Source organism: Rhodococcus sp. H-CA8f, from assembly GCF_002501585.1.
Taxonomy (GTDB): Bacteria; Actinomycetota; Actinomycetes; order Mycobacteriales; family Mycobacteriaceae; genus Rhodococcus_F; species Rhodococcus_F erythropolis.
Window position 1 is genome coordinate 1,082,289 of sequence record NZ_CP023720.1, and the last position, 57,671, is coordinate 1,139,959.

Consider the following 57,671-nt stretch of genomic DNA (forward strand, 5'->3'; position numbering starts at 1 on the left):
CTGAATCACTATCTGCTCGAGCAGGATATCGTGCGAGCGGTCGCGACCGCGACCGAACTTCAGCCGAGTGTGACCGGAAGCAGCCCTCGCGGGGTCTCCTGAGCGATCTGTTCCAGCGCAGACTCCAACGTCGGAAATTGATACTGGAAGCCGCTGTCCGCGAGCACCCCTGGTAAAACCCAGCGACTCTTCGTCACCAGTTCAGCCTCGGTGCGGATGATTCGTGCGCCGAACTCGAGCATCCAGCCCGGCGTCGGAAACCCGTATTGTCGGCCAAGTTTCGCTCGTACCATACGCATCATGTCGGTGTTGGTTACCGGATACGGGGATGCGATATTGACCGGGCCTGAGATCTCCGGATGCTCGTAGATGTGGATGACCGAGCGAACGACATCGGAAATGTGTATCCAGCTGAACATTTGTCGTCCGTCGCCCATTCTTCCGCCGAAACCCATTCGGGCCAGGTTCACGAAGGGGTTGATTGCTCCGCCGCCGGCTCCGAGAACGATCGACATTCGTAACGCCACTTTACGAACGGGGGTTGGGGCTGAGAACAATTCGTGTTCCCACGCCCGCGCGACCGCGACGGAGAATCCCTTACCCAGCTCTCCGTTCTTCTCATCCATCGGTCGATCCCGCGCGTTTCGGTAGATCGTGCCGGTACTGGCATTCGCCCAGAGCGAGGGTGGTTGCGGTGTACGGGCCAGTGCGCGACCCAACAGTGCGGTCGTTTCCACGCGGGAGGAGAAGATTTCGTCGGCATTGCGCTTGTTGTATCGGCAGCTCACAGAGCGTCCGGCGAGGTTGATCAGCAGATCCGCGCCGCTGAGTACGTCGGCGACACCTTGCTCGTCGGACCAGGTGGCATCGCTCGTTCCTCCGCGGCCGATCGTCCGAATCTCGACCCCGTTCGATTCGAGCGCTCGAAGGAGAGATTGCCCTATGTAACCCGACGCCCCACATACAACGACAGTCTTCATGATTTTTTGTTCCGCTCTGGAGAAACGACTTTGGTCATCAGGGCGGCGACGTCGCCGACCAGGCCGCGGGCCACTGGCAGCCGCGCGAGGGTGAGCGCTTTGGCGATGATCGGGACCAAGCCGTCGACCAGGGATCGGGTACGAGTTTGCCCCGGAGACGGGTCGGTGACCCAGTGCAGCGTCACGCCCAGATAGCTGAGCCACAAGAGTGTGGGGAGCTGGGTCTCCAAGGACGCCGGCGTCTTCTGCTTCGACGCCGCCAGTGCTTCGCGCATCAATTCGACGGCCATCGATCTCGCATCACTCGACTCGGCCGAGAACGGGCTGGACGGCGATTCGGTGGGCAGGGCGACGTGCAGAAATGCGCTACCGAACCCGTGATAGGGCCCCATGACATCGAGTCCGGTGTGCAGAACGATCGCGAGATTTTCCGCGAGTGAGCCACCTTTGCGTAGGAGTGGGAGCGCACGCTCTCGGTGATCACGTTGGATGACGAGATACAGCTCGTGAACCAGTTCGTCTTTGCTGGCGAAGTAGTAGTAGGCATTCCCGAGGGAGACACCTGCCTCAGTCGCGATCTTGCGCATGGTCGTCGCTGCGAAGCCTTCGTCGCGGAAGAGCCGCAAAGCTGTTGCCACCAGCTTTTCCCTGGTTTCGATCCCGCGACTGCTCATGGGCTCCCTTCCTTTGAACGTGTTCAAGTTCAGCGTACGCCTTGAAGTTGAACACGTTCAAGAGTCGATCTGTTGCGAGGAATATAATAAGCGCGCATACTAAAATCATGATTGAACTTGCGCTCGGTTCGCCAGGTGGTCGGCGATGAACGCCTGGTTAGGGGTTGTCTCGGCCGAACATGTGCGTCGCGCAGTGGATCTTGGGATCGCGCAGATCGGGCACGGGAAGAGGTCCGGATTGGCGCGGATGAAGGCGGGCGATGTGCTTGTCTACTATTCGCCGGTCGAGTCCATTGGTGATCGAGATCCGTTGCGCGAGTTCACAGCCCTCGGTGTGATCGAAGAGGGTGAGATCTGGCAGGCGGACGAGGGGTGCTTCAAGCCGTTTCGGCGTCGAGTGCGATACGAGCCGTTCACGCCCGTTCCTCTCGGCGACGTACGGAGTCGATTGGCATTGACCTCGACACCGAACTGGGGGTATCAGCTCCGCCGAGGCTTGATTCCGTTGGATGGCAACGACGTCGAGATTCTGCGCTCGACAACGAGCTGACACACTGACGCTGTGGTGAAGAAACTGGAAACCGACTTCGAGGATGCTGGCGACAGTCCGGGTCTGATGTTGTGGCGTGTCACCAACGCGTGGCAGGCCTCGATTCGCGCGGCGCTGCGGCCTTTCGACCTGACTCACGTGCAGTTCGTTCTGCTCGCCGCACTGACCTGGCTGGACGCGGAAACACCGATAACTCAACGCGATCTTGCCGAGTACGCGCGCACCGATCCGATGATGACGTCACAGGTGATACGGACCCTCGAATCCAAGAAATTGGTCGAACGACGTCCACACCCGACGGACGCTCGGGCACGCTCGGTGGTGGTGACCCAGGCGGGTGCGGCCCTGGCAGGCAAGGCAAATCGTGCGGTCGAAGCATCGGATCGGGAATTCTTTGCCGCTCTCGGGGATCGTCAGGCGGCCTTTGTTGCGATGCTCGGCGTGCTTGACCGAAAGTAGCAACCCTCAGTTTTCAAGGGATAACTCTGAAGTGATCTGCAGCAGTGCATATTTGGCTTCCAGCCCGTCCAGCAGGGATTCCAGCGCGAGTTCGAAACTGGCACCGTCGATTTCCGTAGCACGCTCGCGCAACAGATGTGCTCGCGTGAGGTGCGGGTAACGCTCGGCGTAGATCGCCGGATCGTCCACGAATCCGCCGGAGAACGTCGCTGTCGCAGCGCCCATGACCACGTACTTGACGGAAGCGCCGATCAGTGTTGCCGTGCGCTGCGGCCATCCGGCCCGCACCAGGCCGCCGTGGATGGCGTTGGCGCGGTCAAGGGCGATGGGCCTGACGCTCGGACCGTAGGCCAAGTAGGGAACGATATTGGGATGCTTGCCCAGGGCGGCGTGGTAGGACCGCGCCCACGTGCACAGCGCACCGCGCCAATCGTCAGAGTCGAAGCCGCTCACGTCGACGGACTCCATGATGACGTTCGCGACGTCGTCGAGTAGCTCGTCCTTGTTGGCGTAATGGCTGTACAGCGATGGTGCTTGCACGCCGAGAACGGTGGCGAGTTTGCGCATCGAGAAGTCGGTCAAACCGTGCTCGTCGACCAATTTCAGGGCGGTGTCCCTGATGATCGGCTTGCTCAGTAGTGGAATCCGCGGTCGCGCCATCGCACACCCTTTCGTGTGAAAGTACTGGACAACCTTACACCGTGAGTTTATTATCCAATTAACCTAACAGTGTTCGGGAACGTGGAGGATCAGATGACGCGGGTGTTCGAGAACAAGGCCGATCTCCTGGGGGCGGTCGGTGAAACGCTGGGCTCGAGCGAGTGGGTCGAGGTCACCCGCGAGATGGTCCATCAATTTGCCGACGCGACCGGTGACCATCAGTGGATTCACGTCGACGACGAAAGGGCAAAGCGTGAATCACCTTTCGGCGGTCCGATTGCCCACGGGTATCTGACTCTCTCGCTCCTGCCGCTTCTGTCGAAGTCCGTGTACCGCATCGACGGGGCGAAGATGGTCATCAACTACGGGTCCGACAAGGTTCGATTCCCGAGTCCGGTGCCGGTCGGAGCCAAGGTTCGAAACACTGCAGTGCTCTCCGCGATTGAAGAGTTGCCGAACGGTTCGCTGCAGAGTCAGATCACCAACACCGTCGAGATCGAAGGCGTGGACAAGCCAGCCGTTGTTGCGCAGACCGTCGCACGAATCTTGTTCTGAAATCCTGCCAGAAGAAAGCAGACTCCATATGAATCTCGAATTGACCGGTGAGGAAGTTGCGTTCCGCGAGGAGATGCGAAAGTTCTTCACCACCGAATTCTCGCCCGAACTTCGTGCACGTGTAGCGGGATTCGGAAAGCTGACGCGTGAAGACATCGTTGCGGGCCAACAGATTCTGAACGCACACGGACTGGCGGTTCCGCACTGGCCGGTCGAATGGGGTGGCAAGGACTGGACTCCGGTACAGCGCCACATCTATTCCGAGGAAATGCAGTTGGCGTCGGTACCCAACCCGTTGCCGTTCAACGTGAGCATGGTTGGGCCCGTTATCGCAGCCTTCGGCTCGCAGGAGCAGAAGGAGAAGTTTCTCCCGGCGACGGCTAACGCCGATATCTGGTGGTGCCAAGGTTTTTCGGAACCAGAAGCCGGTTCGGATCTCGCTTCACTCAAGACGGCTGCTGTCCGTGACGGCGCGGATTACATCGTCAACGGTCAGAAGACGTGGACTACTCTCGCGCAGCACGCCGAGTGGATCTTCTGTCTGGTTCGGACAGATGCCAGTGCCCAGAAGCGTCAGGCAGGAATTTCGTTCCTGCTCATCGATTTGGCGACTCCCGGCATCACGATTCGTCCCATCAAACTGATCGACGGCAGCGTCGAGGTCAACGAGGTGTTCTTCGACAACGTCCGTGTTCCTGCGGAAAATCTTGTCGGCGAGGAGAACAAGGGCTGGGACTACGCCAAGTTCCTGCTCGGCAACGAACGCACGGGGGTCACACGGGTCGGGTTCTCCAAAACCCTTGTCGCCACGGCAAAAGAGAAGGCGCGGGAGGTTCGCGTCGGAACCGGCACCCTCCTCGAGGATCCGTTGTTCGCGGCTCGGTTGGCCGAGTTGGAAAACGAATTGCTTGCACTGGATCTGACTCAACTGCGAGTTGTGGCGAGTTCGGCAGACGGAAAGCCGAATCCGGCATCCTCGCTGCTCAAGCTCCGTGGCTCCGAATTGCAGCAGGCAGCAACGGAATTGCTGATGGATGTCGCCGGACCGGACTCTCTGCCGGTAGACATCGCCGACATCGACTCGCCGGAGTGGGCGCAGCAGGCGGCGCCGCGCTACTTGAACTACCGGAAGGTTTCCATCTACAGCGGATCAAGTGAGGTGCAGCGCTCCATCATTGCCTCCTCGATCCTCGGATTGTGAGCATCTGACATGAATTTCGAACTCGACGACGAACAGACGATGCTTCGCGACACAACGCGCGAATTACTCAGCCGCAGCTACGACGCGGAGAAGCGCAACGCCACCTCGGCCACTGACGAGGGATGGAATGCCTCGGTGTGGAAGCAGTTCGCCGAGCTCGGGCTGCTCGGCCTGCCATTCGCGGAGGCCGATGGCGGGATGGGCGCTGGGCCGGTCGAGACCATGGTGGTGATGACCGAACTGGGCCGCGCGCTTGCACCCGAGCCGTATTTGGGTGGTGTTCTGATCCCCGGTGGATTGATTGCTGCGATCGGTTCGGCAGATCAGCGGGCGCGACTCCTGCCGGCGCTCAGCGACGGGACCACGTTGTCGGCCTTTGCCCATACGGAACCTGGCACGCGCTGGCCGGTCGCCACTGTCACGACCGCGGCATCGAAGGCGGGATCGGGGTGGACGATCACCGGCGTCAAGAACCCGGTTCTGCAGGGCGACAGCGCGCACGTCGTGATCGTCAGTGCCACACTTCCAGGCGGCGGCACCGGGCTCTTCCTGGTGGATGCAGAAGGCTCGGGTGTCACACGGAGCACGTACGCCACCCACGACGGCCGTCGCGGCGCGCAGTTCACGTTCACCGATGCCGCGGCCGAACAACTTGGTGAGGGCGGCGATGTCACGGTGGCGATCGTTGACGCAGAGGTCCGGGCGCAGGCAGCTCTGTGCGCCGAGGCGATCGGAATCATGACCGAGGCGCTGCGACTGACGACGGATTACCTGAAGCAGCGCAAGCAGTTCGGTGTTCCGCTCGCGAAGTTCCAGACGCTGACTCATCGTGCGGCTGACATGTACGTGGCGCTCGAACTGGCGAGCAGTATGAGTCTGTACGCGACCATGGCCATCGCCGACGGAGTGATCGATCCGACCATCGCGTCGCGAGCGAAGCTGGCTGTCGGTCGTGCCGCGCATCAGATCGGTCAGGAAGCAATTCAAATGCACGGTGGTATCGGTATGACAGCCGAGTATCCGGTCGGGCACTACGTCTCGCGGCTGGTGGCCATCGAACACACTTTGGGCGCATCGGACGATCACCTCAGGGTGCTGGCCGGCGGCGTCTCGAACTATTCGATGGTTGACGTCACCGAGTAGATCGGTGGGTGAAGATAACGGGAGGTCATGCGCAGGTCGCGTGGCCTCCCTTGTCTGTGCGGGGGCCGGCCCGCGGTATTCGAGGTCGAGTAAAATCCCTGTGATCAGTCCGAGAAGAGAAAGGGATCGAAGTGACCGCGCATACCGAGCAGCTCGAGTTCCAAGCAGAAACACGTCAGCTGCTGGATCTGATGGTTCATTCAATCTATACGAACAAGGACAGCTTCCTTCGTGAGTTGATCTCCAACGCTTCGGACGCGCTGGACAAACTCCGCCTCGAGTCGTACCAGGACAAAGACCTCGACGTCGACGTCTCCGATCTGCATATCGAGATCGACATCGACAAGGCGGCACGCACCCTGACCATCCGCGACAACGGCATCGGAATGTCGCGTGACGAGGTCGTCGACCTGATCGGCACGCTCGCCAAGTCCGGCACCGCCGAGGTGCGTCGTAAGCTCAAGGAAGCCAAGGATGCAGCGGCATCGGAAGAACTGATCGGTCAGTTCGGCATCGGCTTCTACTCCACGTTCATGGTGGCGGACAAGGTCACGCTGCTGACCCGCCGCGCCGGTGAAGATCACGCGACGCGCTGGGAGTCGACCGGCGAAGGCACGTACACGCTCGAGCATGTGAATGAGGCGCCGCAGGGCAGCTCCGTGACCCTGCACCTGATGCCCGAGGATTCCGAGAACGGCCTGCACGACTACACGTCGGAATGGAAGATCAAGGAACTGGTCAAGAAGTACTCCGACTTCATCGCGTGGCCCATCCGCATGGATGTCGCTCGTACGTCGACGCCGGCGGAGGGCGAAGAGCCCGAGGTCACCATCGAGACCGAGACGATCAACTCGATGAAGGCTCTCTGGACTCGCTCCAAGGACGAGGTGTCCGAGGACGAGTACAAGGAGTTCTACAAGCACGTCAGCCACGCCTGGGACGAGCCTCTCGAGGTCATCCCGATGAAGGCCGAAGGTACTTTCGAATACCAAGCGCTGCTGTTCATTCCGTCGACGGCGCCGTTCGATCTGTTCATGCGTGAGCGCAAGGCCGGCATCCACCTCTACGTCAAGCGCGTCTTCATCATGGACGACTGCGAAGAGTTGGTGCCCGATTACCTGCGCTTCGTCAAGGGCGTGGTCGACGCACAAGACCTCTCGCTCAACGTCTCTCGTGAAATTCTGCAGCAGGACCGGCAGATCGCTGCCATCCGTCGTCGTCTGACCAAGAAGGTCCTCTCGACCATCAAGGACATGAAGGCGAACGAGCCCGAGAAGTACTCGACCTTCTGGACCGAGTTCGGACGCGCGCTCAAGGAAGGCCTGATGGCCGATGCCGACAACCGCAAGACGCTGCTCGACATCTCTTCGTTTGCCTCGACCAACAGCGAAGAGGGCGTGACCACTCTCGCCGAGTACGTGGAGCGCATGAAGGACGGCCAGGAACAGATCTACTTCATGACGGGCGAATCCCGTCACCTCATCGAAAGCTCTCCGCATATGGAGGCTTTCAAGGCCAAGGGCCTCGAGGTTCTGGTTCTCACCGACCCGGTGGACGAGATGTGGGTCGACGCTGTCTCGGACTTCGACGGCAAGACCTTCCAGTCGATCGCCAAGGGCGAGGTCGACCTCGACACCGAGGACGAGAAGAAGGCGGCCGAGGCCGAGCGCGAAGAGAAGGAGAAGGAATTCGGCGAGCTGCTGACGTGGCTGACCGAAACCCTGTCCGACGACATCAAGGAAACGCGTCTCTCGACGCGACTGACCACCTCGGCTGCCTGCATCGTCGGCGACGCGTTCAGCATGTCTCCGACGCTCGAGAAGATGTACAAGGCTTCGGGTCAGCCTGTTCCGCACAGCAAGCGCATCCTCGAGCTCAACCCGGAGCACCCGCTTGTCTCGGGTCTTCGGGAGGCGCAGGCCGCCAACGACAATGCGGAGAACCTGACTGAGACGGCTCAGTTGCTCTACGGCATGGCGTTGCTTGCCGAGGGCGGCGAGCTGAGCGACCCGGCGCACTTCACGCGCCTGCTGGCCGATCGTTTGGCCCGCACAGTCTGATCTGGTCCTAGCTGGCTCGAACTCCCGGCACTCACCCTCATTGGTGAGTGCCGGGAGTTTTTTCTTTGATCGTTTTCTAATGAGGACCGTTTCTGTCCGCAATGACTTCTAACGTAGTTCTCACAGGGCAAAGAACCCACGAGCGAAGGAAAAACATCATGAACGCACCGACCACCACCGTCACCGGCGAGCGCGCGGATCTCCTCCAGAGCCTGCGTCAACATCGTGAATTCCTTCTCTTCACGGTCAAGGACCTCACCGACGAGCAGGCTGCTTCGAGGCCGACCGTGAGCGAACTGTGCCTAGGCGGATTGATCAAGCATGTGGGTCAGGCGGAGAAGGGTTGGGTCGACTTCATTCTGGAAGGCCCGGCCGGACTTGGCGGGGACTTCGACCCGACCCAGTGGTCGGAAGAGATGCAACAGGAACGGGCGAACGAATTTGCCATGGTCGAGGGTGAAACCTTGGCAAGCATCGTTTCCGAGTACGAAGGGATCGCGGCCAGGACCGACCAGTTGGTGGCCTCGCTGGACAGCCTCGACATCTCTCATCCACTTCCGAGCGCTCCGTGGTTCGAAGCCGGCGCTCGCTGGTCAGCGCGGCGCGCATTGCTGCACATCATCGCCGAGACGGCCCAGCATGCGGGCCACGCAGACATGCTTCGTGAAGCCATCGACGGCTCGAAGACGATGGGTTGATCGACAGCTCGATCAACCGGGATGTTTACACATCACACAAATATGTAACACTAGTGTCTATGAGCACCGAAAAGTCTGCCTTGCAACCGCCGATGCAGTGGGACGCCTGGGGCGATCCGGCCAAGAAGCGTGAACTGTCGGACGCAGTCACATCATTGTTGACCGGATTTCTCGGTGTGTCCGCACCGACTCGCTCGCGCCTCGCCATCGAAGACGTTCAGGTGACTCCGTCCGCCCTGGCTCAGTCGCACGTCGAGGCGCTGGCTGGGCTGGTCGGGGCCGAGTACGTCAGCACCGAGGATTCGGATCGAATCCTTCGGGCCGGTGGCAAGAGCACCCCGGATCTGCTTCGCCGTCGTAGCGCCGAGCCGCAGGACGCACCGGACGCAGTCGTCACTCCAGGGACAGACGCAGAGGTCGAGCAGGTTCTCCGATACTGCTCTGCCAACCGGATCGCAGTGGTCCCGTTCGGTGGTGGCACCAGCGTCGTCGGCGGGCTCGATCCCATTCGTGACGGGTTCGACGCAGTTCTATCTCTCGATCTGCGCAGGTTCGATCAGCTCGTCGGGTTGGACGAGGAATCGGGCATTGCGACGTTCGGCGGCGGAACCACCGGCCCACGGGCCGAGGAGCTTCTGCGTGAGCACGGTTTCTCGGTCGGGCACTTCCCGCAGAGCTTCCTGTTCGCCACTCTGGGCGGGTTTGCCGCCACCCGGTCTTCGGGGCAGGCGTCGGCTGGATACGGACGCTTCGAGGACATGGTCCAGGGCCTCACCGTTGTCACCCCGAGCGGTGTGGTCGAGACCGGGCGTGCGCCGGCCTCTGCCGCAGGCCCCGATCTGGGTGAGCTTTTTGTCGGCTCCGAGGGGACATTCGGCGTCATCACGCACGTGCGTGTCCGGGTTCACCGCCTGCCCGAGACCACCGTGCGCGAAGGGTGGAGTTTCCCCGACTTCGCCACCGGCGCAGCAGCATTGCGTGAGCTGGTCCAGGAAGGATCGGCTCCGACCGTACTGCGATTGTCCGACGAGGCCGAGAGCGGCGTGAATCTGGCGACCACCGACAAGATCGGCGAGAACGCCTTCACCGGTGGTTGCCTCGGCATCACCACCTACGAGGGCACCGCTTCGCACACCGCTGAACGGATGGCGGAGGCCCGAGCAATTCTCACCGCTCACGGTGGGACTTCGCTCGGTGAGGAGCCCGGAAACAGTTGGGAACACGGGCGATTCGATGCGCCGTATCTGCGTGACGCTCTTCTCGACGTCGGCGCACTGTGTGAAACCCTCGAGACAGCAACCACCTGGGGTAACCTCGCGAACCTGCGCTCCTCGGTCACCGAAGCGCTGACCAAGGCTCTCGTCGAGCAGGGGACTCAGCCGCTCGTCATGTGCCACATTTCTCACACGTACAAGACCGGTGCTTCGCTGTACTTCACAGTAGTCAGCGCGCAGACCGAGGATCCGATCGCTCAGTGGCACAAGGCGAAAACTGCCGCTGGCGATGCGATCATCGCCGCCGGTGGCACGATCACCCATCATCACGCAGTCGGAGCTGACCATCGCCCGTGGATGAAGGACGAGATCGGCGAATTGGGCGCGAATATCCTTCGCGCAGTGAAGAATGCAGTTGACCCTGCCGGCATCCTCAATCCTGGAAAGCTGATTCCGTGACCGAAACCCGCAGTCAGATCGAGAAGGTTACCGTCCTGATCAATCCGATGGCGGGACATGGTCACGCGCCTGCGGCCGGACGCAAAGGTGTTGCGCGACTGCGTGCTCGGGGAGTTGCCGTCACCGAGATCATCGGAACCGATGCCGACGACGCCAAGAAGTTGGCGCGTCGTGCGATCGAGGAGGGTACCGACGCGCTGGTGGTGGTCGGCGGTGACGGTGCCATCAGCATCGGATTGCAGGCTGCCGCGTTGACCGATACTCCTATCGGACTCATCCCGGCGGGCACCGGTAACGATCACGCCCGTGAGTTCGGCATTCCCACAGGCGATCCCGAGGCAGCCGCCGATGTGATCGCCGACGGCGTCGTGCAGCAGTCCGACCTGGCGAAGATCACGCTTGCCGACGGTTCCGTCGTCTGGTCGGGAACGATCATCGCGAGCGGATTCGATTCGCTGGTCAGTGAACGGGCCAATCGGATGTCGTGGCCCAAGGGACCGATGCGCTACAACTTGGCGATGCTCGCCGAGTTGGCGAAGATGAAGCCGCTGCCGTACCGGATCGAACTCGACGACGAGGTCATCACGGTGGACGCGACGCTCGTGGCTGTCGGCAACGGCCGCTCGTACGGTGGCGGCATGCTCATCACTCCGGGCGCGTCGAAGTCTGATGGGTTGCTGGATCTGACCGTCGTCGGGCACGGTTCGAGGTTGCGTCTGGTGCGCCTGTTTCCGCGGGTGTACAAGGGAACTCACGTCTCCTTGGATGCGGTACAGACGTATCGGTCGAAGAAGGTCCGGTTGGTCTCCGAGGGCATCATCGCCTACGCGGACGGCGATCGGGTGGGGCCGTTGCCCATCACGATCGAGGCAGTTCCCATGGCGCTCAACATCTTGACGCACACTCGGATCTGAGTTGGTTCTGCCGGTCACGCGGTAGCAGTGGTGTAAGACTTCTCGGATGAACGAATCGAGGAAGTCGGTGCACCGCCGCACTGCGTGGACGTCGGAGCGGTGGCAGCTCACCACCGACATCCCCTTGACCGCTGCGGCCTGCCTGTTCTTGGTGGCGTACGCGTACCAAGTCCTGGCGCAACCGACTGGCTTCCCGCATCGCCTGACCGAATGGATCATGTGGGCCGCGTGGTTCGTATTTGCCGTCGACTACGCAGTTCGCCTGTGGTTGGCTCCTGCACGCGGTCGCTGGTTCGTCAGGCATCTCTTGGATTTGGCGATGGTGGTGCTACCCATGCTGCGTCCCTTGCGCCTCCTTCGATTGGTCACCCTGCTTGCAATAGTCCACCGCTCGAGCGGGCAAAGCTTGCGTGGACGAGTGGTTGTTTACGCCACCGGGGCTACGGCCTTGCTGATCGGTGTCGCGGCACTGGCCATGCTCGACGCCGAGCGGCACGCTGAGGGCGCCGCCATCACGTCGTACGGGACGGCGTTGTGGTGGGCGATGGAGACGGTTACGACCGTCGGTTACGGAGACATGGCTCCTGTCACTACAACCGGGCGCCTGATCGCCGGAGCGTTGATGATCGGCGGAATTGCATTGCTGGGCATCGTGACTGCCACACTCGCTTCCTGGTTGGTCGAGCGAGTGGCGGAACAGGACGAGGCAGGGCAGGCCGCGACGCGTAAGCAGGTGGCAGATCTGTCCGTGGAGGTCCGAGCTTTGGCCACCCGCACGCACCGAGTCGATCTCGCGTCCGTCGATACCGATTCGCTGCGTCGCGAACTGGCGTCGAGGGGAGTCGTGGCGCAGCATGCACCTTCGGACAATTGACCCGCAGTACAGCAAACAATAGAACGATGGTCTGATAATCTTGCGTGATGGTGGCGACCCATGGATTCCAGCGCGCGCGCAGGCCCGAGCAGATCGAAGCACGTCGGTGCGCGATTCTCGACGCAGCTCGCGCGATGCTCGGGTCCAAGCCAGTCGCAGACATCAGTCTGCGTGAGCTCAGTGAGAGCGTCGGCCTCGCGAAGTCGAACGTGCTCCGGTACTTCGACAGTCGCGAGGCCATCTTTCTCGAAGTGCTCGACGAGAACTGGGTAGCGTGGCTGGACGGGTTGTCCGAGTCGTTGACTCCGACCAGTGACGACTCACCGTTTGCCGCTGAAATTCATGTGGCATCCGCGGTTGCGGAATCGCTTGTCTCACAGCGGTTGCTGTGCGAGTTGATGAGCGTCATGGCCGGTGTCCTCGAAAGAAACATCTCCGTCGACTTCGCCCGTGACTTCAAGAAGCGGGCGACGGTCAACTCGGGAAGGTTTGCGTCGCTGGTTCATTCGCAACTGCCCCATCTCTCGGAGGGCGACGCCGCTCAATTCGCCAAGGTAACCCTGGTGATCGTTGCCGGCTTGTGGCCGACTGCCGAGCCGACGGAATCCATGGTCGTCGTACTGAACGAGATGCAGGCGCCCCCAGCCTCCGACATGTTCGCAGTCGGCCTGCGTGAAGGTCTGATCAACCAGCTCGTCGGGTTGTCGGCGCGAGCGGCAACCCGAACGAGCTGAGAACGATCAGGCGCTGTGCAGCGTCAGAACGGTTATCTCGCTCGGTGCGAACACCCTGAAGGGCGGACCCCAGAATCCGGTTCCCCGGCTGGTGTACAGCTGCGTACGTTCTCCGTGCCTGGTAAGCCCGTGTACCGACGGTTGATCGAGTTTCACCAGAAAGTTGAAGGGCCAGATCTGTCCGCCGTGGGTATGACCGGCGAGCTGCAGATCCACTCCCGCGGAAGCGGACTGAGTAACCTGCTTCGGTTGGTGGGCGAGCATCAGGATCGGCAATTCGGGGTCGGAGCCGGCCAGGGCCATGTCGAAGTTCGCGCCGTGTCCGTCGAGTTTCGATCCCAACGCTGTCGCATCGTCGACTCCGGCGATGACCAGTCTGTCTCCGCCCTTGGTGACGACGAGGTGGCGGTTGTGCAGCGCGTCCCAGCCGATCGAGGTCATGTAGTCGAGCCACTCCTGAGCCTCGTGGAAGTACTCGTGATTGCCGGTCACGTAGACGCGAGCGAGCCCGGCTTCGACCGATGCGAGGGGGGTCGCTTGGCCGAGGCGCTGCTCTACCGTTCCGTCGGCGATGTCACCGACGTGGGCCACGATGTCGGCGTCGAGATCGTTGACTGCCGCGATCACGCGCTCGGACCACTTCTCGCGATTGATCGGCCCGAAGTGAGTGTCGGTGATCGCGACTACCCGAAGTTTGTCCATCCCCGCACCAAGGCGGGGGATGGTGACGTCGACCTGCTTGATCCGTGGCAGTCTCATGGCTTCCCGGTAGCCCCAGATCAGCAGAAGGGCCGAGATGATCAGTGCGGCAACGGCGACAATTCTCGATCGAAGCGGGTCATCCACGCCGCCGACGAGCAGTCCGAGCCTCAGAACTTCGCCGAGCAGGGTCCACACGAACACGACCCAGATGATTCCGAGGAGGGCGTCGCCGATCAGGCGAACTGGATCGCGGTCGGTGTGTCCGTGGCTGAGCACCATACTGGCAGGCAGGGCGATCAAGAGGGTGGCAAACAGAACGGTGCCGAAAACTGCCACCGCCGTCGGCCAGTCCGGCCGGATGAACAAGCTCCACCACGGGTACACGAACAACAGAGCCAAGATCGACGCGACAATCGCGGATATGGCAACGATCCGCAACGGTCTGCGGCGCGGAACTCGAGCGACGTCGGTCGCCTGGGGTGTAGTCACCCCGTCCAGAGTAAAGGTCCACTGGTCTATTAACAAGGGGACAGTGGTCCGCTATCGGGATGTCGGTGTTCTCGGATAGGTTTCCGAACGTTGAAACTCGGCCAGTGATCAGGTGGGTGGCGCATGGAGAAGTACGACGTCAAGAAGGCATACAAGGATCTCTACTCGCCTGGGCGCCGCGATTTTGCCCTCGTGACCGTTCCCCGCTTCGGCTACTTCGTCGTCGACGGTCACGGCGACCCCAACACTGCCACCGAGTACTCCGAGGCGCTCGAAGCGCTGTATTCGGTGTCCTACTCGGCAAAATTCGCGAGCAAGAAGGAATTGGATCGCGACTTCGTCGTTGGCCCGCTGGAAGGGTTGTGGCGGGCAGATGATCCCGAGGTGTTCGTGACACGGGACAAGGCGGCTTGGGATTGGACGATGATGATCTCGCAACCGGAATGGATCGCTCAGGCCGAACTGTCTGCGGCGATCGCCTCAGTTCGAGCCAAAGCGGTCCGCGCCAAGAAGAACGTGGCGGCTTTGGACAAGGTCAGGTTCCTCGAATTGGAGGAGGGCCTGTCCGTCCAGATTCTTCACGTAGGTTCCTACGACGACGAGGCCCCCACCTTGGACCGCTTGCACAACACGTTCATCCCGTCGAACGGCTTCAGTTTCAACGGCGATCATCACGAGATCTACCTCAGTGATGCGCGCCGGACGCCGCCCGAGAAACTGAAGACGGTTCTGCGTCAGCCTGTTTCGAGGTAGCAATCAGGGCTCGAGGCCGCGCAACTTCTCGAGGTCACGTCGCTCGCGCTTGGTCGGTCTGCCGGCGCCGCGATCACGTCGCGGAATGGACGCAATCAGTTCGGGCGGTGGTGGGGGCGGCGAATTGTCCTGCAGGCAATCGGCGGCCAGCACCGCGCTGACTCGCTTCGTGATCGGCTTGACCACGACGACAATGCGTTCGATGCCGGATACACGCACCCGCACCTCGTCGCCGGCTTTCACCTGCTGAGCCGCCTTTGCCGACGTTCCATTGACCCGAACGTGTCCCGATCGGCAGGCCGTCGCCGCCTGCGAGCGTGTCTTGAACAGCCGAACCGCCCACGTCCAGCTGTCCACGCGAACACTGATCGCGTCGGAGGGGAGTTGGGCTGGCACGCACTCCAGCCTACCGACGAGTGCTCACAGACCCTGCGCGCGGATGCCCGAGTAGGCGCGCGGCGCATACCGCAGTCGTAGCGGCAGCAGATGCCAGAACCGATCTGTCAATGTCAGGAAGCGGGCGAACCAGAAGTACATCCGTTCGTCGCGCGGCGTCCATTCCCATTCAAGGGTCTTGCGTGCCTTCTCCGGCATCAGTGCCTTGCCGATCCAGTTCGCCACGGCCATCGTGGGGCGAGAGCTAAGACGCCACAGCCACGTCGGAACCTTCGGAGCCGGTGCGATGTCGTGCTCGGCGATGCGCGTCGACCATTTTGTGGTGTGGGTGTTGATCAGGTGGTTGTCGAGCATGTCTTCCCAATACGTGCGGAAGCTGGCGTAGTCGTCGAAAGCCGGTCGATCGGTGAGTCCGTAACAGCGCCACCAGGTTACGGCCTCACGGACAAGTTGGTCCTTCTGCTCCTGCGTGAACTTCTTGTACGCGAATCGCTCGTTGAAATCGAGAATCACCTCGAAGAACGTGACGTGTGTCCACCAGAAAGTGTCAGGAGTGAGGGCGTGGTAGCGCCCGCCGGTTTCGTCGATTCCTTTGAGATCGGTGTGGAAGTTGCGAACGAGCGTGCCTGTGCCCTCTTCGGTCCGGTCGTACACGACGCCGTAGATGGGCGGCAGTGAGCGGAACAGGCGGTCGAGCGGGTTGTCGAAGAAATTCGAATGATCCTGCAGCGCTCCACTTACCGCGGGATGCATGTTCTGCAGCGTGCCTGCGCGTCCGAGATACAACAGACCGCGAACGTCGCCGAAGTGCGTCCACGTCAGGGAGCCGGGGCCGATCGGATCGGCTCGCAGTTCTCGAGGCTTCGATCGACGAGTGCCCGTGTCTGCGTCGCTGCTCATCAGGGTGCCCCTCCGCCTGCCATCATGTGACAACGGTTGTTGTCACATGATGACTTTTACTGCGCTACGCGAATTTGTCAATCGATTCGACAAGATCTGTCCGAAAACAACTCCGGCCCCTCACCTGCAACAGGTGAGGGGCCGGAAGAGTGAAGCGGTCGGACTCAGGCGTATTCGTAGAACCCGCGACCGGTCTTCTTGCCGAGACGACCGGCGTCGACCATGCGGCGAAGCAGCGCCGGCGGAGCGTAGTGCGGTTCTGCGAATTCCGCGTACAGGGACTCTGCCGCTGCGAGGGCAATGTCGAGACCGACGGTGTCGAGCAGCGTCAGCGGACCCATCGGGTAGCCGCAGCCGCCCTTCATGGCCTCGTCGATGTCTTCTGCTGTGGCGTAGCCGGATTCGAGCATCCGGACTGCCTGGCACAGGTAAGGGATGAGCAGAGCGTTGACGATGAAGCCTGAGCGGTCGCCCGCGCGAACCGTCTTCTTGCGCAAGGTGTTCTTGGCGTAGTCGGTGACGGCGAGAACGGTCTCTTCGGACGTCGTCAGGCTGACCACGATCTCCACGAGCGGCATGACCGGCACGGGGTTGAAGAAGTGAACGCCGACAACCTGGCCGGGGCGCGAGGTGGCCTTGGCGATCTTGATGACGGGGATCGACGACGTGTTGGTCGCCAGAATGCCTGCAGGCTTGACGATCTTGTCGAGCTTGCCGAAGATCTCGTACTTGAGAGCTTCGATCTCGGGAGCAGCTTCGATCACCAGGTCGCGATCGGCGAACTCTTCCATGTCCAGGGTGACGCGGACGCGTGCGATCGCGGCGTCGGCTTCTTCCTGGGTGATCTTGCCCTTGGCTACGCCGCGGTTGATCGACTTGGCGATCCGTTCGCGAGCAGCGGCGGCAAATTCTTCTTTGGTTTCGAGCACCAGTACCGAGCTACCGGCTTTTGCACAAACTTCGGCAATGCCGGCACCCATGGTGCCGCCGCCGATTACGCCTACGAGTTCCACGATTCTCCTCAAGATTCTTCAGACAGGGGTCAAGCCCCCGTGCGCGGTTAAGGAGTCTATGGACTGCCTGACCGCGCACAGGGCCGGAGGCCCTACTTCAGTAGCGCACGCGACATCACGACGCGCTGAATCTGGTTGGTGCCCTCGTAGATCTGCGTGATCTTGGCGTCGCGCATCATGCGCTCGACCGGGAAGTCGGTGGTGTAGCCGGCGCCACCGAACAGCTGCACGGCGTCGGTGGTGACCTCCATGGCAACGTCCGAAGCGAAGCACTTCGCTGCAGCGGAGATGAAACCGAGGTTCTTCTCGCCGCGCTCGGCGCGAGCAGCGGAGGTGTAGACCATCAGACGTGCGGCTTCGACCTTCATTGCCATGTCCGCGAGCATGAACTGAACAGCCTGGAAGTCGCTGATGGACTTGCCGAACTGCTTGCGATCCTTGGTGTATGCCAGAGCCGCGTCGAGTGCGCCCTGGGCCAGGCCGACAGCCTGAGCGCCGATGGTGGGACGCGTGTGGTCGAGGGTCTCGAGTGCCGTCTTGAAGCCGGTGCCCGGTTCGCCGATGATGCGGTCACCGGGGATGCGGCAGTTCTCGAAGTACAGCTCAGCGGTGGGGGAGCCCTTGATGCCGAGCTTCTTTTCCTTCGGTCCGACGACAAAGCCCTCGTCGTCCTTGTGGACCATGAAAGAGGAGATGCCGTTTGCGCCCTTGTCGGGATCGGTGACAGCCATGACGGTGTACCAGGTCGACTTGCCGCCGTTGGTGATCCAGCACTTGGAGCCGTTGAGAATCCAGTCGTCGCCGTCAGCCTTCGCGCGGGTACGCATCGAAGCGGCGTCGGATCCGGCTTCACGCTCGGACAGTGCGTACGACGCCATTCCGCCGTTCACGAGGTCCGGGAGCACCTTGGACTTCAGCTCTTCGGAACCCTTGAGGATCAGGCCCATGGTGCCGAGCTTGTTCACGGCGGGAATCAGCGAGGAGGAGCCACAGACGCGGGCGACTTCCTCGATGACGATGCAGGTGGCGACGGAGTCGGCGCCCTGGCCGTCGTAAGCCTCGGGAACGTGGATGGCGTTGAAGCCAGACGCGTTGAGAGCGGTGAGCGCTTCCTCGGGGAAACGTGCGTTCTCGTCGACGTCCTTGGCGTACGGCGCGATTTCCTTCTCGGAGAGTCCGCGGATAGCAGCCCGCAGTTCGTCGTGCTCTTCGTTCAGCGCGAAGAGATTGAAATCCGGGTTTCCTGCCATGGGAACGCTCCTTGGTGAAGGTGGCTTGAAGGCGGTCGGTGCGGCTCCGGCGTTACCAACGAGATTCGCGGACAGACCGGTGCCAATGACCCCAGTCAAACACGGCACTGAGTGCCAGGTCAAGGGATGGGCGTGTGAAGTTACGGTGCACGAGCGGTGTCAGCCGAGTTGTTCGTGGATTTTTCTGCTGATCTCCTCGACGGACGTGCCCGGGGGAAAGGCTACTACCAGCACGGACTTCGATTCTGGCGTGCTGGTCTTCGACTCGGGTGCCACGCCGTACGTCCGCCGAACGTCGAGCAATGCCTGGCTCAGCGCATCGGCTGTGGCGTCTTCGTCGCCTTTGATCATGCTTCGCAAGAGGTAGTTGTGGCACGCGGTGACAGCTGCGGCAAAACCGACAACCTCGAGGACCGGTTCGCGGGGAACAGCGCTGCGCAGGTAGTCGACGAAGAGGCGCTCATAGCGGAATCCGGTGACGAGTTCGCGGTCGCGAAGAGCTGGAACATGCTGTACGACGCGGTATCGCCGCATCGAAAGGTCACGGTTCCGGCGGAAGAAATCGAAGACCAGTCCCGCGGCCTCGCACACGGACGCCCAGGGGTCGGCGGAATCGGACGCGAGGAACTCGGCCACGTGTGCGAGGAGGGACTCGTGATCGGCGAAGATCACGTCTTCCTTGGAGCGGAACTGCCGGAAGAACGTCCGGCGCGACACACCGGCGGCAGCGGCGATCTGCTCGACGGTGGTGGCTTCGTACCCGTTCTCCGAGAACAACCGGATCGCTTGAGACGCGACGTGTACCCGAAACTGTGCGGGGTCAGTTCCGGGCAGGTCTGCGCGTTCACTCATGGGGACAAGTATTGCGCCTGTTCGCGCCATCCCGGTGTGGCGGGCAGCAACCGCATGCCGATCGGTTCCATCTCAACGGTGTGCGGTGGACGTGAATTGGTAGGTTGCCGCCTCGACGATCTCGTCAGGGGTAATAGCGATCTCCTCGTTCAGCCACGCGGTGACCAATTCGGCAAGGCCCCCGACGAAGAGCAGTCCGTTGATCTGACCTTGATGAGATGGCCAAGCTCGGTCGCCGTACATTCGCGAGGCTTCGTCCGCGACCATTTGCGCGAAGCCGTGCAGTACCGCGCGCCGGTGTGCGCGAAGGGGCTCGTATGCAGCGGATTCGATCATTGCCACACGCCCCTTGCGGGGATCGTCGGTGAGGAGGGTGACGAACGACGCGATGGCATCTCGTACGCGCTGCTCGAGCGTCCCGTCGCTCGCTCGTAGTGCGGTCAGGCCGGCGTCGCGAACCTCGTCGGCAATTCCGTCCAGGATTGTTTTCAGCAGTTCGTCTCTGCTGGAAAAACTTTCGTAAAAGTAGCGTTCCGTCAACTTGGCTCGCGCACAGATCGCGGTCATCGTGGCGCCTCGACTGCCTGCGACAGCGAATAGTTCCAGCCCTGCCTCGAGTAAGCTCTCGCGCCGCAATGCTGAGCGCTGGTCGCCGCTGAGGCCGGCATACCGCCGCGGCGTCGGAGAAGTCATAGGTCGATATTGACAGACGCAACCACTGTGACGCAGACTACAGTCAATCTGACAGGATGCACTGTCAGATTGAACGAGAGTAGAGGTCGCAGTGTCCAAGATCCTGGCTCGTCCCCCCGTGAACTCGCAGTTGCACCCGATTTCGGGCCGTTCCGGGCTGCCTCTCGTCGGGCACGCTCTTGCATACATCCGCGATCCACTCGCATTGATGCAAGAGAACTGGGATCGATACGGCGAGGTCTCTTGGTTCTCGATGGTCGGCCGGCAGTGGATCGCTGTTCTCGGACCCGACGCGTGCCAGGAAGTGCTGCAGAACAAAGATCGGGCTTTTGTGAACAGCGACGGCTGGTCGGTGCTTATCGGCCCCTTTTTTCACGGTGGGCTGATGCTTCTCGATTCGGAAGAACATCTACGGCATCGTCGAATCATGCAGCAGGCGTTCACTCGGACTCGGATCGAGAAGTCTGTCGACGTTCTCAATCCGGCAATCGACTCGGCGCTCGACACATGGACCCCCACTGACGGATTTCGTGCATACACAGCGCTGAAGACACTCACCCTCGATCTCGCCACCGACATCTTCATGGGCGGTGCCGAAGGAAGTACCGAAAGCGAAATATCTTCGGTGAAAAAGGCTTTCGTGGATTGTGTGCAGGCGGCTACTTCTCTGGTCCGCTACCGGGTGCCGGGGACCAGATGGAAGCGAGGACTCGACGGCCGCCGGGTCCTCGAAGACTTCTTTCGTCGCTACCTGCCGGCGCGTCGAGCTCGCGCAACCGATGATTTGTTCTCCGTGCTCTGTCACATCGAATCCGAAGCAGGACAACGCTTCAGTGACGACGAAGTGATCGACCATATGATCTTCCTCCTGATGGCCGCACACGACACTTCGACGATCACCCTTTCCACGATGATGCAATATCTAGGTCAACATCCGAAGTGGCAGGACAGGTGCCGTGCCGAGTCGCTCGCTCTGGGGACCTCGACGCCCAGCTATGCAGATCTCGACGGCCTGAGCAGCCTTGACCTGGTGATGAAGGAATGCCTCCGACTCGTCTCTCCCGTACCGGTCATGGCGCGGCGAGCGGTCCGCGACACTCAAGTACGGGGTCACTTCGTGCCTGCGGGAACGTATGTTTCTGTCGCCCCTCACTTCACGCACCACATGGCGCAGTACTGGCCTGATCCCGAGCGTTTCGATCCCGAACGTTTCGCCGAGAATCGACGCGAAGACAAGGTTCATCGGTACGCGTGGGAACCGTTCGGAGGTGGAGTGCACAAATGCCTGGGAATGCACTTCGCCGGCGCCGAGATCAAGGCAATCATGCACCACCTCCTCATGCGCTTCGACTGGAACGTCGACGCAGATTACGTCGCTCCGCTCGACTTCACGTCCTTGCCGTTCCCTTCGGACGGGCAACCTGTCGATCTGCGCCGGCGTCACAGTTCGGTGCGCTGAGACCCTACGGCCGAATTACTTCGACGCACGCAATTGGAACTTGAGAACCTTGCCGGTCGGGGTGCGAGGAAGGTCGAGTGGAAAGACGATGTCGCGGGGAACCTTGTACCCGGCCAGCAATGCACGGGTGTGCTCGACGATGTCTTCGGCGGAAGCCTGTAATCCCTTGCCCAGCACCACGAATGCCTTCGGGCGCTCGCCCCACTTCTCGTCGGGAACGCCGACGACTGCCACGTCGATCACGGCAGGGTGACTCATGATCGCCTGCTCCACCTCGACGGTGGAGATGTTCTCACCGCCCGAGATGATGATGTCCTTCGCGCGGTCCTTGAGCTGGATGTAACCGTCGGGATGCATGACGCCGAGGTCGCCGGAATGGAACCAACCACCGGCAAATGCTTCGGCGGTCGCGGCCTCGTCACTGTAGTAACCGAGCATCACGTTGTTGCCGCGGAGCACGATCTCACCCATGGTCTGGCCGTCGGCGGGAACGTCGTTCATCTCGGCATCGACAACGCGAGCATTTTCGGCCTGCACCATGCCGACTCCCTGACGGGAGAGAAGTGCGGCGCGCTCGGACTGCGGCTTGTCGTCCCAGGCTTCCTGGTACTCGCAGATCGTGTACGGGCCGTATACCTCGGTGAGACCGTAGACGTGGACGACGGTGACACCGATGTCTTCGAGTTTTCCGATGATCGTCGGTGACGGGGGAGCGCCGGCGGTGGTGATGCGCAGGGCTTCGACCTTGTGGGCCTGGTCTGCGTCGGCGATGGTGGAGCAGACGGTAGGAGCGCCGCACAGATGCGTCACGCCCAGATTGTCGATGGCGTCCCAGATCGCGTCGGCGCGGACCGCGCGCAGGCAGATGTGTGTGCCTGCGGCCTGAGTGACGGCCCACGGCGTGCACCACCCGTTGCAGTGGAACATCGGCAGTGTCCACAGATACTTCGTCGCTCCGTCGAAGCCGTTGTGGAATGTCTCGCCGAGCGAGTTCAGGTATGCCCCGCGGTGGGAGTACATGACGCCCTTGGGTTTTCCGGTGGTGCCAGAGGTGTAGTTGATGGCGATGCACTGCTGCTCGTCGTCGACGCCCCAGTACAGTGGCTGATCGGCGAGAGCTTCACCTTCGGCAATCAGATCGGCGTACTGCCCGGTGACGATTCCGGTGGGGACCTCCGGGTAGGGCACGGTGGAGTCCGGGATCTCGATGATCTCGCGCAGGCTCGTCACGTTCGCCTTGGATGAGGTGACCGAGCCGACGAATTCGGAGTCGACGAACAGGATCGTGGTTCCCGAGTGATCGAGGATGTACTCGAGTTCGGGACCGGCGAGGCGTGAGTTCAGGGCGATCAGGACTCCGCCGGCGAGTGGGACGGCAAAATGCGCGAACAGCATCTCGGGAACGTTCGGCGCCAGGTACGCAACGCGGTCACCGGGCTGAATGCGTTGACGCAGGACGCGGGCCAGCGCTGCGACCTCGTCACCGAACTCTCGGTACGTGTAGCTCCGGTCGCCGTGAATGACGGCGGTGCGATCGGGGAACACCGCAGCGCTGCGCTCGAGAAAGCGCAGCGGACTGAGCGGGGTGTTGTTGGCTGCGAGAGCTGTCGAGACAGACACGGTTCCTCCGAAGGCGACGTGACACGGTTGGTGTCACGGTAGTTGTGATCGGCACTACAAATGGCCTGGATGCACGCTATTGCCCAGTCAAAGGTGCCGCTACCCTCTGAATTGGGTATGTGGAGGTGAGAGTGAGCAGGGTACTGAGACCGAGCGACGACGACGCGTTGCGCGCCGAACTGCGTCGACTGCACCCCCGAACCGAGTTGCCGGTTCTGTTCGGCGGTTGTGTCGACGACCGGTCGCTGACCATCACCGGCTACGTCGGGACTCGTAGCAACATCCTGCGAAATTTGAAGATCGACGCCGAATGCGGACTCGGTGGTCGTGCGATCGCAGAACAACGACCGGGCGCGGTGCAGGACTACGCGAACTCGTCGCACATCACCCATGACTACGACTACGAAGTAGGCACCGAAGCCATCGAATCCTTGATGGCAGTCCCGATCGTCGTACGCGGGGTTACTCGCGGAGCGATCTACGGAGGACTGCGCGCCAACCTGCCGATCGGCGACGTGATCGCCGAGACGATGATGCGATCGTCGTACGCGTTGGCCCGCGAATTCGAGATTCGCGACGAAGTGGATCGTCGGGTGGCGATGCTCGATACCGCTGCGGTGGAACACGGTTCGAATCGCGATGCCCAGATATCCGAAGGGTTGACCGAGAGCGTCCTGGCGCTCGGCGAGATCGCGGCGAACCTCGAGGACATGGCTCTCAGCGCGCAGGTCCGCGCCGTCGAGGCAAAGTTGCGGGCGTTGGCGTCGCCGAAACCTTCCGCGAACACTCCAGTCGCGAACACCGTTGTCCTGTCGCCCCGCGAGCGGGAGGTGATGGGCTACGTAGCTCTGGGACTGCGCAATGCCGAGATCGCCGAGAGGTTGTCCCTGAGCGTCGAAACGATCAAGACGTACATGCGGAATCTGATGGGAAAACTCGACGTCCGCAGTCGGCACGAAGCAGTTGTGGAAGCGCGGCGGCAGGGCTTGATTCTGTAAGGCTGAATCGGTGGGCCGGTCCCGCCAAGCGGAATTTCAAAGCTACGCCTTCGCCATGGTTGGTATGACGGACCTCACTATCGGCAGAGTTCGACACGAGTGATGAGGGCATCGATGCAGGATTTGTTCGACAACAACGACATGACCGGCCTGGCCGAGGCGATCAGGAGCGGTGACGTCTCCGCCAAGGAAGTTCTCGAGTTCAGCCTGGACAGACTCGACGAGCGCAACCCGGCAGTCAACGCGGTGATCAGTGAGCGTCGCGAGGAGGCACGCAACGAGGTATCAGGCGGCTTGCCGGAAGGTCCACTGCACGGCGTCCCGTTCGTGATCAAAGACCTGGGCATGGACGTCGCAGGATTGCCGAGCACCAACGGATCTCGATTGTTCGCCGACGCTGTGGCAGAAAAAGATTCGACGCTCGTGGAGCGATACCGTGAGGCCGGTCTGGTTGTCATCGGCAAGACGAACACACCGGAGTTCGGTAAGAACGCGAGTACCGAACCTGCGCTGTTCGGGCCCACCCGCAACCCTTACGCCCTCGATCGTTCACCCGGCGGATCTTCGGGTGGCACGGCTGTAGCGGTTGCCGTCGGGATCGTGCCCGGCGGCCATGCCAGTGACGGCGGTGGATCGATCCGCATTCCCGCATCGGCCTGTGGCTTGGTAGGCCTCAAGCCCAGCCGCGGACGCACTCCGACGGCACCGGCGCGCACGCTGTTCTCGTCGCCGATGAGTGTTCATCACGCACTCACCCGAAGTGTCCGCGACACTGCGCTGCTTCTCGATCTGTCCGCCGGGCCGACAGTGGGCGATCCTTACGTGATCCTGGCGCCGAGGCGGCCGTACATCGAGGAAGTGGGCGCGGATCCCGGACGGTTGCGGATTGGTCTGAGCAACGTGCTGCCGGACGGCACCCCGGTGGACCCGGAGTGCGCGGCGGTCACAACCAGTGTTGCCGGCCTGCTCGAAGAACTCGGTCACGATGTCACCGAGGGCGCCCCGAACTTTCCGCTCGATGCCCTTACTGCCGGACTTTCCGTGTTGATGGGCATTCCGATGACGATCGAGGTCGATGAACGACTGGAGACACTGAACCGCGCAATCCGCGACGACGACCTCGAACCGATGGCTCGGATGATCTACGACCGCGCGAAGTCCGAAAGTGCGACGAACGTCGTCAAGGCATTGCAGGAACTCGAGCGGGCAGCCCAGGTGATCGGTGCGTTCTTTGTCGATCACGACCTGTTGCTGACGCCGACGATGGCTCGACCGGCAGCTCCGCTCGGTCTGCTCGACACGGCAAATCCCATGTCGATCTGGGAGCATTCGGCCGGGTACAGCGGCTTGACCAGTCCGTTCAACAGTTCAGGTCAGCCCGCGATTTCCTTGCCGATGGGTCATGACTCGGCCGGCGTCCCTATCGGTGTGCAGTTGGTCGGAGCGTTCGGGCGTGAAGATTTGCTGATCCGGGTTGCGTCGCAGCTCGAGGTGGCGTGCCCGTGGAGCATTGCCCCGGTGTGGCCACCCGTCCCGGCGTAGCCCCGGCACCGTCGAAGAGTCGAGAGCACCGTACTTTTCACCCGTCGAGGGTGAATGTGGGCCGTCCCGAAACGCATACAGTTCGGAAGGACAGCCCTATCCGGTATCGGTGAAGGAGTCTCTCGATGAGCCAGTTCCAACCAGACAGTCCGGCGACTCCCGCCGTCAATGCAAAACGACTGTGGGCGGGCGGGGCCGCAACTGCGCTCGTCGCGGCCCTGGCCGCGGTCGTCGGACTACTGATCGTGCGGGGAATCCTCGACACTCCGGTCATCACACCGGAGCGGATGCCGGGGAATTCCCAAGCCGGCTCGCTTGCTCTCAGCGCCGCGATCGCAGCGCTGGTCGCTACCGCACTTCTGCATGCGTTGATGGTGTCGACGCCACGTGCGTCGAACTTCTTCGCGTGGATCGGAATCCTCGCAACGATCGCCACCGCGCTGTGGCCGTTCACGATCGCAGCGACTACCGCATCGCGAGTCGCCAGCGCCGCAATCTACTTCGTCGTCGGCATCGCGATCGTCTCGTTGCTCACCGGGGTCGCAGGGTCCGCGCAGACCACTCGCCGTATCGGCGTGTGATGGAGTATCGACCGTGAACGGGGTGGTTCCGCAAGCACAACGGCGCACATTGGCGGAGCTCGACGAAAAGCTCAATTTCTCGGTGGGGGACCGAGATTCGAAGCGATCCGCCTTCTGGGTGATGCTGACGCTGTCTGCCGTGATCGCCGTGGCCGGTGTCGTGGGCGATTCCACGGCAACCGTCATCGGAGCGATGATCGTCGCTCCCTTGTCGACGCCGATTCTCGGGGTCGGGCTGGGCATCACAACTGGCCAAGGCGCTTTGGTGGGGCGGAGCCTGGTCTATGTCGTCGGTGGTATCTGCCTCGTCGTCGTATTGGGTGTCGCGTTCGCTCAGGTATTGCCGAATCCCTCCAACGTGCTGACCAATTCCCAAGTGCTTGGGCGTACTTCGCCGACGTTGATGGACTTGACGGCAGCACTTGCGACCGGTCTGGTCGGGGCCATCGCGATCGCGCGCAAGGATGTCGGCGACGTACTTCCCGGTGTTGCCATCGCAATTTCGCTTGTCCCACCGTTGGCGGTGGTAGGTGTCTGTCTCGGCTCGGGGTCACCGAGTTTGGCGGTGGGCGCGTTTGTACTGTTCGCATCGAACGTGGTTGCCATGATCATCACCGCGACAGGCGTGTTCGTCGCAGCTGGGTACGCGCGCGACGCCGGGATCTTGAAGACGTCGCGGCGGCGGGCATACCTCGTGCTTGCCGCTCTGTTGATCGTCGTCGCGATTCCGATGGTCGGCAACTCCCTGTCGTCGTTGTGGGCGAGACAGATCGGGAGCGCGGCGCAACAGTGGCTCGCAGACACTCCGGGAGCCGAGGTCACCGATGTCACCTGGCAGGGCAGCACCGCCACCATCGACGTGCTCGGCCCGGAAACCCTTCCTCCACTGGATGAACTGGAGGCATCGATCGACGCACTGATTCCGTGGAACCCGGACGTGCAGATCGTCCATACCGTCGGGACGAGGATCGCGGCGGGGTGAGGTCAGGCGATAACGCGAATCGGCCACTGGCCGTTGACGTCTCCCACGTCCCGGCCCTGGCTGAGTAGGTACTCGGCGAAATCACGCTGGCGCTCGGCGTGCCAATCGGCTTGATCGACCATGAGATCGAGCCCCAGGAGGTCGGGGAACCGCACGGCCAACTCGCGGGCCAACGCCGCCGCCGCTTTGGCATCGGCCTCGGCTTCGTGCGCCGACTCCAATGAAATTCCGTAGTGCTCGCACACGGCCGCAAGCGTTCGCTTGCCCTTGCGGAACGTATCCATCGCCCGATCGATCACGTACGGATCAATCACCAACCCGGGAACGAATGCGGGCTTGCCGATGCGCAGACCCTCGGCATGCATGACCGTCAGATCATAGGAGGCATTGAACGCCACGACGGCGTGATCGCGCGCCCAGGAATTATGCAGAGCATCGCGAATCTCTTCGTAGCCCTCGGCGTAGTTCTGGCCGTGCCGCGCCGCGTACTCGGTGCTGATTCCGTGAATAGCCGAAGCGTCGGCGGGGATATCGACGCCGGGATCGAGTAACCACGTGCGTGTTTCGACATTCGAACCGTCGATGACCGCGACGCAGGCACTGACGATGCGAGCGGTCGACGGATCCCGCCCCGTGGTCTCGAGGTCGAACGCGCAGATCGGGCGATCGGACCAGCTACTCATCGGGGGCCTTTCGGTGCAGAACGTCATGTCCGAATCACTATGCACCTCCCTACCGACAGAAACGACGAACAGCCACCTCCGCCGGGTGAAGGTGGAGGTGGCTGCTGCGTGACTGTGTGGACCTACAGAGTCTCGGTTCCGACCGTGAAGCGATCCATGACGTCTTCACGTGGAGTCACACCGAAGCCCGGTCCCTGCGGCACGGCGATGTGGCCGTCCTCGATGACAAACGGTTCGGTGATGTCCTCCTTGTAGAAGCGATCGGACGCCGAGATGTCGCCGGGCAGCGTGAACCCGTCCAGCGCCGCGAGGGCCGCGTTGGCGGCGCGGCCGATTCCGGTCTCGAGCATTCCGCCGCACCACACCGCGATACCGTGTGCCGAGGCGAGATCGTGGATGCGCTTGGCTTCCAGATATCCACCGACACGGCTCGGCTTGATGTTGATGACCGAAGCGGCACCGAGCGTGATGGCATCCGCCGCATCCTTGGCCGACTCGACCGACTCGTCGAGGCAGATCGGAGTCGAGAGGGACTGGGCGAGCTTGGCGTGCTGCACCAAATCGTCCTCGGCCAGCGGCTGTTCGATGAGGAGCAGTGCGAATTCGTCCAGGCGACGGAGCAACTGCGCGTCGACGAGGGTGTACGCGGCATTTGCGTCGACCTGCAGAGGAACGTCGTAGCCGAACTCCTTGCGCACCGCAGCCACGGGAGCGATGTCCCAGCCCGGCTTGATCTTCAGCTTGATTCGCACGTACCCCTGCGACAGATAGTTGCCGACGGTCTCTAGCAGCTGAGGGATGCTGTCCTGGATGCCGACGGACACTCCCGAGGGAACTCGCGTGCGAGTGGCACCGAGGTACCGAGCGAAAGACTGTCCGCGAGCGCGCAATTCAGCATCGAGAATTGCCATTTCGATAGCCGACTTGGACATCTGGTGGCCCACGATGTGGTGAAGTACGCTGCCGACCGTCTCGGCCGAGAGCGGCTGATCCGACTGCGACTTACGTAGCGTCGGAACGAGATACTCGCGAAGCATCGCCCGCGCACCAGCGGTGTACTCCGAGTTGTAGTACGGATCGCTCAGCGAACCGCACTCGCCCCAGCCGACAGTCTCCACCGGACCGTTGGGGCCGTCGGTGGTGCCGCTCACCTTCAGGACGAGGGTGTTGCGCTCGAGCTGGGTGCTGAATGACGTGGTGAAGGGGGAGACGAGAGGGATGCGCAGTTCGCGCAATTCGACGGACTCAATGTGCATGGACTTGCTCTTCTCCGGTTGTCTCGCAGATTTTCGTGAACGTGTAATAGCCGCTGGGGTCGAAGCCGGTCGATTGCCATTCCTTCGAGGCGATCAGTGGTTCGAGGTACTCGCGAAGCGCGTGTCGCCAGGCAAAGGCAGAGGCGCGGTCGACTGTTCTCAGATGCTCGATGTCTCGGGGTATTCCGACTGCGATATCGATGCAGTCGGGTGGGATCGGGAGCATTCGAGGCGTACCGTCCTCGGTGGGTTGAAGCACCTTGAATGTATCATTCACGGCCACAGCAGAACTCGGAGATCCATCGACGTCGAGATCCCAACTGACGAGCATACGATCGCTGGCGTCGCCTGCGTTGATGCCGTCTGCCATCGAACCGTAGAAATCCGGGTTGTATTCGGTCGGTGCGGCACCGAGACGCTGAATGTTGAAATAGGCATTTCGTGCGACCAGTGGATCGAAGGTCCACCGGATCGTCCTGACACCGCGCTCGATGCACCAGTCTCGCTGATGATGCTTGAGGGCGCGGCCGATTCCCTTGCCTGCGTGTCCCGGTAGTACTCCGGCGATGTGTGAGTGCAGAACCTCGCCGAGAGGCTCGACGAAGAATCCGACACAACCACCGATCATTTCGCCTTCGGAAAAGGCTCCCACCACGTAGTGACCACCGTGATGAAGCGCAACCAACATCGCCGTGCCGAAATGAGCCGGTCCGGGGCTGGTAGCCCAGATCTCATCGAAAACGGCGGATAGATCGGCTATTTCGCGATTGTCGACCAGCTCTCGAAACTCAACCGCTTTGCTTTTCGACACGAGGGCCCCCTTCAGACGTGATCGAACGAATAAGGCCCGCAACCAACGCCGTCCTCGGGGCGATCGCGGACACGAGCGCATGCTCGGTCTCGGCGTGTGCACCGCCGCCGACGCCACCGAGGCCGTCGAGGGTGGGGATACCGATACCGGCAGTGAAGTTTCCGTCCGAGGCTCCGCCTACGGCGAGCCCGACGGGAGGAGTCAGATCATGCTCGAGCGCAACACGTTCCGCTAACGCCAGCAACGGTGCGGACATCGTCGCTTCGAGAGGTGGACGGTTGACGCCACCCGAGACCGTGACTACGGCTTCAGGGTGGATTGCCTGCAGGGCTCGGATATTCGCATCGACCCGTTCCTGCTCGGCAGCGCTGGTTGCGCGCACGTCCACATCGACAAAGGCTTCTGCCGGAACGGTGTTGGTGGTGGTTCCGGCCGAAATGACAGTCGGGGTGACGGTGGTTGCCTGCGCCGGCGAGGACAAGTCGTTGACCGCGATCACGAGACGAGCCAGTTCTACTGCAGCATTGATGCCCTTTTCCGGCTCCAGCCCGGCGTGCGCGGCGCGACCGGCAACATGGATCCGATACAGCGACACTCCCTTGCGGACAGTCTTCAGTTCGCCGCCGTCACCGCCGGCCTCGAGAACCAGTACCGCGCCCGCCGCGAGTTTCTCGATCAGTGACCGCGACGTGGGCGAACCGATTTCTTCGTCACCGGTGACCAGGAGTGTGATTCCGTCGAGTGCATCGTCCCCGTGCAACTCTCGGACGATGGCGAGGGCGTGGATTGCCTGAACGACACCAAGTTTCATGTCGAGGCCACCCGGACCTCGAAGTGCGCCGTCGGTGACCGCTGCGGGTAGGCGCGTCAGGGTTCCGATCGGCCACACGGTGTCGTGGTGACCGAGCAGCATCAGCCGCGTCGGTGAGCTGCCGAAACGGGTCACCAGATGGGTTCGGCCTTCCGTCACTATCGACTCCGGTGTCACTCCGAGTCGTTCGTGGACAAGGTCTGACGTCCACTTCGCGCTGCGGGCAACAGCTTCGAGATCGTGCGACGGCGACTCGACTTCGATGAGCGCGATGGCGTCCTCGAGGATCTGAGGAAGTTGGCGCTCGGCCAGATCGCGGAGAATGGTCATCGGTTGTTCACTCGCGGATACGCGCGGCTTCCGACGTGTAGCAATTGTGTACTCCCGGTGTCGGAGAAAGTGATCCGGATCCAACCCGCTGATTGAGGTAGTTGGGTCGCGAATACTCCAGGCTGAACTTCGATCAGGCTGAGAGAGACGGACTCTGCGCTTTCGGCGTTGACCGAAGGGTCGATGTGGTCAGTGCGGCGGGCGGTCAAGGAACTCCCGGTTCTTTCCAGGACGAAATCGGCAGCAGCATCGCGGTACAGACCGCACAGCGCATCGAGTTCCTCAGGTGAGGACGTGGTGCGGGCGGCGGGGTCTCCAGGCGAAAATGCCGGTGTCACGGCGACGCCGCCGATGGAACCGATCACTTCGGTGAGAAGGTCGCCCGAGAGAGCGTCCATCGCACCGCCGTTGGCCATCAGGACTACCGCAATGCCGCAGGACGGGACCACCCGCAAGAAGGACTGCTGTCCGAGGGTTCCACCGTTGTGACCATGCGCCAGCACCCCGTCCCAATTGTGCAGCAGCCACGTGGTTCCCATGATGTCTGCAGACGACACGTCTCCGATCTGGCGGCGCTCCTCGAGCATCGCCAGATGGGTGGACCGCTGAAGCAGAATCGGATCCTCGCGCATCGAATCCTGCGCGAACAGAAGAAGGTCCTCGGCGGTGCTGTTGATGAGACCGGCGGGGCCCATCGAGCGAGGGATGAGGAATTGTGGTGTCTGCGCGAGATTGTCGGCACCGCCGACATGCCCGACCGCAGCGCGGTGCAGTGCCGTCTCCTCGGGCAAGGTCGTGGTCTTGGTCAGGCCGAGCGGCTCGATGATCCGCTCACGCAGAACCGCGTCCCAACTCTTGCCTCGGAGAACCTCGATGATTCGTCCGGCGATGACGAAGCCGGTGTTGCAGTACGACCAATCGGTACCGGGTGCGAAGAGCTGCACCGTCGATGCCAGGGCTGCGACGTATCGCTCGACGCAGTCGTCGCCGCGTCCGCCGTCGATGAAGACGTCACCGTCGATGCCACTGGTGTGAGTCAACAGGTGGCGAGTGGTGACCGTTTCAGTGGCTACCGCGTCGGCAACTGCGAAGCCCGGCAGAATGTTCCGGACAGGCGAGTCGAGGTCCAGTAATCCTTCTTCGACGAGTTGCATGATCAGGGTGGCCGTCCAGACCTTGCTGATCGAACCCATCTGGAACAACGTGTCGGGAGTGGCCGCGACACCGGTGCGGGTACTGACGACACCGGACGTCACCACGGTGCGGTCGAAACCGCTGCGGGTAGTGGTCAGAATTCCGAGCGAAGCACCGGGTACCCCGTACTTCGCGCTCAGGGTGTCGAGTCGGTACTGCCAGTAGTCGGGATCGACCGTCGTCAGTGCCGGCGTAGGCGAGAGATGACGTTCGATCCAGTCGACGAGACGGGTGCTGTAATCCAGACGGTGGGAGGGGCGACCCGTCAGCACAAAGGCATGCGACGCGCCCGGGAAGACCACCAGTTCGGTCGGGGTGCCGGCCAAACGCAGTCCACCGAACCACTGTTCTGCCTGGTTGACCGGGCAGCGGACGTCGCTACCGCCGTGAAGTATCAGCGTCGGTGTCGTCACCTTGGAGACTCGCCCCAGCGGCGAAAGTTCCTGTACCCGAGATGACTGCGGGTCGAATTCGACCGTCTGCAGCAAGATGCCTTCGTCCGAGGGGCCCGCCGTGTTCGCGATGTCGCAGACAAGGCCGCCAGCGACTGCGACGGCAAACCGATCGGTGACGGACGTCAGGGCGCACGTCATGAATCCGCCGTAGCTGTAGCCCGTGAGCACCAGTTGCTTCGGATCGGCCATCCCTTCGGCGACAAGGGTTTCGACTGGTTCGAGCAGGTCGGCGCGATCCGCCTCACCCCAACCGTCACGCACACCGTCGAAGAACTCGTTGCCGTAGCCGTCGCTTCCCCGCGGATTGATCATCAAGACCGTGTATCCGAGCGCGACCAGTTCCGCGTGGTACGCGTGCATCGGGGTGGGTGTACCGGTCCAGGCATTGTGTGGTCCGCCGTGGACGTCCAGAACCAGCGGACCGGCGCCCGTGACGTTCGGGTCGCGCAAGATCCAACCCTGAACACGGGTGCCGTCGCTGATGTCGAACCAACGCTCGGAGGCGACTGGAAACGCGACGGAAGTTGTCAGTTCCGTGTTCAATTCGGTGACGGTTTCGACTGCACGAGTCTCGAGGTCGATGACGGCGACCTCACCGAAGGACGTCGCCGTTGCAAGCGCGACGACGGCCTTCTCGGACGTCAGGGCAAGACCGAAGACCACTGTCTGTTCTCCGGTGAGAAGTGGTGAGACGGAGCCTGATCCGAAATCGACCTTGTGCAGTTCGGTGGAGCCGTGGTTGCGGATGCAGAAGACGATGTCGCCGTCGGCGGTGAAACACGGTGCGCCACCGGGATAACCGGTCCCGCCAGGCATGACGTTTCGGTCGAGTTCGGATGTCAGACTGCGGTCTTCCACTCGCTGGTCGCGGTGCAGGACAAGAAGTTCGTTGTTGTGAATGATCGGCGTGTGCCAACCGACTGCTACGACGGCGTCGCCGACAGGTGTCCACGTAAGTGGTCCGGCGATGCCGCGTGCGTGCCCCAGCATCCGCGGAGCCGAGGCGAGATCAGTCAGCGATACGGTCCACGCGGAGCTCGCCCGTGTCAGATCGGCATTGCCGTCCATCGCCGCGGTGAAAGCAAGTTCGGTGCCGTCGGGGCTGTACGCGGGATGCGAAGCGTCCCAATCGCCGTCCGTCAGTTGCCGAAGCGAGCCGGCGGCCAGATCGAACTCGAACAAGTGCGCCCGAACGCTGCCCCGGACACCGGATCCGTCGACCTTGTAGTTGAGGCGTTTCGCCACCAAGAGGTGTGACGATCCGGCGGCAGTGCGGTCGACCGGGGCACTGAAGGCGATTCGAGCACCGTCGGGAGAGAACACTGGTGCCCCAGCGCCGAGCGGGAGCTGCGCCGTGGTGGTCATCTGAACGGCGGGCCCGCCGGTGGCGTCGACCTTCCACAGTTGCGGTGTGCCCGAGGAATCCGGCCGAACGAAGACCAACAGCGTGGAAACGGGATGCCATGCCGGCGAGGTGTCGGCAGGTCCCGCGGTGAGCTGTAGTTGCGGGGAAGCCAACCAGATCGAGTGCTCGTTGGTATCCGCGGCCGGATTCGCTTCGGTACGTACGTATGCAATGCGTCCCGACGCCGAGACGGCGATGCTGGTCGGTGTAACCACGGACGCGTAATCCTGGATTCTCGCCGAACGACGTTCTTCGGCACGGGCTACGGCAGCGGGGGAGTCGAGAGTGGTCGGCGTTGTCATTGGAACATCGGCTCCCCGAAGGTCGGGATCGCGGACAACAGCTTTGCCGTGTACGGCTCCTTGGGCGAATCGATCACGTCGAGAACCGGCCCGTGTTCGACGATCTCGCCGCCGAGCATGACTGCGACGTGGTCACAGACATAGCGGATCACCGCCAGGTTGTGACTGACGAATAGAACCGTCAGACCTAGCTGCTTCTGCAGATCCACCAACAGATTCAGAACCGCGCCCTGCACGGACACGTCCAGAGCGGAGGTGATTTCGTCTGCAAGCAGAACTGCCGGTGCGGCTGCCAATGCCCGCGCGAGGGCAACGCGTTGGCGCTGACCACCAGACAACGACGACGGGTATTCGTGCGCCTTCTCCACCGGCAGTTGGACGGTGGTGAGGAGTCGAGCCACCTCGGCAGCGCGGTCGCCGCGGCTGCGGCGAGCTTTGTCACGACGCTCGGTGGACCGCAGCGCCTCGGCGAGTGACTGGCCGATGGTCATTCGCGGGTCGAGGCACGAGTACGGATCTTGGAAGACCATCTGGATCCGGTGGCGCAGACGAGCCGTCGCGCCGCGGGCGTGAGCGACGTCCACACCGTCGAGAAGGATCTGGCCGGAACTGGGCTCGGCCAAGCCGACAGTTGCTCGCGCCAGTGTCGACTTTCCGGAACCCGATTCACCGACGAGACCGACCACCGATCCGGAGGGGATGTCGAGATTGATGTTCTTGACGGCGTGGAATTTTTTCGAACCGCTACCGAGGTGGACGTTGACGTCACGGAATTCGAGCCTGCTCATCGGATCTCCTCTGCAACAGCCAACAGTTCTTCCAACTCGATGTCGGCGGTGCTCTCCTCGGCGTCGAGGCTCTCCACCTGCCAGGCTTCGTCGACGGTGGCAAGCGGCTTGTCGCGATCGGTGCTCATGGTGGGGACCGCGGCGATCAGCGCGCGGGTGTACGGATGCTTTGCACGACCGGCAATCAGATCGTCGACTGCGATGTCTTCGACGATTTCGCCGGCAAACATGACCAGGACACGGGTGCACATGCCGGTGATGACGGCCATATCGTGTGAGATGAGAAGGATTGCGGCGCCGGTTTCTTCGCGAACCTCGTGGAGCAGCCCGAGAACCTCACGCTGAACGGTCACATCGAGCGCAGTGGTGGGTTCGTCCGCGATGATCAGAGCGGGCTTGCCCATCAGACCCATGGCGATCATCGCGCGCTGACGCATACCGCCGGAGAACTCGTGGGGGTACTGCTTCGCACGCCTGGGCGCGTCGGGGATCTTGACGGCGTTCAGTCGCTCGACTGCCGCCTTCTTCGCGTCGACCTTGCTCATACCTTCGTGGAGCCAACCGATCTCGGCGACCTGGTATCCGACCTTGAGAGACGGATTCATGGACGACATCGGATCCTGGAACACCATCGCCATACGTGTGCCGAGTTGGCGGGCAACCTTGCGCGAAGCCGCGTTGTCCGGCCGCTTCCCGTCCTTCATCAGCACGGTGCCGTCGAACTCGATGAGCCCGGCGTCGACCACGGTGGGGTGGTCGGTCAGCTGCGCGATTGCCATGCAACTCAGTGACTTTCCGGAGCCGGATTCACCGACGATGCCCACGGTTTCGCCGCGATGAACTGTAAAACTGATGTTGTCGACGGGGCGACGCCAGTCGTCACCCGCGGGGACTGCGACGGACATGTTGCGGACGGTGAGAACTGCGTCCTCGTCGCTGGGCGCCGAATCGGCCTGGGCAGTTTTCCGGTTGATCGGCTTCCACTTCGGCAGGCGACTGCTGATCGGGCTGCGAACTCCCGCGCCGCGAGCAATGGCCTCGCCGAGCAGCGTGAAGGTCAAGCCGGCGAGCACGACGGCGATGCCGGGGGCAAGTGCGGTGGCCGGGTTGACGAAGATCTTCGACAGACCTTCGTTGAGCATCCGGCCCCAGTCGAATGCAGGCGGCTGAATGCCCAAGCCGAGGAACGAGAGTCCGGCGAAGACCACCAGGCCGCTGCCGACAGCGATGCTGGCATTGACGATGAGTGGTTCACGGATATTGGGGAGAATGTGGCGGAACAGCAGCCCCGGCTTGGTGACCCCGAGGATGCGTGCTGCGTCGATGAAGTCGCGTCCGTTGACCGACGAAGCCAGTGCGTACGTCAACCTCGCGAACGGCGAGGCCAGGGCGAGGCCGATGGCGATCACCGCGCTGCCCGCACCCTGTCCGAGAACGACCAACAGGAAGATCGCGAGGAGCAGTCCGGGGAACGCGATGGCGAAGTTGAGGAATGCCACGACCATTCGTCCGACCCAGCGGGGAGCGAGCGTCGGGAGCGTACCGAGTATCAGGCCAATTGTGACACCGAGTGCGACGGCTCCGAGAGCCATGAGCACCGACAGTCTCGCGGCGGTCATCGTGCGGGCGAAGACGTCACGCCCGCCGGCGTCGGTGCCGAAGATGTGCTCGGAACTCGGTCCCTGAGAGAGTGCCTTCGGGTTGGCTGCGACAGCGGCGTCACCCCAGATCATCGGTCCGAAGATGACGAGGGCGATCAGAGCGGTCAGGAAGGTGAGGGCCAGGATTCCCAATGGGGTGCGGAACGTTCCGACGATCCAGTGTCGTCGCGGGGGCGTCTTGGGGGCCGCAGTGGGGGCCGTAGGTGAGGTGCTCAACTCAGTTCTCCCGAATTGTGGATCGTGGGTCGATGAGAGCGAGCACCACGTCGACGATGAAATTGATGAGAAGGACGATGGCGCCGTAGATCACGACCAGTGTCTGGGCGAGCGGGTAGTCCTTCTCGGTGATGGACTTGACCAGCGCCATGCCCATGCCGGGCCAGGCGAAGATGCTCTCGATGAGCACGGTGCCGGCAATCAGACCACCCAGGAGGAGTCCGGCGAGCGTCAGCGTCGACGTCATGAGGTTGGGCATTGCATGACGGAAGTAGATTCGTGCCACGGGCATTCGCTTGGCGCGCGCCGTACGGATGTAGTCCATGTCCAACACGCCGAGTGCCTCTGCACGGACGATGCGCGACATCGAGGCGATGGCACCGATCGACATGGCCGCGACCGGGAGGATGTAGCTTTCCGGTCCACCTCGGCCGGCGACGGGCAGAACAGGGAACGTGACGGCAAAGAGGTAGACCAGCGCCGTACCGAACATGAACTCGGGGATCACGGCGATAGTGCCTGACGTTGCGGTGTAACCGATCTCGACTCCGCGTCGTCGACCGTTGCGGGTCAGTGCAGCGAAGATGAGGCCGATCGGAATGCCCAGTAGCAGCACCGTGACGACTGTGAGTACAGCCAGTTCGAGTGTTGCAGGGAGGCGGGACGCGATCACCTCGAAGACCGGAGTCCTCAAGGTGATCGAGTCACCGGGATTCCCGCTCAGCAACCCGCCGACGAATCGGAAGTACTGCTGCCACAAGGGAAGGTCGTAACCGAGCTGAGACCTCGTTGTCTCGACCAGTTCGACCGGTGCGTTCATTCCCAGAGCCAACCGAACCGGGTCGCCCGGAATCAGTTGGAGCATCAGGAACGCCGCAGTCACCAGCGCCCAGAGTGAAATCACGAAGGTGCCGAAACGACGCAGAAGATATGCGGGCCAGCTGTCGGACTCGAGCCACTTTGCTCGAGCCTGAGGCGCCGCTTCTGGTTTCGCGGCTTCAATAGTTTGACTCATGGGCTGTCTTTCCGGAGGGCGGGAACAGATGCAGGGCGGGAAGAGATGCTGAGCGGGAAAACGACTTACTGGTAGAGACGCAACGCAGAACCGGTGAGCGTCTTACCGAATGAGAGTCCGGCCTTGTTGAAGTACACGTTCATGACGGAATCTGCGAAGGGCACGGCCGCGATCGTCTTGGTGAGCTCCGACTCGGCGTCGGCCCAAGCGTCACAAGCGTCGCTACCGGTCAGACCGGAAGCCTTGGTGGCTGCTGCTTCGTAGGCGGGGTTGCTGACCGATCCGAAATTCTTGCCTGCTGCGGGAACCGGCCCGGCAAAGTACGCGGTGAACGTGCTGGGCAGCGAGGAGTTGATCTGGACCCAGGCGATGTCCCAGGCAGAGTTGTCCTTGCCGCTCAGAATGACGTCGATGATCTTGTTCGAGTCACCACCGGTCACCTCGACGTTTGCGCCGAGTTCGGACCACGCCGACTGAGCAAGTTCTGCCGCCGCGTTGCGCGGATCGTCGGTGCCGTCGTACACGAGGCGGAGATTGAGCGGCTTGCCATCCTTGCTTCGCTTGCCGTCAGCGCCGGCAGTCCAACCAGCGCCGTCCAGTGTTGCCTTTGCAGCTGTGAGGTCGAAGTCCGGAATGTTGCCTGCGACAGAGTCGTAGACACAGGCGCGCGGTTCGACGGCGACGAGACTGGTTGCCCGGACCCCGTTTCCGGCGGTGATGACCTGAGTGAGGTCGTCGAGATTGACCGCTTGGATCAGCGCCTTGCGCACTGCCGGATCACTGGTGGGGTTGCTGGCGATCTGGTTGAAGTACATCTGGCCTGCGGGCACCGGCCGGCCAACCGAGTCCAGATTGGCTGCCGCGACTCGGTCCTTGTCCGGCCCGGCGATCGGAGCTGCATTGAGTTCACCCGAGAGAAGCTGATTTGCGGCGGTGCTCACGTTCGGTGCCATGGCGGCGATGACCGTCTTGGGGACGCCGGGGGTATCGGAAGCGGTGCCGTCGGGGCCCCAGTTGTAGCCATCACGTCGCTGGAACGTGTAGTGGTCGTTGGCGGCGACTTCGGTGACTTCGAACATGCCGGTGCCGAGCGACTTCTTGTTCGATGCTGTCGGATCTTTCAGCCCGGCCTCGCACAGGATCGGCAGTCGACCGACGTTGAGAAGCAGGAACGGGCTCGGCGCCGCAGTGGTCACCGTGACGGTGCGCGCTGCCGGATCGGCGGTTGCTGTGGCACCGGTCGGAACGGAGGACCCGCGCAACTGTGAACCGTTGTCCGGATTGGCCACGAAGTTGATGTTGTCCGCGACGGTCTGGGAAGTCAGCGTCGATCCGTCGGTACAGGTCACCCCGTCACGGATGGTGAAGGACGCCGAGGTCGGGGTCTCTTCCCACTTCTCCGCCAACCACGGTCCGACTTCGCTGGTATCGGGATCCTGGTAGATCAGGTAGTCGTAGGCCAAACGAGACAACTCGGCGGTTGCCTGAGAGGCCGACATGATCGGGTTGAGTGCGCCCGGATCGGCCTGCAGGGCGAAACGGAAGGTCCCGTCCGTGGCCGGTTCACCGCCACTGGCGCCCGAGGACGTGCCTCCCGAGCCACAAGCAGACAACACAAGCGTGAGCCCTGCGGCTGCCGCAAGTGTTGGATAGGAGCGGTGTTTCATGGTGCCTCCGGGATGGAGCTGGGGCCCGAGCGAAAAACGTGAGGGCGCGATTGAGTGTTGACTGCTAAATCTTGGCGCATGACGTGACGCGCATCTCTGTCGATCCTCACGAAAATCGGGTCGATTTTCGTCCGCTCCCACGAAAACCGCCTGGATCGGTGAATACCTGTCCGTATACCGACAGCGACCGGCGAAACACGACGATTTCCCCGGTCGCTACCGGCGGTCTACTGGTACAGGCGCAGGGCCGAACCGATGAAATTGCGGCCGAATGCAAGACCCGCATTGTTGAAGTAGAGAGTCGTGATCTTGTCGGCAAAAGGTACCGCCGAGTTTGCTTTGATGATCTCGGACTCAGCGTCTGCCCAAGCGGCACAAGCGTCCTCGCCCGTCAGCCCGGAAGCCTTGGTGACGGCTGCGTCGTAGGCCGGGTTGGAGATCGACGCAAAATTCATTCCCGCAGCGGGCACAGGACCGGAGAGGAAGGGGACCAGCATGCTGGGCAGCGCGACGTTGATCGGCTCCCACACAACATCCCACGCCGTGTTGTCCTTGCCGCTGAGTGCTACATCGAGAATCTTGTTCGAGTCTCCACTGGTGAGTTCAATGGTGGCGCCCAGGTCGTTCCACGCGTTGACCGCGACGTCGGCGGCAGCATCGGTCGCGTCACCGAACGTCTCGTAGACCATCCGAATTCGGAGCGGTGTGCCGTCCTTGCTGCGCTTACCGTCCGCGCCCACCTTCCAGCCCGCAGACTCGAGAGTTGCTGCGGCTGCACTGGTATCGAAGTCCGGCAGGTTTCCGGCGACAGAGTCGTAGATGCAGGCCCGCGGTTCGATGGACACCATCGTGGTCGATCTGGTTCCGCGACCGGCCGTGAAGATCTCGGCGAGGTCGTCGAGATTGAGAGCCTGGACCAGAGCCTTGCGGACGGCAGGATCGCTCGTCGGATTACCGGGACTGTGGTTGAAGAACATCTCGCCCGCCGGAGCAGGCTGCTTGACGGTGTCCAGGTTCGCGGCGTTCATGCGATCCTGGTCGGGGCCGGAAACTGCTGCGGCATTCAGATCGCCGGACAACACCTGGTTGGCCGCTGTGCTGTTGTTCGTGATGATGGACGCGACGACATTCTTGGGTACTCCGGCCGTATCCGAGGTGGTGCCGTCCGGTCCCCAGTTGTAGCCGTCGCGCCGAACGTAGGAGTAATGATCGTTGGCGACTGCCTCTGTCATCTGGAACATGCCCGACCCGAAGGTCGTCTTGTTTGCCGCCGTCGGATCCTTCAACCCGGCCTCGCACATGATCGGTATTCGCGCCAGGTTGAGAAGCAGGAACGGAGAGGGCTCCGGAGTCGTGACCGTCACTGTCCGTGTCGCCGGGTCGGCGGTGGCGCTCGCAGTTGCCGGTGCGTACACCCCGCGGAGAGCAGATTTGTTTGCTGCATTGGTGATGAAGTTGACGTTGTCGGCGACAGTCTGGGCAGTCAGAGCGGATCCGTCGGTACAGGTGACGCCGTCGCGAATGGTGAAGGACGCGGAAGTGGTTGTCTCTTCCCATTTCTCGGCGAGCCATGGCTTGGTGACACCGGTATCGGGATCCGGGTGGAGCAGATAGTCGTAGCTCAGACGCGCCAGCTGGTGCGCCGGCGATGCGGCCGTCATCAGCGGATTCAGAGCGCCGGGGTCGGCCACGAGAGCCAATTTGAAGGTGCCGTCCGTGACGGGTTCACCCCCACCCGAACCCGAACCCGACGAGCCACCCGATGAGCACGCGGTCAGGGCAAGAACGGTGCCAGTTGCCGCAGCCAGCAGTGCGTAGGACCGTTGTTTCATGGTGCCTCCGGAAGGTGTAGTCCCGCCCGAGTGACGCGAGGTCTGTCGGGTCAGGAGCAAAAAACGATTGCTTGAATCCTCACTCAACAAAAGGAGGAGAACATCGTCCGGATTTACGAATGTTTCGTGAGACTTGGTAGATCGCTACAACGCTGTCGGATAGAAGAGACGAAGCTGGAGCATCAGGCTGAATCGAGTTTCCGGATCATCGAGATCGATTCCGGCAATCCCGGCAAGCTTCTTGAGGCGGTATCGAAACGTGTTGACGTGGATGTGAACCAACGACGCAGCCGCCGGAATGTCGCCGAACGTGTCGAGCCAGGCTCGAAGGGTGTCCACGAGGTTGATGTCGTGAGTGCGGTCGTACTCACGCAGTACCGCGAGCGGACCCGACGCGGTCTCGTTCTCGTCCGCCAGGGCGTCGGAGAGGCGCAGAAGTAGGGAATTGATCTGCACGTCGTCGGCGCGCGCGACGGTCCGGCCCGAGGAATTCCACGTCGACCTCAGAACGCGAAGCGCTCGGTCGGCTTCGTCGCGTGACTTCTCCAGCGTCATCACGTCGGCCACTGTCGCACCGATTCCGATGACCACCGACTTTTCCGAACGGGAACGGTCTGCAAACTCCGACGCGATCCGACGCACGTAGTCGTCGTCGGTCTGGTGCCGGGTGTGTGGGATGACGGCGTAGACGGTGCCGCCGATCGCTGCCGCCACCGACAACGGAAATACTTGGTCGAGATAGGTATTGAGTGTCAGGGCCAGTTGATCGACGTCGGCTTCGGCCTCAAACGATGCGCCGGCGCCGCTACGGAAGCCGGCCGCAAGTACGTTTGCTTTCGAGCGGCCGTAGCCCAGTCGCTCGGCCGCTTCCTTGGCCGAAGTGCCGCCACTCAGTAGCGTGATCACCTCGCCCAACCTCAGCCGTCGTGCGGAATCGGCGGCCAGCTTGGCGCGAAGCAAACTCATCGCGGCTACCCCCGCCGCCTCGACGAGCGTTTTGACCTGCAATTCGTTCGGCTCCTCGTCCAAGATCACCCAGATCGAACCGAGGATCTGGGATGCCGCATGTATTCGCATGCCGACCCGGGGCCTGATGCCCGGCCCGATACCCGGTAGAAATACCGGCAGGGTAGAGCCGTAGATCTTGTTGAAGTACCCCATTGACCTGAGCCGGTCGGAATAGTGCTGCGGCACTTGATGTCCGAGGACGCTCTGCTTACGTGCCTCGTCGCCGAAGGCTTGATCCGCCGAAAACGCGAGGATCCGGCTCGACTGATTCTCGATGGTGACCGGGCCGTTCAATACCTGAGCGATCGAGTTGGCAAGATCGAACAGGTCGGCGTCGGCGGCGGACGTGCGGTCCCCGTTGTTGCCGGATTCGAGGATCTCGTTGATCAACGACGCACTTTGCAGCCAGCTTGCATCCTTGACCATTCCCAGTAGTGCGATATCGGCTTCGGCGACCGCCCGTGCGACGCTTTCGTCGACGGCCAATGGCTCCCTGACGATCAGCGCGACGGCTCCGGCCGAACCGTATTCTTTTACTGCAGTGGCAATGTCGGCCGACTCGGCCAGTCCTGCGCCGAGCACGACGGCGCCCGCACTGCCTTGCGTGACTCCGGACCCTTCGTGCAGGGTCACTCGGCTGACAGTGCGGGCGTCGTCGACGGTGTCGCCTCCGCTGAGGAACGTCATTCCCAGTCTGTCGACGATGTCGACGATCGAAACTCCCGTTGGTGTGGTCACCACCACACCTTAGGGGGAGCAGGATCGATCAGTTGGCTGGTTGCCCTGCTCAGTTGGCAGGCTGCTCGGCTACAGCTTTCTCGACGAACCGGCGGGTCTGATCGAACGCCGCGGGCACCTGGACGGAATTGGTCATGTCACTGATCTCGGACCACCGTTCGGCGACGACCTCAGGGGAGAGTGCGCCTTCGGGGATGTACACGCCCTGCGACTCTTCCATGCGAGCGATCGCGAAGACGCCGGCGCCGGCGCTGAGGATGGTCTTCGTCGGTGCGTCATCGGAGACCATGAACAGTGCGCCGGGTGAAATCGATTCGGGTGCAAGCAGAGCGAGAGTCTTCTCGTCGAGGAGGTCTTCGGTCATGCGGGTCGCGGCGGTCGGGGCCAGCGAGTTGACGCGGATGCCCTTGCGTTCGCCCTCGATGGCGAGAACGTTCATGAGGCCGACGACGCCGGACTTCGCGGCGCCGTAGTTCGCCTGGCCGAAGTTGCCGTAAATTCCCGATGCCGACGTAGTCATGAGGATGCGTCCGTAGTTCTGTTCGACCATGTGCGGCCAGACTGCCTTGGAACAGATGACGGAACCCATCAGATGCACGTCGATGACTTTGCGGAAGTCGTCGAGCTCGGCCTTGATGAACGACTTGTCGCGCAGGATTCCGGCGTTGTTGATCAGGATGTCCACGCGGCCCCACTTGTCCACGGCCGTCGCGACCATGGCGGCAACGGCGTCGACGTCGGTGATGTCGCAGTGGTCCGCGATGGCCTCGCCGCCCAGCTCGACGATTTCCGCCACTACTTTGGCTGCTGCGGTATCAGCGCCGCCACTGCCGTTGACCGAGCCACCCATGTCGTTGACGACGACGCGTGCGCCGCGTGCGGCGAGGGCCAATGCGTGTGAACGGCCGAGTCCGCCGCCTGCGCCCGTGATGATCGCTACCTTGCCGGAAAAATCCAACGACATTGGAAAACCTCTCTGATCTGGGATACTACTCAGTATTACTATGCGAAAGTACGGAATCAGTCAAGGTCCGACCGTTGAGTGAGGAGGAATCGAAGTCGTGAGTAGTCAGACGAGTAGTGATGTGCCGGACGTGCGATCCGCGATCATCGCCAGCGCCGCTGACGCCTTCGCCGAAGACGGTTACGCGGCCACGACTGTAGATTTACTGGCCGATCGGATCGGTGCCACCAAAGGTCTTGTCTACTATCACTTTCGCTCGAAGTTCGACATTTACCTGGCAATCTACGAGCGCGGGATGAGCATGCTTCGCGCCGAGGTCCAGGCTCGGATGGACGGAGCAGACAGCGGCCTCACGCGTCTCGAAGCGATGTCGCACGCCCACCTGGTCAACCTCATGACACATCTCGGGTATCACCACACGATCCACCAGGGGGTCCGGGGTCAGATGAACTCCGCGCTCAAGCCGAGGCAACAGCAAGTCCTCGTGGAACTGAATTCGCTGCGACTCGACTACGAGAATCTGTTCGTCGACGTGATGACCGAAGGTGTCGCGGATGGTTCCATTCGTGTGCGCTCACCGCGAATGGCGGCAAAAGTACTCCTCAGCAGTCTCAACGGCATCGACCTCTGGTACCGAAGGCGTGAAGGGCAGACGTTGGTGGAGACGGAGTCTTTGGCGGACGAGATCGTCGAACTCTTGGTCGGCGGATTGCGCGCCGCGAGCTGACTGAAAGCTGCATTCACCGTGCGGGTGACCTGACGAGACAACGACGATCCGGTTCGCGGTGTGTGTCGACCAGTATCGGCGCTATCTCCGGCACTGGGCCACGATTTTTGCCGCCGATTCCAATCGCGACAGGGTCGACATTCGGGCAACTACCTTACTTCCCCGAAGAGGACGTCAACTGCGCTCTGCAATCGAGTTGCAACAGCACACCCGGATCAGTGCTTGCACGTGATATTTGACGCAGACGCCGAGCGCCCCAAACGAGTCCTATCGGCATTATCCAGACACTCTCATATCCAAAACACCACACATCGACGCCGATTCTATGGTTCCACCCAGTCGATGTCTGGATCTTCACCGCCGAGCACCGACATGTCGACAGACCTCATACCGCTCCTGCTTTCGAACGCCAGAACACGACTGACGCCCGCCCGTACAAGAACCGCACGCACTTGACGACCCCCGCGCCGTCCCTTCGGAGGTCCACTGCTGTTCATCGAGTGCGCGACATCTTTGTGTTGTTCTGTCGTCCGCACGTCGCGAGTTGACCTTCATTCGTCGCCTGTACGTGGCAGTCGGGACATCGTGGTGAGCTGTGGGGCGAAGCGCGGATCGTCAGCCTGTCGAGGGCCGAGGATGCCGATAGCGGACCACAGGAATAGTGCGGGTGTGAATGGCCCCGATAGCTGTAGTGGGACAGAATTTTCGAAGACGAGCTTCACGGTCCAGCCATGCGGATGCGGGTAGAACTCACTGACTCCGCTGAAGTAGAAGCTGAGCCATCCGTGGGAACGTATGTGGCACAGGAAACGTTCGTTGGTGACGATGGCCGAAACTTGTTGGTGCGCGCGCCAGGTGACTTGGGATTTTCGTCGCAAACTGATCCCCGGAGCCGCCTGGTCCCAGTTTGCTAGCCGTCCATGGTACCTGTATGGGGCTGGATAGGCCGACTCGCTCGCGGCAACGAAGGGGATCGGCGTAGTGACGGCATGCCCTTGTTGCCCGCATGGGTGGTGTGTTGTTCCTCGAGTCGCTGCTGTTGCCTTTCTGGCGAGTGCGCGCATCCGTGACGGCGTCGGTGCGGACAGCAATGCCTCGGTCGATGCATGGATGGTGTGCGTGGTGGATTCGTCAGTTTCGCGCGAGTAGACGGTGATGTGGAGCGGCATGGCAGAGATGCTCGGCTACAGCTATTCCGTTGCCTATCGTGATGCCGAGCTGGCAGCGCAGCCATGGAGCCGTTACCCCACTGGCTAAGGCGAGTGGGGTATTGGGAAGCGTCAGGTCCAGCGTCGATGCGGGCGGCGTAGAGGTCTTTCAGATTCCGGTGGTTCGTCCGTACCGGTGCAGAGCAGCGTCGAGGGCGCAAGTGATGCTGGCGGCAAGCATAATTGCCAAAGTCGCATTTATTCGGTTGAGCTGGGCGGTGCTGGCGTCGTGAATTGTCACGTGTCGAGACAGCGACGTCGGTGCTGGATTTGGGTCGGACGGGTCCCACTGAACCAGAAACGGAACTACTGCCGCCATTGGCATGAAGAACCTCAGCAAAGGCCAGAGTGAAGCCTCGTCGGACTCGTCGAGCGCCAAACTCTCGCGCATCTCTTTATACCGCCCTGATACGTGGGTTTTTAGATAGCTGTCTGTGACCACGACCGCCAGCGCCTGGGCTGCCTCGTAGTGCCCGTCTTCAAACGCGTCGATCGCATTCAACACCAATTGGGCTCGGTCGGCGACCTGGCTGTCGACGGGGTTTTTCAGGGCCGTGCGGCAGTCGCTACAGATGTCCTCGTAACGGTCGTCGAGAATGCTCAGACGACCCTCGAAGTCAGCCGCGCCGAGTAATGCGACTACTATTTCGGCCCTTGGGACGTAGACGAGGGGGATCCCTTCTACTTCGGTGACCTGCTTCAGCTTTGCCAAGTCGAGACCTACGTCCTCCGACCAGTTCGGCGGCCGGGCATCCCGGACCATTGCGGTGGCCATCTCCGCGATCTGAGTGAGGCCGGGCATAGCGGGTGCGAGAACTTCGGAGATGTTCTTGCGAATCTGGTCGAGATGTTTGCCGATTTCGTTGTCGTACTGATTCATGAACTGTTCGATTTGAGGGCGCGCGTTCGCATACTGTTCCATAGCCCGCCGGATCTCATTGTTCATGGGCAGAGTGTAAAGCTCGTGAGGCAAAAGCGATCGGTTTGTGCGCAGGTGGCGATTGCCCGCCCTGGCTTTTGCTCCGCCGTCGCCGGGCGGAGCGGATGCGCGACTACCCCCTGCTTCCGACGCTTCCGCAGATTTCCGACCCGTCGGTCACCAATTCGTCAAGCTGAGTGAGGTAGCGACGTCCGCAACATGAACGGCGAGCCCTGCGACCCGGCCTGGCTATGAACCTGGGTATATAACGGTCCCGTCGTGAACCCCTTAGGTCTCTCGGATTATAGGATCGCACAGTGCCTTGGTATCAAACTGCAGGAATCTTGATCGCTGCCGCGTTTGCGTTGCTGAGTCTTCCGAAGCTCCTGTTCGATACTTTTGATGCCGCCCCACTGTTGCGTCATCGGATGCTGTCGATGTCCGCCGCCGCAGAAAAGGCGACTGCGCCGGGCGCGAAAATGGTTTTGGCCGGCCATGCCGATGCTCTTGCAAACCGTCTTGCAGCCGTTCATACGATCAGATACAGCGGCCGAGACAAGTGTGTGATCGGCGGCGTGGGCGTAGCGGTTCCGATTTTGTGGGGGGCAGCGCTGGTTATCTGGTCGCCGGGCCTGATCGCCACACTGGCGGTCATCGTGGTAGGGACCTTGCTCCTCCTCACAACTCAACCCCGACTGGCGGCGGTCCAAGGGAGCAGGAGACTCTTCGCTGAACTTGGCTGTCCGAAGCACCTGCAACGCCTCGCGGTGCCGTCATTTCGGGATTACATGTGGAACCTTACAATCACTCCCAAAATCGTTCTGGCAGCTGCGATGCGGATCGAGCGTGAGTCCCCTCCTTCGCGTTTGAAGCTCAATCAGGTGACTTACGTGAACAGAGCGATCGCGGCCTTGGAGAGTAACTATCGACATGCAGTGCGCCCTCGATGAATGCCCGGAGCAAAATGGAGCGGTAGCCAGCTCGTTGTGCGGTCGGGATTGCTGGTGCCAAGCCAATTTTTAGCCACAGCTGAGTAGAGGCTTCGTCCTCGTCGGCCATGTTTCCTTCGCGAGGTGCGGCGCGAGATCGTCGATACCGGGCGCCGAAACCGCTCGTATCGTTGCGACCGCTCGTGCTCGGGCCAGAGGCAACGAGATTCCACTTCCGAGATTCCGTCTTAGCCTGGATGCCAACGGTAATCCGATCGGCCCGCAGCACGCCGGGCGATTCAATGGCCCGATCGGTTGAACCGAGGTGGAATGTGACCCGGCAGTCGCGTGGACTGATCGTTCCCAGTTCAAGGATTTCTGACGGAATCCCGGCGCGGAGGCAGTGGAGTCTCTCGGGTGTCATCGGTCGAAATAGGAGCACGAACCGTGGAAACGTGATGCGCAGTAGCTTGAGATCGCCATTGCGATAAATGATCTTCGATGTTTCGTGGTAAATTTCGTCCAACATTGAAATAACTTATAGGGGTGTCGGATGCGTGTCGCAAGAGTTGTGGTTAAGAATTTTCGAAGCCTGAAGGATATAGACATTTGCGTCGACGACTACACTGCCCTTATTGGTCCCAATGGCGCCGGTAAATCATCCGTACTGTACGCCCTCGACTGGTTTTTCAAGGGCGGTGGATTGACCGTCGACGATGTGCATAGATCGTCTGGATTAGGTGCCGCCGAGCGTGCTCAAGATGATGACGATAGGTTCATCTCAGTTGCTGTAACATTCAATTGTTTATCGCCGGTAGACAAGGAACGTCTCGGTAAGTATGGCATGGGAAGTGAAGCTGTTTTTCGGCGTACATGGATGGCTTCGAATAGCAGAGAAAAGATCATTGGTAATGCACTGCAAGGGCCCGGATTCTCTGCAGTGCGGGACAGTAAGAAAGTAGGTGAGTTCCGTCCAGCTTATGCAAAACTTCGTGAAAGTTTCAATGAACTTCCTGATCTGGGGCCGACGCCAAGTAAGGAAAGTTGCGAAACTGCACTTCGCGTATGGGAAATAGACGATTCCAATTTCGGTAAGCTTGAAGAAGTTTCCGACAGTGACGCCTCCCATTTGTTTGGCGTGAACGGAACTTCAGTTATAAGTCAATGCAGCCGAGCTATTCTCGTACCAGCTTCTCTGGACATGGCAGGCGAAGTCGGTGCGTTCGGAAAAAAGACAGCTCTGAATGAGCTGGTCGGTGCTCTCATGAGTGCTGCAGGCGAGAAGATTCACGCTGCATGGAGGATCAAGTACGTCCAAGAATTGGCTGAACTGCATGAATCTGTTCGAATAGGAATTGATAAATCAACTGCAGGTCGTGCAACGGCGGTAAATGCCCGACTGCAACAACTTATACCAGGAACGGAAGTTCGGTTTACTCCGACGATCCCCGAGTGGGTGCCGAAATCTGACGCTACGATAAGAACGGATGTTATCGTAAATGGCGTGGCCAACGACGTGGCTCGGCAGGGCCATGGCACTCAACGAGCTGTAATGATGTCTATGTTGCAGGCACTTGTTCCCGATGTATCTGATGCATCCGCTTCCCATATGGTACTCGACGAAGAGAGCGAGGTAGACGCGCAGAATCGGTTGAAGGAGGAGTTGGCCGGCCTGCCTTCTTTACTTGTCTGCATCGAGGAGCCTGAAATCTATCAGCACCCCGTGCGCGCTCGTGCGTTTGCGCGAGTACTCACGGAACTGTCCAACGATCCGAATGTACAGGTTATAGTGGCTACGCATAGTCCGTATTTTGTTCGACCTGAACAGTTTTCTTCGCTCCGACGTATTTCACTTGACGGTGCGACAACCAATGTATCTCAGGCGACGGTTCAATCTATCGCTGACGAAGTTGACAAGGATGTGGAAACCGTGCTGGCTACAGTAATGAAGCAGGTTCCAACGGGGTTTTCTGAGGGTTTCTTTTCTGATCGCGTTGTTCTTGTCGAGGGCGATACTGACAAGGCTATATTGGAAGTTCTGTGTGACCGGCTAGGCTTCCCTTTGGATGCTGCAGGTGTATCGATCGTTCATGTTGGCGGAAAAGGGAACCTGAAGATGTCTTATGCAATATTGAATTCTCTCGGTGTCCCTACTTATGTTGTAGTTGACGGTGATGCCCGGAATTCTCTGCGATCGGCTAAACATATCCCTGGGTCGGAGGGACAATTAGAGGCACGCAAGTCCCATAAATTGCAGACCGAAGACGCAATAAGCTGGATGAAGGGTGCAACGGAACTAGGTCTTAAATTTGAATGCGTTTCTACTTCCACTGATTTCTTTACTATATGGAACGATGATATAGAAACAGAGCTAGAAAATTGGTCTGATTTTGTGGACCAAATCAGCAAGGCTGGTGGCCAACTTCGCACTAAAAAGATGGCACATTATCGGGCGGCGGCTATCGGGGTTGAATTGGATGGCATGCCTGAATCTATTCGGGATTTCGTTAAATCAATTCGGTCTTTCGGAGAGTAGTGAATGGCTCGTGCTTGATTCGTTTCCGAACGTGTCATATCCGGTTCGGTGCGGCGGCATCCTGTCTGGGTGAATGCGTGCACAGCACATCGTAGCCGAGTAATGAATCGCAGCTGGAGATTCTGGGATACTCCTGTTTCTTTGGTAGTGCGTTTATCGGCGTGATTAACTGTCCGAGACATGGTCATGGCAAGATATATTGAGAAACCTTACCGAGGAGAATTTCATGGACTTCGAATCAGCGATTCACAACCGACAGTTGATCTCCTTCACATACGACGGCCTTCCCAGAGTCGTGCAGCCCGCCACATTTGGACACACAAACACAGGAAAGCTTTCGCTTCGTGCATGCCAAATCGGCGGCAATAGTCGTCGGAACTCCCTACCGTGCTGGGGGATGTATACCGTGGCGAAGATCATGGCCCCGGTTAATCATGGAACCATATTTTCGAACTTCGCACAGCCCGGGTACACGCGACTCGATTCTGCATTCGCTGCAATTATCGCTGAACACTAGTTCGGCGATAGCGATTTCGTTCCTGTGCGGCTATGTGGTTGAGGTAGTCATTGCGGGGAGAGATGGCGATTTGCCGAATGTAGATTCGGCTCGCCCAATTTCGGTTGGCACTCGCATGAGTCCACTGTCTTTCTGTGCGATGAAATGCAGAGCTTGACCTAAATGCTGGCGCGAAATGTGCTTGCGAGGCGCACTTCGGCGGCAGTAGCGCCGCAGTTGGTTACAGCGCCGACGTCGCACCGAAGATGAGGAGGTAATATGTAAATGGTTGAGACAGATTTTGGTCGACGTACACGGACTTTCGCAGCGCGAGTGGTCCGCCAGCAACGAACAGCAGTACAGCGCGAGCTGGCCGCCGCCTTCGGCGCTTTTCACCAGCCCGTGCCTGGTTCGCGTCGTGCCATCGACGCCGCATGGTTGGACGATCGAGGGCATCGTGAGATCGACGGACTCAAGGGAATCAATCGAGCACCGAACAGCCGAGCATCTTTTCGTCGATGAATCCCCAAGTGCCGGGTACTCCCGATTGAAGAAACCCATAGTGTTGGGGTACTGACGTTCGACAGTGATCGGCGTCGCCACGATCTTCTGAAGTTGTTCGGCTGACGTCGACGTTGTCGCGTCCGGGCCTGGTGATACCCGGACTGCCTGTGCGACCAGCCGCTTTTTTGAAGTAGTCAGCCAGTCCTACTGATTCTTCGCCGGCACGCTCGCTGGTTCAGCGACGCACTTCCCGCAATCGCCGTCGCGGTGTGCGCCAATTTCTTCGATGAACCAGTCATGAACGGCGGTTTTTGGCGGCGACGGCACCAATCTGAATTATCTTTGCAAAGCTGCCAGCTCCCATATATGCAGGATCTGAAGAGTGGCCCGTAGGCATCGCTGTGCGCGGGGATGAGTATTTCCTTTCCGCCGGCACGACCAACGTAGGTATCGCAGCACCGGCGACTTTGGCGCCTGGATTTCTGGCCATGATTCTTCAGTTTCCTCCGACCGGTTCGTGCTGTCCTGCGGCTTGTCGTGCTCTGGCAGTCGGGGTAGCATGTTGGCGTCGTGCGCGGACTTGCGTAGGAATTCAGGGAAGAGGAGGTGTGGCTGTAATGCGTGGCCAACCTCCGAGTACCAACTGAAGCTGTAGCCGCCCGGGTTGATCCGGTATTTTGCTGCAGCTTCATCGTGTGTTCATCGGCTTCGGCTTTGCTGTGAAGCAAGCGTCGTCGTTCACTCTTCCCTCGAAAGCTGTTCAGCATGCGCGAATTTCGTCGTTCACGTTCGGTACTGCCGCGTCGTTCCGCGGGGCTCGGTGACTCACATCCCGGACACTCGCGTGCCGCACGCACCGTCGTCAAGGCTGCCCCGCCCGAGGCGGTGGCGCCCGTCGAATCGACCGTCGTCAACAGCGGCGTGTACCGCGACGGCGAGCGGATAGCGTCACCGTCCACGCTGGCGGAAGCACTGTCATGCCTTCCGGATTCGCAGTCGATGGCGTGGATCGGCATGTACCGGCCCGACGACGCCCAGTTGTATGCCGCTGCACAACATTTCGACCTCCACGAACTGGCGGTCGAGGATGCGATCGTCGCGCACCAGCGCCCCAAGCTCGAGCGCTACGGCAAGACACTGTTCGTGGTCCTGCGTGCTGCGCGGTACCGCGACGAGACCGAGCGGGTCGAATTCGGCGAATTGCACATCTTCTGTGGTCCGAACTTCATTCTGACCGTCCGTCACAGTGAATCGCCGGATCTGTCGGCGGTGCGGACTCGCATGGAGAACGATCCTGACCTGTTGCGGTTGGGTACCGAGGCCGTTCTCTATGCCATTCTCGACGCAGTCGTCGACGGGTACGCCCCGGTGGTGGCCGGCCTGCAGAACGACATCGACGAGATCGAAACCGAAGTATTCAGTGGCGATCCCGGAGTTTCGCGTCGCATCTACGAACTGACCCGTGAGGTGATCGAATTCCAGCGGGCGACGCGTCCGCTGCTGGGAATGCTGCGTGGGTTGTCGGCAGGGTTCGACAAGTACCACACGGACGAGGAACTCCAGCGATACCTGCGCGACGTCACCGACCATGCGACGACTGTGGTGGAGCGGGCCGACGGCTTTCGTCAGTTGCTCGGAAACATCCTCACGGTGAACGCAACTCTGGTGTCGCAGAACCAGAACGAGGAGATGCGCAATCTGACGCAGGCAAGCTACGCGCAGAACGAGGAGATCAAGAAAGTCTCGGCGTGGGCGGCAATTCTCTTCGCGCCGACGCTCATCGGAACCGTGTACGGGATGAACTTCGACGACATGCCGGAACTGCACTGGCACTTGGGCTATCCGTTTGCGCTCTCGATGATGTTCTTGACCTGTGGAAGTCTCTACACGATCTTCAAGCGTCGGGGCTGGCTGTAGAAAGCGCCGGCTGTAGAAAGCGCTGTGCGCCTTGCCAACCGAGATCGGTTGGCAAGGCGCACAGGTGTTTTTCGGGAGGGCGCTCGAATCAGAGCGTTGCGACGCAGACCGTGAACTTACGTTCCGGGTGCTCGAATCCCGAGTCTGCCCCCGAACCGCATTCGTCGATCGACGTGGAGTTCTGCAGGATTTCGACGACCTCGACTACATTGGTGCCGCTGGTATCCGAGCATTCGATGCGGGCGGGCTCATCCATTCCGCTGCCGAGGTCCATGCATCCGCCGACTACCCAGTCGACGTCGAGACAGACAGCGCCCTGCTCGTCACCCGCGAGGGTCTCGTAGTAGTACGAGTCGACATCGGAGGCACACAGATCAGAGGTGGGAACCTTGGCGACCACCTTGTAGTTGGAATCCTTGCTACCGCAGTCCGCGTTGTCGATTTCTGCGGCCGTCGTGGTGCCTCCGAGCTTGACGCAATCACCGATCGACACGTCGATGTCGACGTCGCCGCCATCGTCCGAGCCCTCCTGGCCGGTGATCTTCGAGGTGGTCGGGGCCGCGGAGGTAGTGGTCGAATCGGCAACCGAGGAAGATGATTCCGCAATGGCTTTCGGCTCGATGTCGGAACCGCAACCGACGGTGAAGGCGGCGATTGCAGAAGTTGCGATCACCGCAGTGCAAAGTCGCCGGACGATTCCGGACATAAGGACCCCTTTGTTGATTCTTGGATAATTCTGTTGGTTCGTGGATTGTTCGGGACCTATTCCAATACATCGGTAGTCGAATTGCCAACCGGACTGTCAGTATGGGTAGGTGGAGCTACCCCTGATGCCGCCGCTTGCCCCGATGCTCGCGAAGGCTGCGGCCACTGTGCCGCCTCAGCCCGAGTCCGGTGACCCGACGTGGTCGTACGAGCCGAAATGGGACGGATTTCGAGCAATCATCTTTCGTGACGGTGACGAAGTGGTGCTCGGATCGCGAGGAGGAAAGGACTTGGCGCGGTACTTTCCCGAGGCGGTGGAAGCCGTCAAGTCTGAATTGCCCGAAAAATGTGTGGTGGACGGAGAACTGGTGGTTCCCCGTGAGATCGACGGTGTGACGCGCCTGAGTTGGGAAGCGCTCTCCGAGCGGATTCACCCCGCCGCGAGCCGCGTCGCATTGTTGTCGGAACAGACGCCCGCGCAATTTGTCGGGTTCGATTTACTGGCGCTCGGGGATCGCGACGTCTCGATCGAGGACTTCGGGGTCCGACGTGCGCTGCTCCTAGATTCCGTCGGTGGCGGGCCGAGTTGCAACGTCACGGCAGCGACGGCAGACAGCGCCGAAGCAATGGCCTGGTTCGAAACCTTCGAAGGCGCGGGTCTCGACGGGGTTGTCGCCAAGAAGCTGGCGGGACCGTACCTGTCGAACAAGCGCGAGATGATCAAGGTGAAACACGCCAGGACCGCGGATGTCGTACTGCTGGGCTACCGTCCCCACAAGAGTCAGCCAGGTATCGGGTCGATGCTTCTTGGTCTGTACGACGGTTCCGAATTGAAGATGGTCGGTGGCGCTTCTGCTTTCACCGCGGCGCGGCGGATCGAGTTGTTGGCCGAACTCGAACCTTTGCGCCTCGGGGACGACGTTGTAGCCGAGGGAGAGGCCAGCCGGTGGAGATCGGCCGCAGACCGCTCCTGGATTCCGCTTCGTCCTGAGAGGGTGCTCGAAGTGGCGTACGACCAGATGGAAGGGGAACGCTTTCGGCACGCTGCACGATTCCTGCGCTGGCGTCCGGACAGGGTGCCCGACGAATGCACATTCGATCAGTTGGAGGTTCCGGTGCGATACGACTTCGCGGATGTTCTTGCAGGCGGTAAGTGATGGCGAGCCCGGCAGAGGAACTGGACGTCGACGGGATCGCGGTCCGATTGTCGAGCCCGGACAAGATCTACTATCCGCAGTTGGGTGAGGACGGCGGAACCAAACGGCATCTTGTCGAGTACTACCGAACGGTGGCGCTGCAGGGTGCAGCGTTGCGGGCGCTCCAAGATCGGCCCACGCATCTTCAGCGATTCCCCGACGGCATCGAGGGTGAAGAGGTTTACCAGAAGCGGCTGCCGGCAAAGCGGCCCGAGCACGTCGAATCCTGCGAGGTCACGTTCCCGTCGGGTCGCAAGGCCGACGTCCTTCGAGTGCGAAGTGCTGCGAACATCGTGTGGGCCGCCAATCTCGGGACTGTCACGTTTCATCCCTGGGCCGTGCGGTGCCCGGACACCGACCACCCGGACGAACTGCGCATCGATCTCGATCCGCAACCGGGGACCGGGTTCGACGAGGCCGTTGCCATCGCGGACGAGGTCCTTCGCCCTCTGCTCGCCGAGTTGGGATTGGAAGGATTTCCCAAGACGTCCGGTGGCCGAGGCCTTCACGTCTACATCCCGCTCGAGGCGCGCTGGGATTTCGTCGAGGTCCGTCACGCGGGTATCGCCCTTGCTCGTGAAGTCGAGCGTCGTAGTGCCGATCGCGCCACAACCGCGTGGTGGAAGGAAGAGCGGGGTGAACGGATCTTCATCGACTTCAATCAGAATGCCCGTGACCGGACGATCGCGGCGGCGTATTCCGCTCGTAAGACGCCGATCGCAACTGTGTCGACGCCGGTGACCTGGGACGAACTGCGCGACGTGCATCCAGACGACTGCACCATCGCCACGGTTCCCGGCTTGCTCGCCGATCGTGGTGATCCGATGGAAGCCATGCACGACAAGGCCTTTGCCCTCGACGTTCTGTTGGAGATGTGGGAGAAGGATCTGGCGGCAGGACTGGGCGATCTGCCGTACCCGCCGAACTATCCCAAAATGCCCGGTGAACCCAAACGTGTTCAACCGAGCAAGGACCGCGATCGGAAGAACAAAGACGGGTAGCGTCAGAGGCGGACATATCGGGTAATTCGATCAGACGTCGAATGTACGGTCACGTCGAATGCACTGTGGGGGTTGGATATGGATCGCCGGAAAATGCGAGCAGCAAGCTTAGCGGTGGGCGGCGTGATTCTTGCCGCCTTCGGATTGTCACTCGGTAGCGGAACAGCGTCAGCCGCGACGTTGGATTGTTCGGCGCGCGGGCAAGATCAGACGATCGTCGACGGGTCATCCGCATGCCGAGCGGTGGCAGATCCCTCCAGTTACGCGATTTCACACGTCGAGGGCGACGGTGTCGGCGTCGCGGATTCTCGAGACGGTGGCAGGTCGGCGGGCGTCGGACTCTTCGGCGGCGTTGCTGCGGCGGAGTCGCGCGGTGGGTTACTTGCCGCCGTCGCGTACGGCCCGGGTTCGCTCGCACTCGGTCGCACCGACTCCTCACCATTTGCCGTCGTGCTCAGCGGACCTGGCGGCAGAGCGGCAGTGGGTGACGCGGACGTCGGGGCGATCTGCTCAGGTGGTCCCACCCTTGTTTTCAATATCGCCACAGGTCAGGGATGTTTCAGCGACGGCACTTCGACGTGGGTCACCCCGTGAGGGCACCCCGGCCCTGAGCCTCTTGCGTGACAGTGGTCACAATGGTGTCAAGCTCCTGCCACCGATCGGGTGACCGGGCAACTTGATCAGCGGGGATCGGAGGACGCGATGACTCCCAGTGCACGACGGGGTTCACTCGCCCGGGTGGAGGTGCCTTCGCGCACCGAGCTGTACGTGGACCGGCGATTCCTTCCCTTGGCCGACCGCTTCTTCGCGATGTATCGCCAACCGCAACAAGGTGGCGGCGCTCTCGTCGTGTACCTGGGCGGTGAGAAAGTGCTCGACATCTGGGCCGGCAATGCCGATCGTGATCGGCGCTGGGACCACGACACGGTGTCGCTGTCGTTCTCGACCGGCAAAGGCGTCGCCAGCACCGTCGTTCACCGACTCGCCGAACG

General features: G+C 61.3%; 52 protein-coding genes (2 of these 52 cut by a window edge). 27 read left to right on the forward strand and 25 right to left on the reverse strand.

Annotated features, from left to right (window positions below; all coding sequences use genetic code 11):
- Nucleotides 1–102, forward strand: the final stretch of a protein-coding gene (locus tag CPI83_RS05205) for an NAD(P)/FAD-dependent oxidoreductase (protein WP_060938000.1). The gene continues 867 nt to the left of window position 1, outside the view; 102 of the gene's 969 nt are visible here — the last part of the coding sequence; the start codon falls outside the window, past its left edge; it ends in the stop codon at nt 100–102.
- Here CPI83_RS05205 and CPI83_RS05210 read toward each other — a convergent pair.
- On the reverse strand, nt 60–980 hold the full coding sequence (locus CPI83_RS05210) for a TIGR01777 family oxidoreductase (RefSeq protein ID WP_097386898.1): 921 nt from the start codon (nt 978–980) through the stop codon (nt 60–62). The genes CPI83_RS05205 and CPI83_RS05210 overlap by 43 nt on opposite strands.
- On the reverse strand, nt 977–1,654 hold the full coding sequence (locus tag CPI83_RS05215) for a TetR family transcriptional regulator (RefSeq protein ID WP_097386899.1): 678 nt from the start codon (nt 1,652–1,654) through the stop codon (nt 977–979). Before CPI83_RS05215 ends, CPI83_RS05210 begins: the two co-directional genes overlap by 4 nt.
- Nucleotides 1,655–1,799: 145 nt before the next feature.
- On the opposite strand from CPI83_RS05215, the gene CPI83_RS05220 reads away from it, so the two are divergent.
- Together CPI83_RS05220 and CPI83_RS05225 are read left to right on the forward strand one after the other, a co-directional pair.
- The gene (locus CPI83_RS05220; protein ID WP_019745260.1) at nt 1,800–2,204 is read left to right on the forward strand and encodes an EVE domain-containing protein; all 405 of its coding nucleotides are present in this window, start codon (nt 1,800–1,802) and stop codon (nt 2,202–2,204) included.
- A gap of 12 nt (nt 2,205–2,216) precedes the next feature.
- Entirely contained in the window at nt 2,217–2,663 is a 447-nt protein-coding gene (locus CPI83_RS05225) for a MarR family transcriptional regulator (protein WP_020970755.1), read from the forward strand.
- A gap of 6 nt (nt 2,664–2,669) precedes the next feature.
- Here CPI83_RS05225 and CPI83_RS05230 read toward each other — a convergent pair whose 3' ends face one another.
- Entirely contained in the window at nt 2,670–3,323 is a 654-nt protein-coding gene (locus tag CPI83_RS05230) for a TetR/AcrR family transcriptional regulator C-terminal domain-containing protein (protein ID WP_097386900.1), read from the reverse strand.
- A 93-nt stretch (nt 3,324–3,416) separates the two neighbouring features.
- On the opposite strand from CPI83_RS05230, the gene CPI83_RS05235 reads away from it, so the two are divergent.
- The 9 genes from CPI83_RS05235 (at nt 3,417) to CPI83_RS05275 (ending at nt 13,175) form a co-directional block, all read left to right on the forward strand.
- Nucleotides 3,417–3,878, forward strand: a complete 462-nt coding sequence (locus CPI83_RS05235) for a MaoC family dehydratase (RefSeq protein WP_020909091.1) — start codon at nt 3,417–3,419, stop codon at nt 3,876–3,878.
- Between the two features lie 28 nt (nt 3,879–3,906).
- Nucleotides 3,907–5,079, forward strand: a complete 1,173-nt coding sequence (locus tag CPI83_RS05240; protein WP_097386901.1) for an acyl-CoA dehydrogenase family protein — start codon at nt 3,907–3,909, stop codon at nt 5,077–5,079.
- A gap of 9 nt (nt 5,080–5,088) precedes the next feature.
- Nucleotides 5,089–6,222, forward strand: a complete 1,134-nt coding sequence (locus tag CPI83_RS05245; protein ID WP_097386902.1) for an acyl-CoA dehydrogenase family protein — start codon at nt 5,089–5,091, stop codon at nt 6,220–6,222.
- 131 nt (nt 6,223–6,353) lie between these two features.
- Entirely contained in the window at nt 6,354–8,282 is a 1,929-nt protein-coding gene (htpG, locus tag CPI83_RS05250) for a molecular chaperone HtpG (RefSeq protein ID WP_019745254.1), read from the forward strand.
- A gap of 158 nt (nt 8,283–8,440) precedes the next feature.
- A complete protein-coding gene (locus CPI83_RS05255; RefSeq protein ID WP_097386903.1) occupies nt 8,441–8,980 on the forward strand; it encodes a DinB family protein in 540 nt (179 codons plus the stop codon).
- Between the two features lie 92 nt (nt 8,981–9,072).
- A complete protein-coding gene (locus CPI83_RS05260) occupies nt 9,073–10,653 on the forward strand; it encodes an FAD-binding oxidoreductase (RefSeq protein ID WP_024487438.1) in 1,581 nt (526 codons plus the stop codon).
- A complete protein-coding gene (locus tag CPI83_RS05265; RefSeq protein ID WP_003940547.1) occupies nt 10,650–11,567 on the forward strand; it encodes a diacylglycerol kinase in 918 nt (305 codons plus the stop codon). The genes CPI83_RS05260 and CPI83_RS05265 overlap by 4 nt, the downstream gene beginning before the upstream one ends.
- A gap of 46 nt (nt 11,568–11,613) precedes the next feature.
- Entirely contained in the window at nt 11,614–12,441 is an 828-nt protein-coding gene (locus CPI83_RS05270; RefSeq protein ID WP_029256219.1) for a potassium channel family protein, read from the forward strand.
- Between the two features lie 47 nt (nt 12,442–12,488).
- Nucleotides 12,489–13,175 (forward strand): TetR family transcriptional regulator, encoded by a 687-nt coding sequence (locus CPI83_RS05275; protein WP_021332017.1) that lies wholly within the window; start codon nt 12,489–12,491, stop codon nt 13,173–13,175.
- Between the two features lie 6 nt (nt 13,176–13,181).
- Here CPI83_RS05275 and CPI83_RS05280 read toward each other — a convergent pair whose 3' ends face one another.
- Nucleotides 13,182–14,366 (reverse strand): metallophosphoesterase, encoded by a 1,185-nt coding sequence (locus tag CPI83_RS05280; protein ID WP_029256218.1) that lies wholly within the window; start codon nt 14,364–14,366, stop codon nt 13,182–13,184.
- A 123-nt stretch (nt 14,367–14,489) separates the two neighbouring features.
- Here CPI83_RS05280 and CPI83_RS05285 point away from each other — a divergent pair, with 123 nt between their 5' ends.
- Nucleotides 14,490–15,119, forward strand: a complete 630-nt coding sequence (locus CPI83_RS05285) for a GyrI-like domain-containing protein (RefSeq protein WP_097386904.1) — start codon at nt 14,490–14,492, stop codon at nt 15,117–15,119.
- A 3-nt stretch (nt 15,120–15,122) separates the two neighbouring features.
- Here CPI83_RS05285 and CPI83_RS05290 read toward each other — a convergent pair whose 3' ends face one another.
- The 6 genes from CPI83_RS05290 to CPI83_RS05315 all read right to left on the reverse strand — a co-directional run bounded on the left by CPI83_RS05290 (nt 15,123) and on the right by CPI83_RS05315 (nt 20,223).
- Entirely contained in the window at nt 15,123–15,515 is a 393-nt protein-coding gene (locus tag CPI83_RS05290) for a S4 domain-containing protein (protein WP_029256216.1), read from the reverse strand.
- A 24-nt stretch (nt 15,516–15,539) separates the two neighbouring features.
- Nucleotides 15,540–16,415, reverse strand: a complete 876-nt coding sequence (locus CPI83_RS05295; protein WP_069145625.1) for an oxygenase MpaB family protein — start codon at nt 16,413–16,415, stop codon at nt 15,540–15,542.
- A gap of 164 nt (nt 16,416–16,579) precedes the next feature.
- Nucleotides 16,580–17,428, reverse strand: a complete 849-nt coding sequence (locus tag CPI83_RS05300) for a 3-hydroxybutyryl-CoA dehydrogenase (RefSeq protein WP_003940434.1) — start codon at nt 17,426–17,428, stop codon at nt 16,580–16,582.
- Nucleotides 17,429–17,520: 92 nt separating this feature from the next.
- Nucleotides 17,521–18,678 carry an acyl-CoA dehydrogenase gene (locus tag CPI83_RS05305; RefSeq protein ID WP_003939784.1) on the reverse strand — a complete coding sequence of 386 codons (1,158 nt, stop codon included), beginning with the start codon at nt 18,676–18,678 and terminating at the stop codon, nt 17,521–17,523.
- A 159-nt stretch (nt 18,679–18,837) separates the two neighbouring features.
- The gene (locus CPI83_RS05310) at nt 18,838–19,530 is read right to left on the reverse strand and encodes a TetR family transcriptional regulator (protein WP_097388126.1); all 693 of its coding nucleotides are present in this window, start codon (nt 19,528–19,530) and stop codon (nt 18,838–18,840) included.
- A gap of 72 nt (nt 19,531–19,602) precedes the next feature.
- Nucleotides 19,603–20,223, reverse strand: a complete 621-nt coding sequence (locus CPI83_RS05315) for a TetR/AcrR family transcriptional regulator (RefSeq protein WP_024487440.1) — start codon at nt 20,221–20,223, stop codon at nt 19,603–19,605.
- Nucleotides 20,224–20,314: 91 nt separating this feature from the next.
- Here CPI83_RS05315 and CPI83_RS05320 point away from each other — a divergent pair, with 91 nt between their 5' ends.
- On the forward strand, nt 20,315–21,682 hold the full coding sequence (locus CPI83_RS05320; RefSeq protein WP_060938012.1) for a cytochrome P450: 1,368 nt from the start codon (nt 20,315–20,317) through the stop codon (nt 21,680–21,682).
- Between the two features lie 15 nt (nt 21,683–21,697).
- Here the strand turns inward: CPI83_RS05320 and CPI83_RS05325 are convergent, their stop codons facing one another.
- Complete coding sequence (locus CPI83_RS05325; RefSeq protein ID WP_097386905.1) at nt 21,698–23,302, reverse strand: acyl--CoA ligase family protein; 1,605 nt, start codon at nt 23,300–23,302, stop codon at nt 21,698–21,700.
- A 131-nt stretch (nt 23,303–23,433) separates the two neighbouring features.
- Here CPI83_RS05325 and CPI83_RS05330 point away from each other — a divergent pair, with 131 nt between their 5' ends.
- From CPI83_RS05330 to CPI83_RS05345, 4 genes are all read left to right on the forward strand, one after another.
- Nucleotides 23,434–24,300 (forward strand): response regulator transcription factor, encoded by an 867-nt coding sequence (locus CPI83_RS05330; protein WP_020970739.1) that lies wholly within the window; start codon nt 23,434–23,436, stop codon nt 24,298–24,300.
- Between the two features lie 114 nt (nt 24,301–24,414).
- Entirely contained in the window at nt 24,415–25,842 is a 1,428-nt protein-coding gene (locus CPI83_RS05335; protein ID WP_097386906.1) for an amidase, read from the forward strand.
- Between the two features lie 125 nt (nt 25,843–25,967).
- On the forward strand, nt 25,968–26,423 hold the full coding sequence (locus CPI83_RS05340; protein ID WP_019745239.1) for a DUF6069 family protein: 456 nt from the start codon (nt 25,968–25,970) through the stop codon (nt 26,421–26,423).
- A gap of 13 nt (nt 26,424–26,436) precedes the next feature.
- A complete protein-coding gene (locus tag CPI83_RS05345) occupies nt 26,437–27,405 on the forward strand; it encodes a TIGR00341 family protein (RefSeq protein WP_020970736.1) in 969 nt (322 codons plus the stop codon).
- Between the two features lie 2 nt (nt 27,406–27,407).
- On the opposite strand, the gene CPI83_RS05350 is transcribed toward CPI83_RS05345, so the two are convergent.
- The 12 genes from CPI83_RS05350 to CPI83_RS05405 form a co-directional block, all read right to left on the reverse strand.
- The gene (locus CPI83_RS05350) at nt 27,408–28,088 is read right to left on the reverse strand and encodes a 3'-5' exonuclease (protein WP_019745237.1); all 681 of its coding nucleotides are present in this window, start codon (nt 28,086–28,088) and stop codon (nt 27,408–27,410) included.
- A 122-nt stretch (nt 28,089–28,210) separates the two neighbouring features.
- Nucleotides 28,211–29,344 carry an o-succinylbenzoate synthase gene (menC, locus tag CPI83_RS05355; protein ID WP_020909062.1) on the reverse strand — a complete coding sequence of 378 codons (1,134 nt, stop codon included), beginning with the start codon at nt 29,342–29,344 and terminating at the stop codon, nt 28,211–28,213.
- A complete protein-coding gene (locus CPI83_RS05360) occupies nt 29,334–30,155 on the reverse strand; it encodes a GNAT family N-acetyltransferase (RefSeq protein ID WP_029256203.1) in 822 nt (273 codons plus the stop codon). Before CPI83_RS05360 ends, menC begins: the two co-directional genes overlap by 11 nt.
- Nucleotides 30,133–31,296, reverse strand: a complete 1,164-nt coding sequence (locus CPI83_RS05365; protein ID WP_070386409.1) for a M20/M25/M40 family metallo-hydrolase — start codon at nt 31,294–31,296, stop codon at nt 30,133–30,135. The genes CPI83_RS05360 and CPI83_RS05365 overlap by 23 nt, the downstream gene beginning before the upstream one ends.
- Nucleotides 31,293–34,652, reverse strand: a complete 3,360-nt coding sequence (locus tag CPI83_RS05370; RefSeq protein ID WP_097386907.1) for a serine hydrolase — start codon at nt 34,650–34,652, stop codon at nt 31,293–31,295. The genes CPI83_RS05365 and CPI83_RS05370 overlap by 4 nt, the downstream gene beginning before the upstream one ends.
- Nucleotides 34,649–35,440 carry an ATP-binding cassette domain-containing protein gene (locus CPI83_RS05375; RefSeq protein ID WP_003940215.1) on the reverse strand — a complete coding sequence of 264 codons (792 nt, stop codon included), beginning with the start codon at nt 35,438–35,440 and terminating at the stop codon, nt 34,649–34,651. The genes CPI83_RS05370 and CPI83_RS05375 overlap by 4 nt, the downstream gene beginning before the upstream one ends.
- Nucleotides 35,437–37,317, reverse strand: coding sequence for a dipeptide/oligopeptide/nickel ABC transporter permease/ATP-binding protein (locus CPI83_RS05380; protein WP_020909058.1), 1,881 nt, complete (start codon nt 37,315–37,317; stop codon nt 35,437–35,439). The genes CPI83_RS05375 and CPI83_RS05380 overlap by 4 nt, the downstream gene beginning before the upstream one ends.
- 1 nt (nt 37,318) lies before the next feature.
- Complete coding sequence (locus tag CPI83_RS05385) at nt 37,319–38,332, reverse strand: ABC transporter permease (protein WP_019745232.1); 1,014 nt, start codon at nt 38,330–38,332, stop codon at nt 37,319–37,321.
- Between the two features lie 65 nt (nt 38,333–38,397).
- Nucleotides 38,398–39,999, reverse strand: coding sequence for an ABC transporter substrate-binding protein (locus CPI83_RS05390; protein WP_019745231.1), 1,602 nt, complete (start codon nt 39,997–39,999; stop codon nt 38,398–38,400).
- Nucleotides 40,000–40,226: 227 nt separating this feature from the next.
- Nucleotides 40,227–41,831 carry an ABC transporter substrate-binding protein gene (locus CPI83_RS05395; protein WP_020970729.1) on the reverse strand — a complete coding sequence of 535 codons (1,605 nt, stop codon included), beginning with the start codon at nt 41,829–41,831 and terminating at the stop codon, nt 40,227–40,229.
- A gap of 144 nt (nt 41,832–41,975) precedes the next feature.
- On the reverse strand, nt 41,976–43,577 hold the full coding sequence (locus tag CPI83_RS05400; protein ID WP_097388127.1) for a helix-turn-helix domain-containing protein: 1,602 nt from the start codon (nt 43,575–43,577) through the stop codon (nt 41,976–41,978).
- A 49-nt stretch (nt 43,578–43,626) separates the two neighbouring features.
- Nucleotides 43,627–44,541 carry an SDR family NAD(P)-dependent oxidoreductase gene (locus tag CPI83_RS05405; RefSeq protein WP_019745228.1) on the reverse strand — a complete coding sequence of 305 codons (915 nt, stop codon included), beginning with the start codon at nt 44,539–44,541 and terminating at the stop codon, nt 43,627–43,629.
- A gap of 97 nt (nt 44,542–44,638) precedes the next feature.
- Here CPI83_RS05405 and CPI83_RS05410 point away from each other — a divergent pair, with 97 nt between their 5' ends.
- Complete coding sequence (locus CPI83_RS05410) at nt 44,639–45,268, forward strand: TetR/AcrR family transcriptional regulator (RefSeq protein ID WP_097386908.1); 630 nt, start codon at nt 44,639–44,641, stop codon at nt 45,266–45,268.
- Between the two features lie 1,317 nt (nt 45,269–46,585).
- Here CPI83_RS05410 and CPI83_RS05415 read toward each other — a convergent pair.
- Nucleotides 46,586–47,422, reverse strand: a complete 837-nt coding sequence (locus CPI83_RS05415) for a hypothetical protein (RefSeq protein ID WP_097386909.1) — start codon at nt 47,420–47,422, stop codon at nt 46,586–46,588.
- A gap of 290 nt (nt 47,423–47,712) precedes the next feature.
- Between CPI83_RS05415 and CPI83_RS05420 the strand changes: the two genes are divergently transcribed.
- From CPI83_RS05420 to CPI83_RS05435, 4 genes are all read left to right on the forward strand, one after another.
- Entirely contained in the window at nt 47,713–48,345 is a 633-nt protein-coding gene (locus tag CPI83_RS05420) for a hypothetical protein (protein WP_097386910.1), read from the forward strand.
- A 532-nt stretch (nt 48,346–48,877) separates the two neighbouring features.
- Nucleotides 48,878–50,860 (forward strand): AAA family ATPase, encoded by a 1,983-nt coding sequence (locus CPI83_RS05425; RefSeq protein ID WP_097386911.1) that lies wholly within the window; start codon nt 48,878–48,880, stop codon nt 50,858–50,860.
- 781 nt (nt 50,861–51,641) lie between these two features.
- Nucleotides 51,642–51,878: a hypothetical protein gene (locus CPI83_RS05430; RefSeq protein ID WP_157920610.1), complete on the forward strand. Its 237-nt coding sequence runs from the start codon at nt 51,642–51,644 to the stop codon at nt 51,876–51,878.
- A 747-nt stretch (nt 51,879–52,625) separates the two neighbouring features.
- On the forward strand, nt 52,626–53,777 hold the full coding sequence (locus CPI83_RS05435; protein WP_007731382.1) for a magnesium and cobalt transport protein CorA: 1,152 nt from the start codon (nt 52,626–52,628) through the stop codon (nt 53,775–53,777).
- Between the two features lie 88 nt (nt 53,778–53,865).
- Here the strand turns inward: CPI83_RS05435 and CPI83_RS05440 are convergent, their stop codons facing one another.
- A complete protein-coding gene (locus CPI83_RS05440; RefSeq protein WP_007731384.1) occupies nt 53,866–54,483 on the reverse strand; it encodes a hypothetical protein in 618 nt (205 codons plus the stop codon).
- A 109-nt stretch (nt 54,484–54,592) separates the two neighbouring features.
- Between CPI83_RS05440 and CPI83_RS05445 the strand changes: the two genes are divergently transcribed.
- The 4 genes from CPI83_RS05445 to CPI83_RS05460 form a co-directional block, all read left to right on the forward strand.
- Nucleotides 54,593–55,639 carry an ATP-dependent DNA ligase gene (locus CPI83_RS05445; RefSeq protein ID WP_097386913.1) on the forward strand — a complete coding sequence of 349 codons (1,047 nt, stop codon included), beginning with the start codon at nt 54,593–54,595 and terminating at the stop codon, nt 55,637–55,639.
- Nucleotides 55,639–56,679, forward strand: coding sequence for a non-homologous end-joining DNA ligase (ligD, locus tag CPI83_RS05450; protein WP_003940248.1), 1,041 nt, complete (start codon nt 55,639–55,641; stop codon nt 56,677–56,679). Before CPI83_RS05445 ends, ligD begins: the two co-directional genes overlap by 1 nt.
- Before the next feature lie 93 nt (nt 56,680–56,772).
- A complete protein-coding gene (locus tag CPI83_RS05455) occupies nt 56,773–57,273 on the forward strand; it encodes a DUF6764 family protein (protein WP_097388128.1) in 501 nt (166 codons plus the stop codon).
- A 108-nt stretch (nt 57,274–57,381) separates the two neighbouring features.
- On the forward strand, nt 57,382–57,671 hold the 5' end (the start) of the coding sequence (locus CPI83_RS05460) for a serine hydrolase domain-containing protein (protein ID WP_097388129.1). 922 nt of this gene lie beyond the right edge of the window; the window shows 290 of its 1,212 coding nt (coding positions 1–290); the start codon lies at nt 57,382–57,384; the stop codon falls past the right edge of the window.

What these genes read in the sequence shown, in the direction of transcription:
- CPI83_RS05210 (WP_097386898.1), bottom strand. Translation starts at nt 980, where the DNA reads ATGAAGACTGTCGTTGTATGTGGGGCGTCGGGTTACATAGGGCAATCT.
- CPI83_RS05215 (WP_097386899.1), bottom strand. Translation starts at nt 1,654, where the DNA reads ATGAGCAGTCGCGGGATCGAAACCAGGGAAAAGCTGGTGGCAACAGCT.
- CPI83_RS05220 (WP_019745260.1), top strand. Translation starts at nt 1,800, where the DNA reads ATGAACGCCTGGTTAGGGGTTGTCTCGGCCGAACATGTGCGTCGCGCA.
- CPI83_RS05230 (WP_097386900.1), bottom strand. Translation starts at nt 3,323, where the DNA reads ATGGCGCGACCGCGGATTCCACTACTGAGCAAGCCGATCATCAGGGAC.
- CPI83_RS05235 (WP_020909091.1), top strand. Translation starts at nt 3,417, where the DNA reads ATGACGCGGGTGTTCGAGAACAAGGCCGATCTCCTGGGGGCGGTCGGT.
- CPI83_RS05240 (WP_097386901.1), top strand. Translation starts at nt 3,907, where the DNA reads ATGAATCTCGAATTGACCGGTGAGGAAGTTGCGTTCCGCGAGGAGATG.
- CPI83_RS05245 (WP_097386902.1), top strand. Translation starts at nt 5,089, where the DNA reads ATGAATTTCGAACTCGACGACGAACAGACGATGCTTCGCGACACAACG.
- CPI83_RS05255 (WP_097386903.1), top strand. Translation starts at nt 8,441, where the DNA reads ATGAACGCACCGACCACCACCGTCACCGGCGAGCGCGCGGATCTCCTC.
- CPI83_RS05260 (WP_024487438.1), top strand. Translation starts at nt 9,073, where the DNA reads ATGCAGTGGGACGCCTGGGGCGATCCGGCCAAGAAGCGTGAACTGTCG.
- CPI83_RS05270 (WP_029256219.1), top strand. Translation starts at nt 11,614, where the DNA reads ATGAACGAATCGAGGAAGTCGGTGCACCGCCGCACTGCGTGGACGTCG.
- CPI83_RS05275 (WP_021332017.1), top strand. Translation starts at nt 12,489, where the DNA reads ATGGTGGCGACCCATGGATTCCAGCGCGCGCGCAGGCCCGAGCAGATC.
- CPI83_RS05285 (WP_097386904.1), top strand. Translation starts at nt 14,490, where the DNA reads ATGGAGAAGTACGACGTCAAGAAGGCATACAAGGATCTCTACTCGCCT.
- CPI83_RS05295 (WP_069145625.1), bottom strand. Translation starts at nt 16,415, where the DNA reads ATGAGCAGCGACGCAGACACGGGCACTCGTCGATCGAAGCCTCGAGAA.
- CPI83_RS05305 (WP_003939784.1), bottom strand. Translation starts at nt 18,678, where the DNA reads ATGGCAGGAAACCCGGATTTCAATCTCTTCGCGCTGAACGAAGAGCAC.
- CPI83_RS05310 (WP_097388126.1), bottom strand. Translation starts at nt 19,530, where the DNA reads ATGAGTGAACGCGCAGACCTGCCCGGAACTGACCCCGCACAGTTTCGG.
- CPI83_RS05315 (WP_024487440.1), bottom strand. Translation starts at nt 20,223, where the DNA reads ATGACTTCTCCGACGCCGCGGCGGTATGCCGGCCTCAGCGGCGACCAG.
- CPI83_RS05335 (WP_097386906.1), top strand. Translation starts at nt 24,415, where the DNA reads ATGCAGGATTTGTTCGACAACAACGACATGACCGGCCTGGCCGAGGCG.
- CPI83_RS05340 (WP_019745239.1), top strand. Translation starts at nt 25,968, where the DNA reads ATGAGCCAGTTCCAACCAGACAGTCCGGCGACTCCCGCCGTCAATGCA.
- CPI83_RS05350 (WP_019745237.1), bottom strand. Translation starts at nt 28,088, where the DNA reads ATGAGTAGCTGGTCCGATCGCCCGATCTGCGCGTTCGACCTCGAGACC.
- menC (WP_020909062.1), bottom strand. Translation starts at nt 29,344, where the DNA reads ATGCACATTGAGTCCGTCGAATTGCGCGAACTGCGCATCCCTCTCGTC.
- CPI83_RS05365 (WP_070386409.1), bottom strand. Translation starts at nt 31,296, where the DNA reads ATGACCATTCTCCGCGATCTGGCCGAGCGCCAACTTCCTCAGATCCTC.
- CPI83_RS05370 (WP_097386907.1), bottom strand. Translation starts at nt 34,652, where the DNA reads ATGACAACGCCGACCACTCTCGACTCCCCCGCTGCCGTAGCCCGTGCC.
- CPI83_RS05375 (WP_003940215.1), bottom strand. Translation starts at nt 35,440, where the DNA reads ATGAGCAGGCTCGAATTCCGTGACGTCAACGTCCACCTCGGTAGCGGT.
- CPI83_RS05385 (WP_019745232.1), bottom strand. Translation starts at nt 38,332, where the DNA reads ATGAGTCAAACTATTGAAGCCGCGAAACCAGAAGCGGCGCCTCAGGCT.
- CPI83_RS05390 (WP_019745231.1), bottom strand. Translation starts at nt 39,999, where the DNA reads ATGAAACACCGCTCCTATCCAACACTTGCGGCAGCCGCAGGGCTCACG.
- CPI83_RS05395 (WP_020970729.1), bottom strand. Translation starts at nt 41,831, where the DNA reads ATGAAACAACGGTCCTACGCACTGCTGGCTGCGGCAACTGGCACCGTT.
- CPI83_RS05405 (WP_019745228.1), bottom strand. Translation starts at nt 44,541, where the DNA reads ATGTCGTTGGATTTTTCCGGCAAGGTAGCGATCATCACGGGCGCAGGC.
- CPI83_RS05415 (WP_097386909.1), bottom strand. Translation starts at nt 47,422, where the DNA reads ATGAACAATGAGATCCGGCGGGCTATGGAACAGTATGCGAACGCGCGC.
- CPI83_RS05425 (WP_097386911.1), top strand. Translation starts at nt 48,878, where the DNA reads ATGCGTGTCGCAAGAGTTGTGGTTAAGAATTTTCGAAGCCTGAAGGAT.
- CPI83_RS05430 (WP_157920610.1), top strand. Translation starts at nt 51,642, where the DNA reads ATGGTTGAGACAGATTTTGGTCGACGTACACGGACTTTCGCAGCGCGA.
- CPI83_RS05435 (WP_007731382.1), top strand. Translation starts at nt 52,626, where the DNA reads ATGCGCGAATTTCGTCGTTCACGTTCGGTACTGCCGCGTCGTTCCGCG.
- CPI83_RS05440 (WP_007731384.1), bottom strand. Translation starts at nt 54,483, where the DNA reads ATGTCCGGAATCGTCCGGCGACTTTGCACTGCGGTGATCGCAACTTCT.
- ligD (WP_003940248.1), top strand. Translation starts at nt 55,639, where the DNA reads ATGGCGAGCCCGGCAGAGGAACTGGACGTCGACGGGATCGCGGTCCGA.
- CPI83_RS05455 (WP_097388128.1), top strand. Translation starts at nt 56,773, where the DNA reads ATGCGAGCAGCAAGCTTAGCGGTGGGCGGCGTGATTCTTGCCGCCTTC.